This window comes from Amycolatopsis sp. NPDC033938 (assembly GCF_055575975.1).
In genome coordinates, this window is record NZ_JBVIRO010000016.1 from 132,107 (window position 1) to 189,144 (window position 57,038).

A 57,038-nucleotide genomic window follows, 5' to 3' on the forward strand; every position below is an offset into this window, starting at 1 on the left:
CGGTTGCTGTTCACGAATCCAGTGGTCCGTCAGCTGCACCAGAACTGGGCCCACGACGCTCGCGAAGCCGTCGCGGCGCTGCGGATGGCAGCAGCGGCCGATCCGGACGATCCGGAGTGCGCCCAGCTCATCGGTGAACTGTCCTTACAGGACCCCGATTTCCGCACCTGGTGGGCGGAACATCACGTCAACGACGCCGGCTACGGCACCAAGCACTACCGGCACCACCTGGTGGGCGACCTCACCCTGGACTGCGACACCTGGGCGAGTCCCGACGGTTCCGGGCAACGCCTGATGGTCCTGACCGCCGAACCCGGCAGCCCCTCCCATGACGCCCTGCTCATCCTCACCGCGTGGACCAGCCGACGCGGCAGCGCAACCGGAGACGTGCCCGGCTACGTCTCAGGCACATGAGATGGATGGTGACGTGCCTGGTGCTGGTGCTGGCGGGATGCGGCGCGGTCGCCGACGGGAAGACGCGGCTGGAGTCCTTCGCGCGCCTCGACGGCCTGCACGAGAGGTCGGCGGACCTGCGACCCGCGGAACTGGGCACAGCCGAGGCGCAGGCGTTCCGGCGAGCGCTGGAGAGTGCCGAGATCACGAACCTGGCCGAGGTCCGCACGGCTCTGTCGTTCGTTCCGCCGTCCGATCGCCGTGCTTTCGCCTTCGCCGTGCCCGGTTGCGCCGAGAACAGCGCCGAGCTGACCTTGGCGCACGGCGCGCTGACCGTGCGCCTCACCGGCGGTGAGAAGGTCAACTGCGCTCAGGCGAACTATTTCCTCGCTGTCTTTTCCCTCGAACGTGATTCGGTACCGCCGACGCCGAAGTTGTCGACATCGCCGGGCTGAGCCTCACCCGCGCCGAAACCGCGCAGGAACGTGTCGACGATGACGTCGGCGGCGCGCGCGTCGCTCAGGTCGGGGAGTTCCCGTGACGCCAGGTGCAGGAGCTGCCCGAGCACGTGACTCGCCCAGCGGTCCGGCTGGCCGGGCCGGAGCAGTCCGTCTTCGGTGGCCCGCCGGAGAAACCGTTCGACCTCGTCGACCGCCCGCAGCCGCCGCGCCCAGATCTCCGGTTCCGTCCGCATCCTGCTGAGTTCGACGGGCCATTTGCGGTTCACCCCGACGATCCCCTCGACGTACCGGTGCAGCGCGACCGGCACCGGCGCCTCGCGGAGCCGGGCGGCTTCGATCGCCGCCTCGATCGCGTCCAGCCGGGCCTCGTACACCGCCCTCAGCAGTTCGTCCCGTCCGGCGAACCGCCGGTACACGGTGCGCCGGTCCACCCCGGCCTCGGCCGCGATCGCGGCGACGCTGGTCGCGGGGTCGTCGGCGAGCATGCGGGCGCCCGTGGTCAGCACGAGTTCCAGGTTCCGCGCGGCATCGGCTCTCACGGTGTCAACATACCCACACATGTAGCGTTTCGCGTGGGTATCCGCTACAGCGACGAGGCGCCGCCGGAGTGGGTTCAGTTCCCCTCGCGGAGGAACAGCTCCGGACGGCGTGGCGCCCACAGCTCGTTCTCCCCATGGTGCTCCTGCCACCGCGACGGCGGATCGGCGGTCCAGTCGTGTCCGAAGACGGCGTACGGGTGGATCGACTCGGAACAGCTCAGCTCGTAGTGATCCAGGTAGTCCATCAGCGGCGCCCACCACCGCCGGTTCTCGATCACCAGATAAGAGAGCGCCAGGCCCGGCTCGTGGAGCCAGCCGCGCATCATCCGGGCGAGGAACACGTCGGTGATCGGATTCGGCTTGGTCTCGAAAGCGGGGCAGATCAGGTGCCGGGCGACGGCGAAGTGCGCTCCGGGCGGCGGTTCCCGCCGCGCGACGTCCTGCCAGACTCCGGCGAGGACGGGATCGGCGTCCAGTTCCTCCCGCGTCGGCTCGCGCAGGGTCAGCCAGCTCATGAAGGCGCGCAACCGGTCGCTGCCGGCGCAGCGCAGGATGGAGAACGCGTCGGGACGGCGGTGCAGCCAGAACCGGACGGACGACGCGGTGAACTCGCCGTGGGTCTCCCGCGCCAACGCGACGAGTTCGTCGTGGTCAGCCGGGGTGACGCGGGTGATCCGCACGTCCGGGTCGCCGATCGCCGACACGTAGCGGCCGGTGACCCCGCCTCGGCGCCGCAGATGACTGATGGTCCGCATCACCGCCGCGCAGGCCCGCGGCTCCGTCGCGTCGCGCAGCAGCGTGTTCATCACATAATGCCGGATCCGCCGGTGCATCCGCTCGTAGCCGACCGGGTCCCGCCACCGCAGGTGTGCCTCCAGGGCTTCCCGCAGCACGCCGTTGATGTCCAGACCGTGCCCCGGTGACTCGACGTAGGGCCGGGTCCGCAGCCAATCGAACAGTTCCGCGGCGTCACCGCCCGGTACGGCCACCCGCAAGAGGTCTTCGGTGGTGTAGCGGGCGTGCGCGCACACATGCAGTGCCCACCGGTGCCGCGGCGACGGAACGTCGTCGAGCAGGGTCTCCAGCAGGGTGTCGACCACGAACCGCACGGCCTCGCTCCGCGACGGCTGTCCGGTGTGCGACATGCTCCGGCCGACCTCGGCGGCCAAGGACAGCGCGAGCGGGTTGCCCGCCGCGAAATCCACAATGGACCGAACGAAGCCGGCGTCGACGCCGCGAGCCTCGACCAGCGCCGCCGACTCCGCGGCGCCGAGGGCTTCCAGCCGCCGCACCACCATCGCGCCGGACCACGCCGGATCGGTGATCCAGGCGACGCCGGGACCGGTACGGCTCGCCACGACGACGATCGAACCGGCGGGCAGCGCGCGGAGGTAGGTGCCGCGCAGCCAGGGCTCGAGTTCGCCGTGCCGCTCGAACGAGTCGACGAGCACGACCGGGCGGGCGGAGGTCCCCGCGACTCCGTCCGCGAGCCGTTCGAGACGTTCCCGCAGTTGCGCGGTCGTGAGGTCGTGGAGGTGCCACACCGTGCGTCCCGCGGCCGCGGCGTCGTCGGCGTACCGGCGCAGCAGGGTCGACTTGCCGATGCCCGCGTGACCGCGGAGGAAGAGCACCTCGAGACCCTCACGGCGTTCGCGTTCGAGCATGGCCGCGAACACCGCGCGCTCGGCGTCCCGGCCGACGAACCGGGAACCGACGTCGCGGTCCAATGCCGCGCCCGCGGGTTCGCTCGGCGGTTCCACCACCCGGGGACGCGGGGCGGGCACGAACGCGTCGTCGGCGTCGGCGTCGGTGTCCGCCCGCAGGATCTTCTCGTGGATCGCCCGGAGCCGGGAGCCGGGGCTGACCCCCAGTTCCTTGCCGAACAGGTCGTAGACCATCCGGTAGACCTCCAGCGCCTCTGCGCGGCGGCCGCCGCGGTCAAGGGCAAGCAGGTAGATCTCGTACAGCGGCTCCTCCAGCCGGTTCAGCTGGATGAGCAGGGGCACCTCGGCCACCACTTCGGCGTGCTCCCCCAGCTCCAGGCGCAGGCGCAGCAGCTCCTGAGTGGCGATCAGCTTCAGCCGTTCCAGGCGGGAACGTTCCCGCTCCGCCGCCTCGCCCGGTACACCGGCGAGCGCGGTGCCCGTCCACAGGCCGAGCGCCTCCCGCAGCTGCCCGGCCGCGCCCGGCACGTCACCGCTCGCACGCTCCCGCCGTGCCGTCTCCACCAGCCGGGTGAACTCGGCCGCGTCCAGCGTGAACAACGACGAGTCGAGCAGGTACCCACCGGACTGCGAGCGGATCGCCGAACCGAGGCCGTGCGCGGAGAACACCCGGCGGATCCGTGAGATGTAGGTCCGGATGACGGCCTCGCCGGTCGCCGGGGCCCGATCGCCCCACAACCCGTCGACGAGCTCGTCGACCCGGACGAAACTCCCGCCGCGGACGAGCAGCAGCGTCAGTACGGCCTGCTGTTGCGGCGCGCCGAGGTCCAGCTCCGCGTCACCGCAGCTGAGTCCGGGCGGTCCGAGGATGGTGAACCGGCACCGGGGCGACACGGCTTGCTGTTGTCCGATCACGATCGCCCGGCTCCGCATATCGGGAAGGTAGGCCCGCCGGAACGGCCTTCGCGAGCGTCACGTGACGCCGTGCTTGTACGTCAGCCCGCGGTCAGTACAACCAGCGGTGTCCCGCGACCACCTCCTCGGTCGACCGCGCCGCCGCCCACGCGGCGTCGGACTCCCGCACGGCGCGGAAGGCGTCGGCCAGCTCCGCACCGAGGACCGCGGAGATCCGCGCGCCGTCCGCCAGCGCGGCGAGCTGTTCGTCCACTGTGGAGGGAAGGAGGCGGATGCCCGCGGCCGTACGCTCGGCGTCGGTCCACATGCCGGGGTCCTGCTGCACCGGATCCGGCGGGGTCAGGCCGTCCTCGATACCGGCCAGCCCGGCCGCGATGACGACCGCCAGCGCGAGGTAGGGGTTGGCCGAAGCGTCCGACGGTTTGAGCTCGACGTTGGCGTGCCCGGCACCCAGGAATTCCGATCCCGGGACCAGCCGCAGCGCCGCTTCCCGGTTCTCGGCACCCCAGAATCCATAGGCGCCGGACCAGAACCCAGGACGCCGGCGCAGCAGCGACACGACGCTCGGCGCGGTGACGGCGACGACAGCGGGCAGGTCCCGCAGCAACCCGGCCAGGTAGGCGGCCCCGTCCGCGGTGAGGCCGTGCGGTCCGGTGCCGCCCTCGAGCAGGTTCACGCCGTCGCGGCTGACGGAGGTGTGCAGATGCCAGCCGTTGCCGACGGTGCCGGTCTCCACGAGCGGCGAGAAACTCGCCCGCAGACCGTGCGTGCGGGCGGCGGCGTGGATGGTCTGGCGGGCGAGCAGCTGGTGATCGGCCGCCGTGAGCGGGTCCTGGGCCACGATGCTGAGCTCGAACTGTCCTGGCCCGTACTCGCCGTGGAACTGGTGCACCCCCACACCGTTTCGGTCCAGGTCGCGCAGCAGCTGCTCGGCGAACCCGTCGACGGCCAGCGTGCGGACGGGTCCGTACGAGGGACCGTCGTGCACCGGGCGGAACCCATCCGCGTCCGCGGTCGTGAGCTGGAACTCCATCTCGTAGCCCGCGCGCACGGTCAGGCCGGCGCTCGCGGCCCGCTCCACCTGCCGCTCGAGTACCCGTCGCGGGTCATAGGGCCAGGCCGAGCCGTCGGCGGCGACCTGGTGTCCCGGCGCCCAGGCGAATCCGGGCTGGCCGGACAGGCGCACGAGGCGGTCCAGCTCGGGCACGAGCCGGATGTCCCCGGAGGGCGTGGCGAGTCCCTTGTGCCCGAAGGTGATCGCGTCGTGCGAGTCGAAGACGGCGAAGAGCGGCGTGATGCCGATCCCGGTGCGCGCGGCCGACGCCAATCCGCGCACGGGAACGGTGCGCGAACGGGTGATGCCGTTGTTGTCGGCCCAAGCGACGACGACGCCGACGACACCCTGATCCACGAGCTCCGCCACCGTGTCCTGTACGTCCTTGCCCACCCGGTACCCCTCATCCGTCGCGTTTTCCGGTCAGCACACCATTCCTACTGCAGTGGCGCGGACAACCGGTAGACGTCCGATCCACGAATCGCGGTGACGTACACCGGTGACGTCGTCCGACGGTCGCCGCGGCGATCCCCGCGTTCGTAACGTGGTCGGCACAAACCACGGAACGCAAAGGAAAGCCGATGTCTGAAGTCACCTACACCGCTGTCGCCTCCTCCACCGCGGAAGGCCGCAACGGCGGGCACGCGAGGTCCGACGACGGCGCGCTCGACGTCACCCTCGGCGTACCGAAGGCCTTCGGTGGCGCGGGCAACGGCACCAACCCGGAACAGCTGTTCGCCGCGGGCTGGGCGTCCTGCTTCGTCGGCGCGGTGCGCCGGGTCGCCGCCGCGAAGAAGGTCACGCCGACCGACCTCGCCGTCGTCGCGGAGATCACCCTGCACCACGACACGGAGGCCAACGACTTCAAGCTGAGCGCTGCGCTGCACCTCGAAGCCTCCGGCGTCGACCAGGCCACCGCCGACGAGCTGGTCCAGGGCGCGCACCAGTTGTGCCCGTACTCGAAGGCCACGCGCGGCAACATCGAGGTCTCCCTCGACGCCACCGTCGCCTGACCCTGTCCCTCGAGGCCGCCCCGTGCCCCCAGGGGCGGTCTCGAGCCTTTCCTTGAAAGTAGGGTCCCGGGCTCGCACCCGGCTCTTGACTGTCCACAAGGGACACTTTGTGGGACGCAGTGTGCTCGATTTGGGCGACCTGCACGGTTTCGCGAGAGGGCCCCGAGTGTTCTGGCCAAGGTGCGTGAGATGCCTACGGTGGGCGGGTCCGGTAGCGGCCGGCCCAAGTACATGAAGGCCCCCTTCCTTTACCTAGGCGCAGGGAAGGGGGCCATCATGTACTTCGCCGCGAGCCAGGCGTCGGTACAGGTGGTCGTGAGTGGCGATTCGGGTTCTGGCCAAGGATGTTTTAGGTACCTACGGTGGGTGGGTCCGGTGACGGCCGGGCCGTGAAGGACTCCTTGAGGGACCCAGAGTCCCTCAAAGTTCCCCTCACCCGCCCCGGACCACCATCACGAGCCTCAGCAGCACCACCAGTCACAACAGCCGCGCGTGAAGGACCCCTTCCCTCGGCTCAGCCGAGGAAACTCGACCTTCACACCTTCCCCAGTACATGATGGCCCCCTTCCCCGCGCCTAGCGCAAGGAAGGAGGCCATCATGCACCTCACGCCAACAAGGCCACAGGCCACCAGTAGGTACCTAAGAGAAGGTTCGCTCTAACCCGAATCGCCACTCACGACCCCCTCAGAACCGTGCATAGCGACATCAATCGGACACTCAACCACTCGGCGACGTCCCTTGTGGACACTGAAACCCCGTCGGCGCCCACAATCAGGCCCGCCCCACCTCGACTCATCCTTGATCAAGCCCCACCACAGCCAAGAATAGTCGCCTGACCTGCAAGATCTCGAATCTCCGTGAAGGCCTCCTTCCCTACTCTCAAGGTAGGAAAGGAGGCCTTCACGGCACTTCCGGCCGTCTGTCTCCTGGCTCACGTATGTGCCACTAAGTCACAGCAATCGCTACACTGGTGTGACACTTCAGCTTCAAAGGAGCCCTTGAGTGATCACCTACGAGCAGCTCTTCATCGGCGGCGAATGGACCGACCCGAGCAGCACGGAACTGCTGGAAATCCGCTCACCGCACGACCGAACGACACTGGGCCGCGCCGCGCAGGCGCTGCCTGCCGATATCGACCGGGCCGTCGCCGCGGCACGCAAGGCCTTCGACGAGGGGCCCTGGCCGCGCACGTCGCCCGTGGAGCGGATCGCGGTCATCCGCAGACTTCTCAAGCTCCGCGAGGAGCGCGCTGACGAGATCGCGGCGCTCATCTCGGCCGAAAACGGTTCGGCGCTGTGGTTCACCAAGGCGGGCCAGCCCGGTCTCACCCGTCAGGCCAACGCCTATCTGAAGGCGGCGGAAGAATTCGGCTGGGAGGAGACGCTGGAACCGTCCGACCCGGCCGCGCCGTTCCGCTCGGTCGTGCGCCGCGAGGCGATCGGTGTCGTCGCCGCGATCATCCCGTGGAATTCGCCGTTTTCTTCGGCCATGGCGAAGATCCTGCCCGCGCTGCTGGCGGGCAACACGGTCGTCCTCAAGGTCTCGCCGGAGAACACGCTCAGCATGAACCTGCTCGCGCGGCTGCTGGAGGAGACCGGTCTGCCCGAGGGCGTGCTCAGCGTGCTGCCCGCCGACCGCGAGACCAGCGAGTACCTGGTCAAGCACACCGGTGTCGACAAGATCGCGTTCACCGGCTCGACCCGCGCCGGTCGCCGCATCGCGTCGCTCGCGGGTGAGCGGCTCAAGCGGGTCAGCCTGGAACTGGGCGGCAAATCGGCCATGATCATCCTGCCGGACGCCGACCTCGACGCGGCGATCCAAGGTGTCAAATTCGCTTCCCTGCTGAACAACGCCGAATCGTGCATCGCGCAGACCCGCGTTCTCGCCCCGCGCGGCCGTTACGACGAAGTGGTCGCCGGGCTCAAGGAGCTCATCGAGTCCCTGGGCGTGGGAGACCCGGCCGGCGAGAAGACCTTCATCGGCCCGATGGTTCGCCGCGACCAGCAGCAGCGGGTGCTCGACTACATCCGGATCGGCGTCTCCGAAGGCGCCCGGCTCGTCACCGGAGGCCCGGAAGTCCCGGCTGGGCTGGAAAACGGCTTCTACGTCACGCCGACGCTGTTCGCCGACGTGGACAACTCGATGCGCATCGCGCAGGAGGAGATCTTCGGCCCTGTCCTGGTCGTCATCCCCTACGACGACGAGGACGACGCCGTCCGCATCGCCAACGAATCCGAGTACGGCCTGTCCGGCGGCGTGTGGTCGGCCGATCCCTCGCATGCCATGGAGATCGCGCGCCGGGTGCGCACCGGGACCATCACCGTGAACGGCGCCCCCATCGGGTTCGACGGCCCGTTCGGCGGCTTCAAGGCCAGCGGTCTCGGCCGCGAGTACGGCGCGGTCGGGCTCGGCACCTACACCGAATACAAGACCGTCACGCTTCCCGCGACGGCATGACGACGAACACGCCGATCCGGGCTTCCCGTGCGGGAAGCCCGGATCTCGTGACTCAGAAGTGGTCCACGTCGACGATCGCCTGGGTGAACGGCTGCGGCGCCTCCTGTGGCACGTTGTGCCCGATGCCGGTGAACACCCGGTGGGCGTACTTGCCGGTGAACTTGCCCCGGTAGGACATCCCGTCGGCCGCGGCGCCGTCGAAGTCGCTCCCGATCGTGATCGTCGGTACCGCGATGGCGGGCGCGGTCTGGAGCTTCTGCTCGTAGGACTCGTACTGCGGCTCACCCGCCGCCAAGCCCAACCGCCAGCGGTAGTTGTGCACCACGATCGCCACGTGGTCCGGGTTGTCGAACGCCGCCGCGCTGCGGTCGAAGGTGGCGTCGTCGAAGTTCCACGCCGGGGAGGCGTTCTTCCAGATCAGCTTGGCGAAATCGTGGCGGTTCTTCGTGTAGCCGAGAACGCCCCGCTCGGTGGCGAAGTAGTACTGGTACCACCAGCCCTGCTCGGCGGCCGGGGCCAGCGGCTGCTGGTTCGCCACCAGGTTCGTGATGAGGTACCCGCTCACCGCGACCAGCGCCTTGACCCGCTCCGGCCACAGCACGGCGATGGCGGCGGCGGTGCGGGAACCCCAGTCGTAGCCGCCGAAGACCGCCTTGTCGATCTTGAGCGCGTCCAGGAGCGCGATGACGTCGAGCGCGATCGCCGACTGCTGCCCGTTGCGCACGGTCTGCGCCGAGGTGAACCTGGTGCTGCCGTAACCGCGCAGGAACGGCACGATCACCCGGTAGCCCTGCGCGGCCAGCAGCGGCGCGACGTCGACGTAGCTGTAGGGGTCGTAGGGCCAGCCGTGCAGCAGCACCACCGCCTGCCCGGTGGCGGGCCCGGCCTCGAAGTAGCCCATGTCCACCGTTCCGGCGGTGATCTGCTTGACCGGGCCGAGCGAGGTGTTCTTCCCGGAGCCCGCCCGCAGATCCGCCCCGGGCGGAGCCGCCGCGGCCGGTGCCGCGGCTGGTTTCGGTGAGCAGGCGGCCAGCGACGTCGCCGCCACCCCCGCCGCCACCGTCTGCCCGAACAGTCTCCTGCTGATCATCTGAAAAACTCCCCGTTCGAGATGTCTTTTGACGTCGACGACGTTAGGTACCGCGCGCGGGGTTCCGCGCCCGTCGGATGACGCTGCGGGTGTAGGTCACCGAGGCTTTCGGCCGTCAGAACAGCGGCAAGCCGGGCTCCAGGCCCAGCCGCACGCGTCCCGAACCGCCGAAGAACTCCGGCGCCTGGTTGACGTGCTGCAGCGCCACCATCCCGTCGCGGAACAGCCGCTCGAGAGCGTTGCCCCGGTAGAGCGAGGTGGAGCTGCCCAGCCGGTACATCGCGACCAGGGCGTCCCGGCCGACGGCGGCCGCGTGTGCCATCGCCGAATGCAGATCCGCGTGCAGGGCGGGAGTGGCGGGCTCGGCGCGCTCAGCGGTCTCGTCGATCCGCCGGGCCACGTCGAACAGGAAGAGGCGCGCGGCCCGTACCGCGGCCTCGTGGCGCGCCAACGACTCCTGCACGTGGGGCTGCTCGGCGAGCGTCCCGCCGAAGGCCGTCGTCTTGCCGGGCGCGAGCGCGACCAGTTCGTCGATGGCCTGTTCCACCGTGCCCAGCGCGACGGCGGTGCAGCCGGCGAAGACCAGCAGGATCGGGTTACGGCGGTAGGTGGGCCGGTCGAGGCGCAGCGGGGTGTCGATCCTCGCGGTCAATCCGGCCGGGACGAACGCGTCCTCGACCACCACGCCGTGGCTACCGGTCGCGCCCATACCGCTGACCTGCCAGGTGTGCTCGATCTTCAGCTGGTCATGACGGACGTGGAACAGGCGCACGTCCGGTTCGCCCATCTCGGTCGTCGCGGGCTGTTCGCCGTCCATGACGACGCCGAGCGGGACGAACCAGTCGGCCGCCTCGATCCCGCTGACGACGCGCCACCGCCCGGAGAGCCGGTACCCGCCGTCCACCGCGACGGCCTTGCCCGGCTGGCCCGCGTTCGCCAGTACCGGTTCCGGGCCGCCGGTCCAGACCTTCGCCGCGCCCGCCTCACCGAGCATCGCCGCCGTGAAACCGAAATTGGCGTTCCACACGATCCACGCGACCGAGGTGTCGATCCGGCCGAACAGCTCGTAGACGGTCAGCGCGGTGCTGAGCGACACCTCCAGTCCGCCGTACTCGGCAGGGGTGAACAGGCTGAAGGCGCCCGCGTCGCGAAGTTCGGTGATGAGGTGATCCGGCAGGCGGCCGAGCTTGTCGGCTTCGTCCCGCGCGGCTTCGATCGCGCCCCGCAACAGATTCGGCAGGGCGAGTGCCCGGGTGTCCCCGGAAGTGGTGTCGGACATGAGTCCAGGGTGCCGCCGCGGTGTATACGCGCGATCGACGTCGTCGATTCCACGTACAACGATCGTCCACGACGCGGCCATAACTTACCGCGTATGAACAGGAAATCAGCAGCCGTTCTGATCGCCGCCGTCGGCCTGTCACCGGCCTTCCTGCCGAGTACGGCGAACGCCACGCCAGCTGCGACAGCGACGGCGTCTACCACGATGGACAGCTCATCTCCGAAGAGAGCGGTGCCGGTCATGTCCACATCGGACGCAATCTGGGCACCACACCGGTCGTGCTCGAGGTGCTCTACCGGAGCCCTGCCGGTCAGCCGCTCGCCGTGGACGTACCTAACCCCGGCTGTTCGTTCGAGTGAGCCTCGTCTGCGAAACGTCCATGGATCGTCAATTTCCGGCGCTTACGGTCTCGATGTACGACGAAAGGTAAGGGAATGAAGGAAAAACGAAAACACAGAGCCGGACGTCGCCTGACCGGACTCCTGGCGGTGGCCGCGCCCCTCGCCGCGCTGATCCCCCTGGCCGCGAGCGCCTCGGCCCAGCTCGCGCCCGCGCAGGCCACGACTTCGGCCTGCGCGCCGGTGCCGGTCACCGCCCCGCAGGGCGCGAAGATCGAATCCGTGCTGGCCGAACGCCGCGAGGGCGGGGCCCTCTCGTTCCCGGCGACGGAACTCTCGCCGGCGACCGTGCTCACCGGTGTCCCGGCGTACTGCCAGATCACCGTGACCGTCACCCACCCCGGGGCGGGCGACCACGTGAAAATCGGGATCGCCCTTCCGGAGACCGGCTGGACCGGCAGGCTCCAGGGCATCGGCGGCAGCGCCTACGCCGCGGGCAACTTCGGCGCGCCGCTGGTGCAGGCGGTCAAGGACGGCTACACCGGCGTCACGACCGACGCCGGTGTCCTGAGTGGACTCGACACCAGCTGGGCGGTGACCGGTGACGGCAAGGTCGATCAGGCGTTGCTGACCGACTTCGCGTCCCGTTCGGTGCACGAGTCGGCCCTGATCGGCAAGGACGTGGCGCGCGCGCATTACGACCGCGCGGTGTCGTACTCGTACTGGAACGGCTGCTCGACCGGTGGCCGCCAGGGCTACGAGGAAGCACAGGAGCACGCGGGCGACTTCGACGGCATCCTTGCCGACGCGCCCGCGGTGAACTGGACCCGGTTCGCGGTGGCGACTCTGTGGCCGCAGGTCGTGATGAACAACGACCACCACTTCGTCGCCAACTGCGTCCTCGGCGCGTTCCAGAAGGCCGCGATCCAGGCGTGTGACGCACGGGACGGGGTCACGAACGGCATCATCGACTGGCCGGACGAGTGCGGCTACGATCCGCGCTCACTCGTGGGTGCCAAGGTGCTCTGCGACGGCCGGGAGATCACGGTGACCGCCGCGGACGCGGACGTCATGCGCAAGATCTGGAACGGCCCGACCGACGAGCGCGGCGCGAAGCTGTGGGCAGGGCTGCCCAAGGGCGCGGATTACACCTGGCTGGCGGGCACACAGCCCGACGCGAACGGGGACCTGTTCGCTCCCGGTTTCCCGGTGGCCGTGCAGTGGGTGCAGAGCTTCCTGGAGAAGCAGCCGGGTTTCGACACCTCGAAGCTCACCTACGCCCAGTACCGAGACCTGTTCCGCCAGTCGGTGCGGGAGTACGACCGGATCATCGGCACCTCCGATCCGGATCTGTCGGCCTTCCGCCGCGCCGGCGGCAAACTGATCACCGTCGTCGGCACGGCGGACCAGCTGATCCCGCCGGGCGGCACGCTCGCCTACCGCGAGCAGGTCGAACGGCGGATGGGTGGCGCGGCGCGGGTGAACGACTTCTACCGCCTGTTCCTGGCACCCGGCGTACAGCACTGCGGCGGTGGCGCGGGTGCGCAGCCGGTCAAGGCCCTCGGCGCGCTGGTCGACTGGGTCGAGCACGGCAAGGCCCCGGCCACGCTGGCCGCGACCACCCTCGACGGCTCGGCCTCGCGGGACCTGTGCCCGCTACCGCAGAGGTCGCGCTACACCGGCCACGGTGACCCGGCACTGGCGTCGAGCTACCGCTGCACGAGGTTCTGACGTCGCGGGTGGCGATTCGGGCCACTGAAGGGTAAGCCGAAGGTGGCCACCAATGTGGCATTGAGGGACTCGTATTTGTCTACCTACTGGTGTGGAGCCTGTGCGGGTTGCCGACGCGGTCCGGGTGGGGAGGATTCCGGACGTTGAGCGTCCGGAATCTTCCCCGCTCGATCACCGGTCCACCGGTCGTGACCGACCAAGAGGTGAGACCGGGCGACGATGCCCGCGGAACCACCCCCGTCCAAGTCGGGCGTAGGTACCCAAATGCGGGTTCCCCTTGAGGACACTGGGTGTCTCCAAGGCCACATTGGTGGCATGCCCGGCTGCCGATTCGCCGCTCACCCAGGCGCTAGGCCTTCCGGTAAGCGCGGAAGTAGTCCACCACGAATTCCTTCGGCCGCGGGTCGGCCGGGTCGACATCCCCGGTCCAGCCCGCGTTCTCATAGATGCCCAGCAGGAACGCCGACGCATAGGCAGGAGAGGCGTTTATCGTCTTCGTCAGTACGTTGTCGACGTAAAGCTTGAGCTGCGTCGGCGTCCACTCGAGTGCGTAGATGTGCATCTCGCTCGCCAGATCGAAGCCGACGTTGATCGAATGGTTGACTTCCGGGACATTCGGGTCCGACCACTTGTGCAGGCTGTAATTGAAGTTCCGCGGCGTGCGTCCCGGGTGTTCCATGATGTCGATCTCGGCGCGCTGTGACGACGTGTCCTGCTTCCCCACCGTCCAGAACGCGGCATGCAGCCCACTGCGGGCCGACGTCTTCGCGCGGATCTCGAAGTAACCGTACTTCGGCGCGTACTTCCATACGGCAGGGATCGTGTGATCCTGCGGCGTCGTCTTGTGCAGGCCGGTCTTTTGCCCGGTCTGGATGCTGGACACCTTCATCTTGTCGCCGCCCGCGTAATAGGTCGGCTGGTCGTTGTCGATCCGCAGCACGAGCGCGTTGTTCCGGAAGCCGTATCGCGCCCTCGAGCGCCATTCCGGGGTCCGGGATTCGAGGTAGTTCGTGATCCAGAGTCCCGGATCGAGGCTGCCGTTGAACTCGTCGTGCCGATCGAGGATCCAGCCCGGTTTGTTCAGCGGGTTCGGCGGCGCTTCGGCGGCCCCCGCCGACGGGGCCGAGCCGACACCGAAGATCACCGTCGTGACCAAGACCGGCAAGATCGCGGCCATTCTCGTCACTTTTCTTCTGCCTGACCGACTGCTGCTCATCGCTACCCTCTCCTTGGCGTCGCTCTCGGAAACTGTTTGCTCACCGGCCGTGGAGCCGCGAAATCACCATGGATGTCCGTCCACATAGGATTCAAGACGGGTTCGATCCCAAGCGCCGTCCGCGATGACGACGCGGTAGCGCAGCTTCAAGGTGTCACCCTGATCGAGTACGAGCGGATCGAAGAAGGCGAAGGACGGATTGACGGCGGGAAACGGGTTATTGCGCACGAACCAGTGCGTGCTCTTGTTGTCAGGGTGGTCCATGAAGAGCATCGTCGAGGCTCGATCGACCTCGTCGTGGTGGCCGACGTAGGCCAGCCAACGGGCGGGTTTGCCCATGAGCTCCGGGCCTTCGAGCCCGTCGGCCGCGATCACCGCACCGTCGGTGAACGCCCGCGGACCGCGCCAGAACAAACCGGTGTACCCGGCCATTTCCCGCCCGCTGGTCGTGGGGCTGCCGAGAACGAGCGATTCCGGGTGGGTGTTCGTCAGCTCGGTGGCGAACTCGAGCGTCCATGCCTCGTGGCCGACGTCACGCACGACGAGCTCGCGCACCTCGTCCACCCAGTGTTCTCCCGCTTGGGTGTGCCAGGTCAACCGTTCTTCGAAGCCGACACGTTCCGGACCTCGTTCACCGATGACGAAGTCCTCGTGCCGCATCGACCCGACGTTCGGCAAGTCCACGTAGCCCTGGTCTCGAACATAGGTCACGCCGCCCCAGAAGTTCTGCCCTGACACGTCGGTCGCCGTCAGCTGAATACCCTTGTGCCACCGGTGATCGTTCGGCCGGTAAGCCGTGACCACGTCCCCGGCCAGCGTCCGGACGGGGTGCAGGTACGGTTTCGGGCCTTCGAACGGCAGCGTCTCCGGGCGGTAGACGTACTCGAAGAGTTCCACCTCGCCTGCGCTCACCACGAGCGCCTTGTCGTCATGCCGGGTGATCGCGAGATTCAGTGCCACGGCGTGCCAGTTCCTTCCATCGACTTGTAGAACGGGTGATCCGCGGTGATCTCGCCGCTGAAGACCGGCTTCGCGGTGAAGGCCGACGCGTAGAGCGCGGCGACGAACTCCATGGTGTTCCTCGCGTCCGCCGTCCCGACAGGTGGTACGCCGTCACGGTCCAAGGCGTCGTACAGCGCCTCGACCTGGCACGCGTGACCGCTGACCACATCCGAACTATCGTTGTCCCACAGTGAAAGGACGTCCTCACGACCGGCGACCGGATGTATGGACCAGTCCGCGTCGGTGTACCCGTACACGTGCTCCAGCTCGACGGTCGCGTGCTCGTAGTCGAACCGCAGCGCCGACGTTTCCCGAGGTGACACCACGGAATTCACGACCGTCGCCACGGTGCCGCTCGCGAAGGTCACCAACGCCATGGAGACGTCCTCGGTCCGCACGTCGCGCGCCCGCCGGGCGGCCAGTGCGCGGATCTCCTGCCACGGACCGAGGATCGACAGCATCAGGTCGAACTGATGGATGCCGTGGCCCATGGTGGGACCGCCGCCTTCGCTGTCCCAAGTCCCCCGCCACGGCACGGCGAAGTAGGCCTCGTCGCGATACCACAAGGTCGCACAGCCCGCCAGCAACGGTCTGCCGAGCACACCCTCGGCCGTGAGCCGTCGCAGCCGGACCGCCCCTTGCCCGAACCGGTGCTGGAACACGGTCGCGACCTGTCCGGCGGAAACCCGTTCCGCTTCGATGAGTTCGTCCATCTCGGCGAGGGACAAGGTGGGCGGCTTCTCCACGAACACCGTCACGCCCGCGGCGAGGCATTCGAGCGTGATCGGCGTGTGGTGACGCGGCGGAGCGCACAGGTGGACCACGTCCACGGTCTCCCGGTCCAACAGCGCACTGGTACTCGCGTACACGCGCGGGATGCCCCATTCGTCCGCGAACGCGCTCGCCTTGTCCAGGTCGACGTCGACCACGGCGACCACGGCGACCCGGTCTCCCGTGGCGCGCAAGGCCTTCAGGTGGGCGCCCGCGATCGCGCCGGTCCCGACGATCGCGACGCGATGGGTGCGGGTCATCGGGCAGCGTCCACTTCGGACTGGAGTTCCTTGATGAACGCGGTGGCGGTCTGCTCCGGCGTCGCCCGGCCGAAAAGGACGTTCTCGGTGTGCCGCTTGAGGATCGTCTCGATGGTGCTGGCGCCGTTCGGCGTCACCCTCGGCGGATCGCTGACCGGGAGCTTGTCGAGGAATTCGGCCGCGATCTTGTCGGTCTCCTTCAGCCTGTCGTTGATCACCGCGCGCAGCTTCGGGTTGGCGGGCACGCCACGTTCGGTGAGCAGGATCTTGGCGGCTTCTTGGTCGTTGGCGAGGAAGTTCACGAACGCGGCCGCTTCGGCCGGGTGCTTGGAGCGGGCCGATACCGACCAGAACATCGACGGCTTGTAGTACGCAGAAGGCGCTTTCGCCTGCGCCTCTCCCGGTAGCCTGAGCAGCTTGAGCTTCGCTCCACTCGCCGCGGTCAGCGCGGTCAGCTGGGTGTTCCACCACCAGCCGAACGCGGCGGCGTTGGTCGCCGTGGCGGACTGGGGCAAACCGGCGGAGGCCTTCTCGACGGTCACCGGCGGCGGCGGGGCGATCCCGTTCTTGGCGATGTCGAGCAGGTAGGACCAGTAGTCCTGGAGAACCTTCGGCGGGATGACCACCTTGCCCTGAGCGTCGAACACGGACGCCCCGGCCTGACGAGCCCAGATGTTCAGTCCACCGGCGTCGTTGAAGCCGAAGGACTGGATGCCCCACACACTGCCGCCGCCCGCCTTGGACACCTGTTCGCCCGTCTTGCGCAGGTCTTCCCACGACCATTTCGTGTCGTCCGGCACCGCGATGCCGTACTTGGCGAGCAGGTCCGTGTTCACCACGACCGAATAGGCGGAGAGACCGATCGGCAGCGCGTACTGCTTGCCGTCGATGGCGCCGGTGGCCAGCGCCTTGCTGTCGAAGTCCGCGGTGACGAGGTGTTTGCGCGCCTCGTTGAGGTCGAGCAGCGCGCCGCGTTCGGCGTAGGAGGCCAGGTAGAGCTCGTCCATCTGGATGATGTCCGGGGCGTCGTTGGCCGCCACCGTCGTGGCGAGACTGTCCCAATACCCGTTCCACTCCTTGAATTCACCGCGCACGGTGATGTTCGGATGCTGCTTCTGGAACAGCTCGATGACCTGCTGGGTCCGCTTGTGCCGGTCATCCGAGCCCCACCAGGTGAAGCGCAGGGTCACCGGCTCGGCCGACAGGTCCTTGCCCGCGTCGGAATCACTGGAGCAGGCCACCAGCAGGCCGGCTGATAGCGTGAACAGCACGGCCCACACGAGCCGGCGAACCACCTTTTTGGACATGGTGAAGGTTTCCTTTCCGGCTACTTGCCGCCGGTTGTCGCGATTCCCCTGACGAGGTAACGCTGTCCGAACAGGAAGGCCAGGAAGATCGGGACGAGGGAGACCACGTTCATCGCGAACAGTGAGCCCCACGACGTCGAGACGGTCGAGTCGACGAACGTCCGCAACGCGACGGGAACGGTGTACATGTCCGGATCCGTCAGGTAGATCAGCTGGCTGAAGAAGTCGTTCCACGTCCAGATGAACGTGAAGATGGCGGTGGTGGCGAGCGCGGGTTTCATCAGCGGCAGGATGATCCGCACGAAGATCCGGGGATGGCCGCAACCGTCGATGCGCGCGGCCTCGTCCAGCTCTCTCGGCAGACCACGGATGAACTGCACCATCAAGAAGATGAAGAACGCGTCCGTGGCCAGCAACTTCGGCACGATCAACGGAAGGAACGTGTTCACCCAGCCGAGCTGGGAGAACAGGATGTACTGCGGGACGATGATCACGTGGATCGGCAGCATGATCGTGCCGAGCATGATCCCGAACCACCACCGCTTTCCGGCGAAATCCAGCCGCGCGAACGCGTACGCGGCCATGGAGCACGACACGAGATTCCCGATGATGCAGCCGATCACGACGATCGTCGAATTGACCAGGTAGACCGAGAACGGCGCGGACAGGGCCGTCCAGCCCTCGACGTAGTTACCGGTGCGCAACGAGTCGAGCACCAAACCGGGCGAGCGGAAGATCTCGTCGTCCGGTCGCAACGAGCTGACCACCATCCACAGCACCGGATACAGCATCACGACGCCGAGAAGGATCAGGCCGATGTGCTTGGCGGGAGTGGAAAACCGCCGTATCGGTCGCATGAGGTCAGTCGTCATAGAACACCCAGAATCTCGCGGCCCAGAAGTTGATGGCGGTGAACGCCCCGATGATCAAGAGCAGGAACCAGGCCAGCGCGGAGGCGTATCCCATGTCGAACCGGCTGAACCCCTGCTGGTACAGGTAAAGCGTGTAGAACATGGTCGAGTCCGACGGCCCCCCGGTTCCGTTGGAGACCACGAACGCCTGGGTGAACGACTGGAAGGCGTGGATGATCTGCAGCACCAGATTGAAGAAGATGATCGGCGACAGCAGCGGAAGGGTGATGTGCCGGAAACGGGACCACCGGCCCACTCCGTCGATCGCCGCGGCTTCGTAGTACGAGATCGGGATCTGCCGCAACCCGGCGAGGAAGATGATCATCGGCGCGCCGAAGGTCCAGACGTTGAGCACGATGAGCGTCGACAGCGCCGTGTCCGGGTCGGAGATCCAGCCTTTGCCCTGAATGCCGAAGAAGCCGAGCACGCGGTTCAGCAGACCGTCGGCACCGAAGATCTGGGTCCACAGCACGGCGATCGCGACACTCGACCCGAGCAGGGACGGCAGATAGAACGCCGAACGATAGAACGCCAAACCGCGCAGGCCCCGGTCGAGCAGCATGGCCACGCCCAGCGCGAACGCCAGCTGCACCGGTACCGACACCAGCACATAGGTGAAGGTCACGCGCAGGGCGGTGTGCAGCCGCTCGTCGGTGAAGATGCGCGCGAAGTTGTCCAAGCCGATGAACTTCGGCGGCTGGATCAGGTTGTACTTGGTGAAGCCGAGGCCGAGCGAGGCCAGGACCGGGCCTGCCGTGAGGAAGACGAGTCCGGCGCCCCAGGGTGCCAGGAACCAGAACGCCGCCTTGTTGTCACGCTTACGGCCCTTGACGCCGCCTCGCCGTAGTTTGCGGAACTCGTTGAGCGCGGTCATATCACCTGCGCCAGCAGGGGATGCGGCCGGAAGGCTGAGTGGCTGTTCGAACGGACCATGATCACAACTCCGTGAATCAGGCATCTTCGGAAAACGCTTTCCACCCTGACACCCCGGTTTCTCCACGTCAAGTGCCGGTCTGATCGACCAGGGAGCCACCTCGGTTTCCGCGTGCTTTCCCGCCAGTCAGCGGAGTTTGTGCGCTCCAGGGGCGGAGGCCGTCGCATCGTCGCCCTAATGACCTCGTGACTGGACTCTTCCCGGCATGTACGCTGTCGACCGGCTCAAGTGGGAAAACGTATTCACTTCCGCGGCCGATTTCCCCAGGGAGGACTGTCTCGATGATCCGGCAGGACCTTCATGACGGCTGGCGGCTCACGACTTCGCACAAGACCCTCGATGCCGCCGAACCTCCGGACTGGCGATACACGACCACCTTCGCGGCGACGACGTTGAAGCGAAGCGAGCGCGTGGATCTCGTCTTCGACGGCCCGGCCCCCGTCGCCGCCATCGAGCTCAACGGGAAACTAGTCGGCCACGTGGTCAACAAGCGACGCGGCTACCGCTTCGACATCAGGGACCTCCTCGTCCGCGGCGGAAACGACCTCACGGTGTCGCTCCACGCCGGCTCGGATCGAAGACCGGTCTCGCGGACCGCGGGCATCCCGCGGCCGGTCCGGCTGGAACGGTGGCGGCTGGCCAGACTCGGACGGGTTCGCCCGGTCGTGACCGTCTCCGGCGACGGGACCGGTCAGATCGAACTCCACACGGACATCGCCTGGGCGGACGAGCGCCACCGAGATCTGGTACTGCGGATCACCGTGGGCGCCGCGGCGCGCATCGTGGAGGTCCCGGCCGGGGCGAAGACGGTCATCGTGCCGATCGACGTGCCCGACGTCGACCTCTGGTGGCCGGCGGGGCACGGAACGCAGTCCCTGTACGACCTCGCGGTCGAGCTGCGCGCGAAATCGACCGGTGAACGGCTCGACGGCGTCACGAAGCGGATCGGGTTCCACACGATCACCGTGGACACCACGCCCGACGAGATCGGCGCTCCGTTCACCGTGGTCGTGAACGGGAAACCGATCCTCGTCAAGGGCGCCTGCTGGATTCCGGACGACCACGATTCCGCCCGGAACACCAAAGACCATCTGCTCCGCCGAGTGGGCGAGGCCGTCGCCGACGGGGTCAACCTGCTGCGGGTCCGAGGTGGCGGAAACTACGAGTCCGATGACTTCTACGACATCTGTGACGAACGTGGTGTCCTTGTCTGGCAAGACTTCCCGCATCTCTCCGCCACCTGTCCCACCCGGCGCCCGGTCTGCGGGGAACTCGCGGCCGAAACCCGCGAGAACGTCGCCCGCCTGATGCCCCACACCTCACTGGCCATCTGGAACTGCGACCGAGAGAACCTCGGTGACTTCGAGTCCAACCGGTCGCGCGATCGGACCTGGAGATCGGACTACTTCACCGATCTGCTGCCACGGATCGTCGCCGAACTCGACCCGGGCAGGTTTTACCGTCCCGGTGGCTCGCGACGTCCGTGAAGGCTATCGGCTCGCGCCGCGGCCTGATGTCTCTGATGTGGCATTGAGGGACTCGTATTCGTCTACCTACTGGTATGGAGCTTGTGCGGGTTGCCGGTGCGGTCGAGTGGGGAACATTCCGGACGTTGAGTGTCCCGGATCTTCCGTTGACCACATTGGAGACATACCCGGCTCCCGGAGTTGCGGGTGCCGGTCACGACAACTTTGCCTTACCCCCTCACCACTCCACGCAGAAACGTCCATAGCGACATCAATCGAACGTGCAAATCCGCACATCTAGGCGTGCGGCGATTTCCCGGCGGACGGATCGTGGACGTCGAGATGGCCGCACATGCCGAACCGCTGCTCGGCCGGTGGCTCCAGCACCCGGATGTCGGCCTCCGTCAGGTGGCTGACGTCGCCGGCCCGCAACCGTGCCAGTTGTTCTCCCGTTTCGTGCGCGGCGGCCAGCGCGCCGGTTCGCCATCGTCGTTCCCAGTCGGCGAACAATCCGTGTTTCAGCCGCACAGCCGCCTGGTAGAACTCCGTGAGCGCGGTGTGGTCGCCGTCTCCGACCCGCCTGCGCAGTTCGATGAACCCCTCGATCGCCAGATCCCGGCGACGCCGGGCGGCGTCCTCGTCACCGGCGTACGCGTTGTCGCGGCTCGCGAGAGACGCGGCTTCGGCATACGCCTCCGGGTCCGCGAGCGTGCCGGGCGGAAACGTGAACACCGCGTCGCCCGCCTCCGGCAGGCCGCTGTTCTGCATGATGACCACGATCCGCAGACCGCCGTCGTTGACCAGCCGGTGGATGGTGCCCGGCGTGAACCAGGCCACCGCCCCCGGCCGCAGTTCCGTCTCGGCGAATCCCTGCCGGGTCAAGGTCTGCACCCGGCCGCGGCCCTCGATGACGACGTAGCTTTCGGAGCAGGTCAGGTGCACGTGCGGTGAGCCGCCACAAACCCCGTCCGCGGTCGCCCACTCATAGACTCGCAGCCCCGACACGCCGACCGCGCCCGGAAGCGGTGTCACCATGAACGCTCCTCAAGATCGTGCTGTCCCGTACGACCAGCCGTCCTTCGACGGTCACATGGGTGACCGCGTCGATTTCGCCGAGCGCGAGCCGGATCGCCTCGGTTCCGGCGTACGCGAGCGGCAGCGCCACGGTGGTGAGCCTCGGCGTCACGTTGACCGCCAGCCGGATGTCGTCGAAACCGGTCAACGAGACGTCGTGCGGCACCACCACTCCGGCCTCACGCAAGGCACGCAGCGCGCCGACGGCGATCAGGTCGTTGGCCGCGAGGATGGCGTCGGTCCCGGCCAGGCCTTCGGAAGCGAGCTGTCGCGCTGCCTCGAATCCGCCCTCCCTGCTCACTTCACAGTGCACGATCCGCACCGCGGACTCCGCGACACCGCCCATGCGGAGTCCCTCCACGAACCCGGTGGTCCTGGCCGACTGCGCCGCTTGGCGGGCACCCGCGATGATCGCGACCCGCCGGTGCCCCGTCTCGGCCACATGGCGGCCGAGAGCGCGTGCGGCGCCGAGGTTGTCGAATCCGACCGAGTGGAACGGCAGGTCCGTGTCCCCGACGATCACGACGCGTCCGCCGTCGTGTTCGTACGCGCGCAACTCCGTGAGCAGCCTGCCTTCGAGCGCGTCGGCGTTGACCCGGCCCGACGTCAGCACCAAGGCCCGTGGCCGCAGGGAGCGGATCCGGTGGATCGCGTCCAGTTGCCGTTCGGGATCGCCACGGGTCGCCGAAACGGTGACGAACGCGCCGGTGGTGCTGGCTTCTCGCTCCATCGCGGACACCACGACGGCTATCGACGGCGTGGTGAGGTCATCGGCGATGAGCGCGAGTGAGTCACTCATCCGCCGCATCGCCCGTGCGGAAGCGTCGGCCGTGTAGCGCAGCCGCTCGGCCGCGGCGAGGACCCGCTCCCGAAGTTCGGCGGCGACGGTACGAGAGCTGCTGCCCAGCACCCGTGACGCGGTCGCGAGCGAAACCCCGGCCTCGGCCGCCACGTCATGCAACGTCACCGTGCCCCGTGCCGGATGCGGCATCACCACTCCATTTCGAACGTGGAAAGCGGCCGGCCGCGCTACCGTGGAGCCCACTTCCAGAAAACGCATTCCATCACCTGAGGCCGGGATCCACAAGGACCTCGCGGATCGAGCGAAACGAGACGTCACCCCATGACCGAGCAACGCACCGGTTCCTCCCCCACACTGCGGGACGTGGCGATGGCGGCGGGCGTCTCGCCGGCCACGGCGTCGCGCGCGCTCAACGGGAGCACACGCAAGGTCAGCGAGGAGAAGCGGGCTCTCGTCCTGGAAGCGGCCGCGAACCTCGGATATGTGCCGAACCTGTCGGCACAGGCCAACGCCAAGGGATCGACGAACACCGTCGCGCTGATCGTGCACGACATCGACGACCCGTACTTCTCCTCCATCGCCGCGGGCGCGCTCGAAGGCGCCGAGGCCGCGGGACTGATCGTGACCATGGCGGTCACCGGACGCTCGCCGGATCGCGAACTGGAGATCGTCTCGACCCTGCGCGGTCACCGGCCGCACGCCATCGTCCTCGCGGGCAGCCGGATCGGCGCCGCCCAGGACGCGCTGGTGGCCGAACTGCGCGAATACGAGGCCGCGGGCGGACGCGTGGCCGTGGTGAGCCAACCTGGCCTGCCTTACGGAACCGTCGCGATCGACAACCACGCGGGCGCCGCGGAACTGGCCACCGCGCTGGTCTCCCACGGCTACCGCCGGTTCGCCGTGCTGCGCGGGCCGGACGCGCTGCGCACTTCCCGTGACCGCTTCGCGGGTTTCCTCGCGGGCCTCGCCGCAGCGAAGATCGAGGTGGCCGACCGGTTCATCGTCGAAACCGACTTCACCGAAGACGGCGGACACACGGCCGCGACCGGACTTCTCGACCGCGGCCTGGACGACGTCGACCTGATCTTCGCGGCCAACGACGTCATGGCGATCGGTGTCATGCGGGCGTTGCGTGACGCGGACCTTGTCCCCGGACGCGACCTCGCGGTCGCGGGCTTCGACGACATCGGCGCGGCCATCGACGTGGAACCCGCGTTGACCTCGGTCGGCGTCCCCATGCGGGCCATGGGCCGTCGCGCGATCGACCTCGCGCTGAACGGCGAGGACAACAGCGAGATCGTGTGGCTGCCGACGACCGTCGTCCTGCGGGAGAGCACCCCTCGGCGAAGCTGATCCCGCGACCGGCGTCATGGCCGGATCAGCGCGCCGGTGAGCACCGGCACGTAGAACGCGGTGATACCGGCGAGGTTCGGATGGGTGCCGGTGCCGCCGGTTCCGGGGTAGCCGTTGACCTGGCCGTTGAAGGTGTACGCCACCCGCTGGCTGTCGACGCGGGTGTCCAATGTGGTGCCGCCGAAGACGTCCGCGACCGTGATGCCCCACTTCCCGGCGATCCGCAGCGTCACCGCGCGGATCGCGAGCTGCGTGTTCCAGTCACGAGAGCCGAGCTTGTGGACGGCGACGTAGGTGATCCTCGCGGCAGGCCATTTGGCCCGCATGGCTTGGATGGTGGTCTCGAGCGAGCCCGCGTAGGTGGATTTGTCGAAGGTGGCCGGGTCGAAGCCGCTCGCCATCGTGCCGACCTCGAACCGGTCGCCGTGGATGAGTTCGGCGTCGTTCGTGCCACCGTCGAACACGACGTGGTCAGGCGTCCGTGAGGCGGCGGCGCGCACCTGCGTGATGATCTGATTGCCGCTGGGCCCGATCGACGCGCCGTTCACGGCGTACTTGGTCAGCGTCATCTGCTCGCGTTCGGCCACGAGGTTCGCGAAGCCGCGCGGGTAGGTGTGACCCGCGACGATGCTGTCACCGAAGGCGTACATCGTCTTGCCTTTCAAGCGCCCGTTCGCCGCGCCGGCGGGAGCGACGAGGCGGAAGTTGTCGATCGCCTGTACTCCGGTGCCGACGTAGTTGCAGGCGACCAGCTTCGCGAGTCCCTCGCCGTCGATGCTGGCCGTACCGGAGGCCATGACCTTCGTCGCGGTCTCCTTGGTGGAGATCAGGTATTGCACCCGCCGCAGGGTGAAGTCGAGGTGCAGGTCCACCGTGTACCACTTGGAGCGGTCGTAGGTGAGCTTGGTCCAGACCGGATCGAGCGAGTCGGGCGCCGACGACGAGTCGGACGCGGGCCCGGTCAGGCCGTAGCGCAGTTCGGCCGGGGTGCCCGCGAGCGCGAACACGAGATCACCCTGGCTGTCACGCAGTTCCAGCCCCGACCTGTGCCCGCTGCCGGTGACGGCGGTCTTCCAGTCGAAGGTCAGATCGAGGGTGCGCTCGCTCGTGACGGCCGCGGCGAACGTCTTGACGGCGGTGGTGTGATCGCCCATCCCCCTGGTGACGTTCAGGACCCCGCCCGACACCGCGGCTCCGGCGGGGAAGCCGAAATTCACCGGGTTCGTCTGGACGTCGAACGTCTCGTCGATCAGCACGCCCGCCGCGATGTCAGCCTCCGCCGGGGACGCGATCAAGGTGACCGTCGCCGCCGCGACGGCCGCGACGGCACGCAGCCGAGGAATCCGACGGGTCAGCCGTTGTTCGGCACACATAGGGACTTCCGATCTCGGGCCACTGACCTGTCCTAAGTGGACCGTGACGAGGGCGATCGCGAGGTCTGGAAAACGTATTCCAGCATGTCGATGTCCCTGGAGTCAAGAAGGGGCTGGGATCGTGCACAACACCCAGAGTGCCGACCAATCCGCTCTCCGAAGACGTAACTTCGGCCTTTACGGGCGAGAAACGGGGCGATACTGTGAACGTTCACAGCTACCGGACGGCTACCAGCAATGCGCCGCGGCGACGCCTTCGCCGATCCGTGTCGCCGTTTTCCGGCTGGGACAAAGGAGTTCGATGTCGTTCCGTCGCTCGCTGGCACTACTCGCCGGCATCCTCGTCATATTCGGCCTGGTCTCCGTGCCCGCCGCGGCCACCCCGGGAGCCGAAGCGGTCGCCGACGCCGGCCGGGCGGTGGACTTCACCCGGGGCTGGAAGTTCGCGCTGGTCAACACCACGGGCGCGGACGCACCACAGCCGAGCGCGCAGGACCCGTCGTGGCGCGATGTCCGCCTCCCCCACGACTGGAGTATCGGGCTGAACCCGGTGGCGAGCCCGGAAACGACCGCGGGCACGGCGTTCCTGCCCGGCGGGCTCGGCTGGTACCGCAAGGCTTTCCGGCTGCCCCGGGCGATGGCGGGCAAGCAGGTGTCGATCGAGTTCGACGGCGTGTACATGGACTCCGAGGTCTACCTCAACGGCAGGCTGATCGGCACGCACCCCTACGGCTACACGGGTTTCAGCCTCGACCTGACACCGTTCGCGCATACCGACGGCACGGCCGACGTCCTCACGGTCAAGGTGCGCAACCAGGTGCCCAGCAGCAGGTGGTACTCCGGCAGCGGGATCTACCGCACCGTGCGGCTGGTGGTCACCGATCCGGTGCACGTGGCCCGCCACGGCGTCACGGTGACCACGCCCGACCTCGCGAACACGCTCAAGTCGCGCTTCGCGACCGTGCGCGTGGACACGACGGTCGCCGTCGCGCATGGCGATACCCGGCAGGCAGAGGTCGTCTCGACGATCAAGGACGCGAGCGGCCGGATCGCCGGATCGGGATCGACCCGCCTGTCCGTACCCGGCGCGGGTGGCGTCGACATCCGGATCGACGACCCGGAACTGTGGTCGACGGACCGGCCGTATCTGTACACAGTGGACACTCAGCTCCGCGTCAAGGGGAAGGTCGTCGACACGACCAGTACGCCACTGGGCATCCGCTGGTTCACCTTCGACGCGGACGAGGGCTTCTCCCTCAACGGCAAGCCCATGAAACTCCAGGGCGTCAACCTGCACCACGATCTGGGCGCGCTGGGCGCAGCGGTCAACACCGACGCCATCGTCCGCCAGCTCGAGATCATGAAGAGCATGGGGGTCAACGCGGTGCGGACCTCGCACAATCCCCCGGCGCCGGAGCTGATCAAGGCCTGCGCCGAAATGGGCATCCTCATGCAGATCGAGGCCTTCGACTCCTGGCGGACCCCGAAGACGAAGAACGACTACGCCAGGTTCTTCGATGCCCACAGCACCGCCGACGTCCAGGAGATGGTGCACGCGGCGAAGAACTCCCCCGCCGTCGTCATGTGGTCGATCGGCAACGAGATCCCCGATTCCGCCACCGCGGCCGGCGTGCCCATCGCCCGGCGGCTGATCGAGGACGTCCGGGCCGTCGACAAGACGCGCCCCGTGGTGATGGGCTCTGACCGGTACCGCACGGTCCCGGCCCCGGGGTCACCCCAAGACCAGATCCTCCACCTGCTCGACGGCATGGGGCTCAACTACAACACGGCCGCGTCCGTCGACGCGTTGCACGCGAGGTACCCCACCAAATTCTTCTTCGAGAGCGAATCGTCGTCGTCCACTTCGACCCGCGGGGTGTACCAGGATCCCGAACAGCTCAACACCGGCGAGAACCACACCCCCGGCAAACGCGGGACTTCCTCCTACGACAACAACCTCGAGTCGTGGACCTACAGCGGTGAATACGGCCTGAAGAAGGACCGCGACCGCCGGTATTTCGCCGGGCAGTTCCTCTGGACGGGGATCGACTATCTCGGCGAGCCGACCCCGTACTGGGACGACTTCCCGGTGAAGGCGTCGTTCTTCGGCGCTGTCGACACGGCCGGGTTCGCCAAGGATTTCTACCATCTCTTCCGCAGCCAGTGGACGACCGAGCCGATGGTCCATCTGCTGCCGATGAACTGGACCGATCACCGGCCGGGAGACAAGGTCTCCGTATGGGCGTACAGCAACGCCGAGTCCGTCGAGCTGTTCCTCGACGGCAAGTCGCTGGGCACCCGGTCCTTCGACACGAAGACGACCACTTCCGGCACCCGGTATCTGGAGACGACCGAGGCCACCGGTGACGACAAGACGGTCACCACCGGCGCCTATCCCGGCAGCTACACCAGCCCGAACGGCAGCGCGGGAAAGCTGCACCTGACGTGGACCGTGCCGTTCTCGCCTGGGCGGCTGGTCGCGGTCGCGAAGCGGGGCGGTACCGAAGTCGCGAGGGACGAGGTGTCCACCGCGGGCGCTCCGCGCGCCATCCGGCTGACCCCGGACCGGACAGTACTCGGTTCCGGCAGGTCGTTGTCCTTCATCACCGCGGATGTCGTCGACGAGCACGGCGTGGTGGTTCCGCAGGCGGACAACCTGATCTCGTTCGACGTCCACGGTGGCGAGCTGGCGGGCCTGGACAACGGGCAGGAGGAAAGCGCCGAGAACTACCGGGCGTCCTCCCGGAGCGCGTTCAACGGCAAGGCACTCGCCATCGTCGCACCGGGGCGATCCGCGGGCCCGGTCGTGGTCACGGCGCGCTCGCCGGGCCTCCGTACCGGAGTGACCACCCTGCTCTCCGCCGGCGGAGGCGAGTCCTTCCCAGGCGCGTACGGGCCACCGGTTCCGCCCAGGGGCGTCCCGGCGGCGGACGCGAGCTACTCCGGGGCGGCGGACACGCTTCCGTCCGCGATGCTCGACAAGAACACCACCAGCGGCGGCTGGTCGAACTACTACGCGAAGAAGGCGACGGCCCTGCTGCCCGCCGTGAGCCGCGCGCACGCGCACGAGTGGGTATCGATATCAGGGCTCTCGGGGTCTGTCGGCACTGTCCAGGCCTATTTCACGACCGACGCCGCACGCGCTCTACCCGCCACGATCGACGTGTCCTACTGGGACGGACGCCGCTTCGTACCGGCGCGCGGCACCCGTATCGAGTGGGCGGACGGCTCGAACCGGCCGACCCGGATCAGCTTCGAGCCCGTCCGGACAGACCGCATCAAGCTCGACCTGACCAGCCGGGCACCCGGCACCTCGGCAGGCTTCCTTCAGATCGCCGAACTCACCGCCGGCCCTTGACCGTGGTCTTCGGGTGAGCGTGTGTTCCCTACCTTGAGCGTCAATGCCAGGACCTTAGGGCTGGTGGGGCGGTCCGTTCGAGTGGGGAAGATTCCGGCCGTTGAGCGTCCGGAATCTTCCCCACTCGGCCGCCGGTCCACCGGTCGTGATCGGGCACGAGTCGTGGGCGGGTTTCCTTGGCGACCAGGATGCCCAGCATCGAGATGATCGCGGCGATGACGACGTAGCCGATGACCGGCGTCGCGGTGCCGTAGTTCTTGAGCAGGGCCACGGCGATGATCGGTGCCAGGGAACCGGCCACGATCGAGGTGACCTGGTAGCGGACGCCGATGTCGAATTGTTCGGCGAAGAACGCCGCTTGCGGCCCGTAATAGCGGTGTCTCCGTCAGCGCCGACGCGGACGGCGAAGCGCGTGGCCACTGCGCCGAGGCAGCCGCACCCCGTCGTAGAAATACGAACCGACGATTCCGACGGCGCTGACGGTGAAGAGGGCCACTATGCCGAAGCCGACCGGGAGGTAGGACAGACTCGACTCCGGTGGTGCGCTGCCGCGGCGAGGCTCGTCCGATCCCATGAGCTGCACGGCGATCAGCACCGTCGCGACCAGTGTCACGAGGCCGACCAGCAGCAACAGCAAACGTGTGATCCTGGTGTGCTGGGCGCTGTAGACCCGTATGTCGAATTCGGTTTCGCAGGCACCGCACCGCACAGGGGCGGTCTTCACTCCCTTGGCAGGCCGTGGCACCGGGATCGGATGCAGCGAGTAGGTCAGGATGCTCAGTGACCCTTCCCGCCGCCAGTTGTGGTTGTGCTGGAGATGCACCCGTGGATATCCGCCAACCCGCATCACGCCTCCACGGCACGTCGTCGTCCAGGGCAGGCCAAGCCTAACGACCAGGATCCGGCACACGCCTGTGATGCTCGCGAATGCACTCAGCGCTCCCCGAACGCTTCCGTTGAGGGGGTAAGGCAAAAGCGGCGGGAACAGGGCCGGAGTCGCTGGTCCGTGAAGGCCTCCTTCCCTACCTTGAGAGTAGGGAAGGAGGCCTTCACGGACTTTCCTGACTTGAGGCTGCGGGTGAAGGGGCGGCTGGTCGTGAGTGGCGATTCGGGTTCTATGGGATAGGGCAAAGGTGGCGTGTTCGGCGGGGTGGTGGCCGGGGTGACGTGGCACCGATCTCGCGTGCCTGAAGCCGGAACACCCGAGTGTTGGATCCAGGCACGCGAGTTACGACTCAGCGCCGCCCGCCCACGATCACGAAACGGTTGACTTACCCCTCAAGAGCAGGGGTGTTCTTGTCGAAATAGCCTGCCGGTTGAACTCACCCGTCCCGGGTATCCACCGGGCGTTGCGCATTCGATTCGCACCGTCGGGGTATCCGTGCGCTGTCACCCCACAACAGGAGGACGAAGTGAGCGAAGTCAGCCGAATCGTCGACGTACCGCCGGACGCCGTTTTCACCGTGCTCGCCGACGGCTGGCTTTACGCGAGCTGGGTCGTCGGCAGTTCCCATATCCGTGACGTCGACGAGGGCTGGCCCGCCGTCGGTTCCCGGATCCACCACAGCGTCGGACCATGGCCCTTCCACATCCAGGACGTCACGGTCGTGAAGGCGGTCGAGCCCGGCGTTTCCCTGTCTCTGGAGGCGAGGGGCTGGCCGCTCGGCGCGGCGGCGGTCGAGGTCACGCTCCTCCCCCACGGCGAGGGCAAGACCGAGATCAGGATGAAGGAAAGCGTCGTGCGCGGTCCCGGCAAGGTGCTGCCGGAGGCGGTTCAGGCGCTGGTCGCCAAGCCGCGCAACACCGAAGCTCTCGCCCGTCTGGCTGATCTGGCGACCGGGAAGTACGCGAACCGCAAGGGCGCTCAGCGGTAGACCATCCGGTTCGCGGCGCCGATCGCCGCCGCGTAGCCCTCGCCGAGCAGGCCCGCCCTGGTCAGCGCGGCGCGGGCCGCGTTGGCGCCGGGGCCGCCGTGGACCGCGCCCCCCGGATGCGCCGACGAGCCCGCGAGGAACAAGCGGTCGACCGGGGTGTCCGCGCGGCCGAGGCCGGGGACCGGCCGGAAGAACAACTGCTGGTGGATGGCCGTGGTCCCGCCGCTGATCGCGCCCCCGACCAGCCCGGGGTCGTGCGCGGCCAGTTCGAGCGGGCCCTGCACGTACCGGCCCTGGATCAGGTCGAGGAATCCCGGTGCCCTGGCCTCGACCGTCTTTTCGATCCGCGCGACCTGCCGGTCCAGTTCTTCCCGGTTCTCCATCAGCCCGCGGGGAACATGGGTGTACGCCCACGCCGCCTCGGTACCCGGCGGCGATCGGAGCGGGTCGCTCGTCGTCATCTGCCCGAACAGCAGGAACGGATTCCGCGGACTCCGGCCGCGGACCAGGTCGCCGCCGAACGCCGACAAGCCGTCCAAATCCGCGCCGAGGTGGATCGTGCCCGCCCCGCGAGCGCCTTCCGCCGTCCACGGAACGGGACCGGACAGCGCCCAATCCACCTTCACCGTGGCACTGTCCCATTGGAACCGGCCGAGATCGTCGAGCAGCCGCGAGGGCAGCCATTCCGGCGCGACCATGTCGCCGTACAACGTCGGCGCCGGAACGTCCGCGAGTACCGCCTTGCGCGCCCGGACCGGGTTGCCGTCGCCGTCTCGCACGCCCATCGCCCGTCCACCCGCGACCAGCACTTCCGTTGCCGGGCAACCACATCGGATCTCACCGCCGCGCGCGGAAAGCCGTCGCACCAGTGCCGCGATCAGCTCACCCGCTCCGCCGACCGGCACGGGGAAGCCGACGTCCTGCCCGATCATCGCGAGCAGCCAGCCGAAGACGGCGCTGCCCGCGTTGTCCACGGAGATATCGCTGTGCGCGGCGTTGCCGGCCAGCAGCAACCGGGCGCCCTCGCCGTCGAAATGCTCTTCTCCCAACCGGCGGGCGGGCAGGGTGAGCATCCGCGCCAGCCGCAGCGCGTCGGCGACACCGGTCCGCCGCAGCAGCCGCACGGCGGGGCGCACGGGCGGGAACGGCGTGAACAACGCGTTCAGCAGCGGTTCGCGAAGGTCCTGCCACTGCGCGAACAAGCTCCGCCAGGCGGCACCGTCACCCGGCGCGAACTCGTCGGCCGACGCCGCCGTCCGCTCGATGTCGCGGGAGAGCACCGCGCACCGGTCGTCGGGCAGTACGTGCGCGAGTACCTCGGGAGCATGCCGCCAGCTCAACCCGTGCTCTTCGAGCCGCAGTCCCCGCATCACCGGCGACACCGCGGTGAGCGGGAAGAACGCACTGCAGAGGTCGTTGCGGAACCCGGGCGCGGTGACTTCGTCGGTCCGTACCGCGCCGCCCGGCTTCTCCGCCTGCTCCAGCACCAGTACCGACCAGCCGGCGTCGGCCAGGAGGTTCGCCGCGACCAGGCCGTTGTGGCCGGCGCCGATGACGACCGCGTCGAAGACTTCCGTGCTCATCCGAGCCTCCCGATCGTCAGGATTGTGATTGGTGGCTGGGCCTGCCACGGGCGAGCGAGCGGAGCCTGGTCACCAAACCGTGCCCACGCGGCGGAGCGAGCGGGGCACTCGCGGCACCTTCACCCGACCGGAGTCCGGCGACCAGTTCCCCGATCACACTGGCGGCGTCGTACCGGGGTGTCCAGCCCAACGCGGTCTCGGCGAGGGTGGTGTCCACGAGCGGCGCGCCGTCGGCGAGATCCAGCCAACCGGGGTGCAGCGGCAAGGCGCCCGTCCGCCAGGCGGCATGCGCGGCCACCCGGACGAGTGATCGTGGCGCCGGGACCCGGATCCCGCCGAGCAGACCGGCCAGCGCGTCGGCGTCGAGCACACCCGGGGCGGCGAGATTCACCGCTCCGGTGAAGCGTCGCTCGAGCACCAGGCGGATCGCTTCGGCGACGTCGTCGCTGTGCACCGCCTGCGCCCGCAGATCCGCCCAGAGCGGAAGCGGCAGCCATCGGCGGCCCACGACACCGACGGGGACGGCCGGGCCCAGCAGCCAGCGCTCGAACTCCCCCGCCGCTCGTCGCTGCAGGATCGCGCACGGCCGCAACCTGGCCACCCCGATCTCCGGATGGGTCGCCTCGAACCGGTCGAGCAAGGCCTCCAGTCCGGCTTTGCCCCGGCTATAGGCGCTTGTCGGGATGCCCTCGCGCGGCCAATCCTCGGTGACCTTCTTCCAGCGCGGCGCTCGCCCGTAGGCGGCGACGGACGACAGGACGACCAGCTGCGGTACCCCCGCCGCGGCGACCGCGGCGAGCACGTTCCGGGTCCCGTGGTCGTTGGTCCGCCACATCGGCGGGTCCCCGCGCTCCGGTGAGATCGCCCAGGCGAGATGGACGACCGCGTCGGCGCCCTCCACCAGGTCGGTCAGCTTCGCGCGGCCGACGTCGTCCCCGAGGTCCATAGCCGACCAGGCCGCCGCGCGATACGGCGCCGCCGTGGTGTCGGGCAGCCTCCTGGCCACGCCGATCAGCTCGTCGTCGCCGGGTTCGAGGGCGTGGAGCAGCGCCGTTCCGACATTTCCGGTCGCCCCGGTGATCACGATCCGCACAGTCTGCGCTTACCCGGGCCCGTGATCGCGGAAACGTGTGCGAACCCTCTCTTAGGTACCTGGCTCTATTGAGGCTGAGGCGACATGGCGTGATCGGCTCACAGTCCGTGAAGGCCTCCTTCCCTACCTTCAGGGTCAATGTCAGGAACTTAAGACCGGTCGCGTGTCGGACATGTGCGCCCAGGTCGGGTAGCCCGGCTCCAGTACGTACCGTCCGTTCGGGCAGTGACTGTTCGCCGACGAAGGTCGATGGTGTCGATGGTCCGTGAAGGCCTCCTTGGCGAGCACTGATTTGTTGACTTACTGGTGGAGGTCTCGCACCCGTACCGGCGACCTGAGTGAGGTGCCCTTGATCAGCCTCCGAACCGGTGGCGATCCCCGCTGTCTATGAAGGATTTGGGACACTCAACGTCCCAAATCCTTCACAGACACGCTCGACCGCCCGCCGAATCACTGCTCATCTGCTGGTCAGACGTAGGTACACAAGACCACGCCTCCTTGAGGGACCCAGAGTCCCTCAAGGAGGCCTTCACGGACTTGATAAAACGGGCAAAGGGTAATCAATCGGACGAATCACCCCTCGGTTAATCCTTTATGGACAGTTGGAGAGCCTCAGGAACCGTCGCTTAAGTTCCTGGCATTGACCTTCAAGGTAGTGAAGGAGGCCTTCACGGACACCGCAGGGCGTAGCGCCGCTCGGCGTAGGCGAGGTCGTCCCGCCAGAGCCGGGCGGACGCGCGGCGCATGAGTGGCCGCAGTGCCGGTGCGATCCGGGCGGCCTTGGCGAAACCGGGCCGGTCGGAGGTGGCTATCGTCGCCTCGATCACGGCGGTGCGCGGTCGCCCGTCGGGGCCGTTCCCGAGCGGGGTGGCATGGGTTTCGACCACACTGCCCGTGCCTTCGCCGTCGACGATGGTCATCAGTACCGTGCGGGGCTCGGGGCAGGTGAACTCGGCGATCACCGGCACCCCCAGTTTCCCGGCGAGCCGGAAGGTCACTTCGACGACGAATTTGTCGTCGGCGTCGGTCACGTCGTTCCCTTGTGGCGCCGACAGAACCCGCAGCCGCGTGAACGAGTACGGGTGGAACCAGGCGCCGTGCCAGGGATCGAGCCGGTTGGCGACGACGTCCGCGGGTTCGCACGTCCCGGTCAGCGTCGCGACCGCGTCGATGGTGACCTCACCTCGCGGGCGGACCGGCACGATCGGCCGCTCCGTGGGGTTTTCGCCACCGAAGCGGTCGAGGCGCACCCAGGCGAGCACTCCGTCGTCGTAGGACGGCAACCGCGACCAGCCCGGCCGCCCCGGACCGATCCGCAGCCCGTGCCACCGGCAGACCAACTCTCCACAATGGACACGAGCCTGCTCGAGCGGGGCACCGAGATGCGGGCAGGCACCGGGTCCGATGACCAGCTCACCGTCCTGGCCACGCCAGGCCACCAGCTCGCGGCCACCGACGCGCAGCCCCAGCGGCCGATCCTCGCGGATCTCACGGCAGGCCGCGACGACGAACCAATTGCCGGCCGGACGGGCGTCGGCGCGTTTGACCGCGGCGTCGATGAGCGCGGGGCCGCATTCTCGGTAGGTCGGTTCCTGCCGGGCCCAAGCCGGTTCACGGAACAGCTGGACCGGCCACTTCGACGGCCACCGTTCGACCACCTGCCGCCTGAGATCCACCGGAAGCCCTCTCTGCCGCGCGTCGTCTCCCTGCCATCCTCAGGCACTTGAAGCGATCCCGCAACGGTTCAGGCCTTGAAGTGAGCGGCGGCGGCATCCAGCGCGGTGGTCAGGTCGTTGACCCAGGGTGCGCCACGGACGTCAAGCCCTTCCCAGCCGGGACCGGCGACGACGACCTCGGTTTCCTGCCGCTGCAAACGCTCGCACAGCAGGACGTCGACAGTGGCGGCGGACATCGACCACAGCACCACCAGCACCGGATCCAGTTTGGACGCCAGGCCCGCCATGGTCTCCGCGGGTACCAGCTGACCGAGGTAGAGAGCGGGAATACCGATCTCCAGCAGCGACGCGCGGAGCGCTTCGACCGGCAGGCCGTGCCGCTCGTCCGGGCAACAGGCGATGAGCACTCCACGTTCGGTGGGCACGGTGGCGAAGCGGGCGACATAGCGTTGCAGCGCCAGGGAAACCTCGGTGGTGAGCGCCCATTCCGACTCGAAGCACACGTCACCCCCGGCCCAGCGGCGCCCGAGGCGGCGCAGGATCGGCAGCAACACGTCGGTCCACGTCGCCGCCGCGCCGATCGAGCCGAGGGTCTCGTCCAGCAACGCCGCGATGGAGGCGAACTCGAGGTCTTCCGCGGCCTGCTCCAGTTCGCCGACCAGCCTGTCGACCGGCACGTCGGGGACCGTGACGTCGGCACCGGAGAAGGCCGCCGCGGCCGCCTCGCGGGCAGGAATCCCCCGGTCGATCAGCCGTTGCATATGTTGCAGTTTGCGGACGTCCGCGTCCGAGTACCGGCGATGACGCCCCTCGCCCCGCAAGGTGGGGCCGACACCGTAACGCGCGGCCCAGGTCCTGAGCGTGACCGGCGAGACGCCCAGCACCTCGGCGACCTTGCCAGGAGTCCACGAACCTCCGGCACGGCCGCTCATCTCGTCGACGTCCATCCATTCCGCGTTCCGGTGCGAGTGCCCGCTCGCACGAATATCAACTGCGGGCAGCTTACGAGGTCACCGGACGCGGACAGGCGCATACCGTCTTCCGGAACGAACGAACGCCCGGCGGCGGCTGGGCGTGACCGGGGAGATCCCGGCCGACGCCGGCCGCCGCCGGGCGTCGGGAGCCCGGCGCGAGGGGCACCGGGCTCCCGAGGGTGGCGGGGGCCGGACCACCCTCGTTCGCATGGCGGTTTTCTTCGATCCGCGAGCGATCCAGGTTTGAGCCGAGAAGCCCCAGGAAACCCCGGAACTTCCTTGTCTGCAGGCGATACCGCCCGAGTTGCGGGGGTGTCGCCGGATCTAGTAGACAAGGTTACCTCAGTAGTGAAACGGTTGCGAAACGAATCACCGGATCGGCGGAGGGAAGTCGGATGGCGTCGACCATGGCGGCGGAAGCGGCGCCGTCGAAGGAGTCGCCTGCCGCGTGGCTGGACGTCCTGGGCGCGCGCTGTCTCGCCGAGGCACACGGTTTCGTCGAAGCACGGGTCGCCGAGCACTTCTCCGGCCGCACCGAGGGCGGACTCGCGGAAACCGTCCTCCCCCAGTTCCTCGCCGGAGGGAAATTCCTCCGGCCGATGTTCGCCTACGTGGGCTGGCGATGCGGAGGCCCGGAATCCGACGCCGCCTTAAGGGCCGCGTCGAGCTTGGAACTGCTCCACTGTTTCGCGCTGGCGCAGGACGACGTCATGGACGGCTCGGCGCTGCGGCGAGGCCGTCCCGCGTTGCACCTGCGATTCGCGCGGTGGCATGCCGAACAGGGGTGGAGCGGCTCGGCCGATCGGTTCGGCGAATCCGCGGCGACCCTCGCCGGCGATCTTTTCCTGGTCTGGTCGGAGCAGCTGCTCCGGGAATCCGGTCTGGACGCGGAAGCGCTGTCGCGCGGTTGGCCGAGGTACGACGAGATGCGCGCGGAGCTGGCGGTCGGCCAGCTGGCCGATCTGGTGAACGACGCCCGGACGCTACCCGGCTGGGACGCGGTGCTCGACGTGCTGCGCCGGAAGTCCGGCAACTACACCGTCCGCAGGCCGCTGGAGTTCGGCGCGGCGCTGGCCGGCTGCGGTCCGGACGTCCTCGCCGCTCTCGCCGAGTACGGCGGCCTGGTCGGGGAGGCGTTCCAGTTCAAGGACGACCTGCTCGGTGTCTTCGGCGATCCCGCGGTCACCGGTAAACCCGCCGGTCAGGATCTCCGTGACCGCAAGGCCTCCAGTGTCGTGGTGCTCGCCGCCGAAATGGCCGACCGGTCGCAGCGCGACGAACTCGGCGCACTGCTGAACCTGACCACGGTGGACGACGACGCCGTCTCCCGCTGGCGCGGGCTGATCACGGCGACCGGGGCACGCGAGCGCCTCGGCGAACTCATCCGGGAACGCGCAGACAAGGCGCTGGCGGTGATCGACCCGGCCGTCGTCCCACGACCGGCCGCGGACGCGCTGGCCGTCCTCGCCACCCGCTGCACGGAGCGCGACCAGTGAAGACGGTGCCCGGACGGACGGACCGGATCGTCGTGGTGGGAGCGGGGTTGTCGGGTCTGTCGGCGGCGCTGCACCTGGCGGGCCGCGGCCGCGACGTCACCGTCGTCGAACGCGACCCCGGCCCTGGCGGCCACGCGGGGCGGGTCGAACGCAAGGGCTATCTGCTCGACACCGGCCCGACGGTGCTGACCATGCCGTCGATTCTGCGAGACACCTTCGGCGCCGTGGGCGCCGAACTGGACGAGGAACTACCGCTCACCCGGCTCGATCCGGCCTATCTGGCACAGTTCGCCGACGGCAGCACCCTGCCCGTGCACACCGACACCGCGGCGATGACGGACGCGGTACGCGAGTTCGCCGGCCCTGCCGAAGCGGCGGGATATCTTCGGCTGCGCGAGTGGCTGACCCGGCTCTACCGCACCGAATTCGGCCGGTTCATCGACTCGAACATCGACTCACCCCTTGGCATGCTCAACCCGGATCTGGGCCGGCTGGTGGCACTCGGCGGATTCCGTCGGCTGGACTCCAAGATCGGGTCTTTCCTGTCCGATGAGCGACTGAAGCGGGTGTTCACCTTCCAAGCGCTCTACGCGGGCGAGTCCCCGATGCGGGCGCTGGCGCTGTACGCGGTCATTTCCTATATGGACACCGTCGGCGGCGTGTTCTTCCCGCCCGGCGGAGTCGCGGCACTGCCCCAGGCACTCGCCCGGGTCGCCGCCGAGAACGGCGTCACCTTCCACTACGGCGATCCCGTGCACACGCTCGAACGCGAAGGCGCCCGGATCCACGCGGTCCGCACAGCCACCGGTGAACGCCATCCGTGCGACGCCGTCGTCCTGACCACCGAGCTGCCCGAGAGCTACCGGCTGCTCGGCCGGACCCCGAAACGACCCGTTCCGCTGCGGCCCGCGCCGTCGGCGCTGATCCTGCACGCCGGTGGTGTCGATACCCGGCCCACCGTCGGGCACCACACCATCTCCTTCGGGCAGGGATGGCGCTCGACCTTCGATGAACTCATCTCCACCGGGCGCCGCATGACCGATCCTTCCCTGCTGATCACCCGGCCGACCGCGACCGATCCGGGCCTCGCACCGCTGGCCCGTCAGCTCTACTCGATCCTCGCCCCGGTACCGAATCTCGACCGAGGCCCCGCGGATTGGGCCACCGACGCCGAACCGTACGCGGAGGAGATCCTCGCCATCGCCCGGCAGCGAGCACTGCCGGACTTCGAACCCGAGTTCACCGAGGTGATCAGCCCCGCCGACTGGGCCGACCGCGGGCTCGTGGCCGGGACCCCGTTCAGCTACGCCCACTCGTTCGTCCAAACCGGACCGTTCCGCCCTCGGAACCTCCCGCGTGGCACCGAAAACGTCGTCCTCGCCGGTGGTGCGACGGTGCCGGGCGTGGGGGTGCCGACCGTGCTGATCTCGGGCAGGCTCGCCGCCGACCGGATCACCGGCGTGCCCGGACGCCGCTCCCGTGTCCTCGACCTGGCCGCGGAGGCGAACCGATGACCCGACGCGAACTCGACGCCGCCGCGATCCACGACCCCGGTCTGCGAGCCGCCTACAGCTGGTGCCGCGACGTCAACGCCCGGCACGGCCGGACATACTTCCTGGCGACACGCATGCTTTCTCCCGCGCAGCGGCCCGCCGTCCACGCGCTCTACGGTTTCGCGCGGTGGCTGGACGACATCGTCGACGAGCCCGGCCCGGACGCCACCCCGGAGTCACTGGCCGCACGACTGTCCGAAGTGGAGGACCGTTTCCTCGCCGACCTGACCGCGGGTACGAGTGACGATCCCCTGCTGACGGCGGTGATCGACACGGCAACCCGGTACGAGCTGGAAGAGCGGCTCTTTCGCGCCTTCTTCGCCTCGATGCGGATGGATCTGAGCGTCACCGACTACGCCACCAGAGACGATCTCGACGCTTACATGCACGGCTCGGCGGAAGTGATCGGCCTGCAGGTGCTCCCGGTCCTCGGCGCGGTGGCCGCCCGCGAAGAGGCCGCACCGCGCGCCGCCGCGCTCGGGAAGGCCTTCCAGCTGACCAACTTCCTCCGCGACGTCGCCGAGGACTTCGCGCGCGGACGGGTCTACCTGCCCGCCGACGAACTCAAGGAACACGACGTCGACCGCGAACGGCTTTCGTGGTGCGCGGACCACGGCCGATCCGACGTCCGGGTGCGGGCCGCGATCAAGGAACAGATCGCGGTGACCCGGCGCGTCTACGCCGAAGCGCGGCCGGGGATCGCGATGCTGCATCCGGTCTCGCGACCTTGCGTGGCCACCGCCGCGACCCTTTACGGGGAGATCCTCGACCGGATCGAGGACGCGGATCACGACGTCTTCGCCTGCCGCGCGACGGTCTCCCGGCGCCGTCGGCTCGGGGTCGCCTGCGGTGCGCTCGCTCGTGCGCAGTGGGCCCGCACGCGACATTCCGCTCCCGCTCCCCCATCGGCGGTGGCCTGAGTGGGCAAGGCCGAGTACCTGATCGTGCTGGCGGCGTGCGTGCTGGTGACGCTGCCGCTGGAAATCGCGGGCGCCCGCGTCTACCGGCAGCCGAAACGACTCGCCCGCGCGCTGCTCCCGGTGGCCGTGCTCTTCCTCTTCTGGGACGCGCTGGCGATCGCGGGCGAGGTCTGGAGTTACGCGCCGGAATTCGTCACCGGCGTCCGCGCGCCGTTTTCCCTTCCACTGGAAGAGATCTTGTTCTTCGTCGTGATCCCGATCTGCGGGGTGCTGACCTACGAAGCCGTGCAGCTCACCCTCACCGCGGTCCGGCGGCGCGAAAAACCGGCGGTCCGGCGATGATTCCTTGGGGCTACACCGTTCCAGCCGTCGCCGCGGTGATCGTGGTCGTCCTCGTCGAGCTGGGTGTGCTGAAGACCGGACTGTTCCGGAAACCCGCCTACTGGCTCACGATGGCGATCGTCACCGGTTTCCAGATCCCCGTCGACGGCTGGCTGACGAAGCTGTCCGCTCCGATCGTCCGCTACGCGCCCGAACACATCACCGGCCTGCGGTTTCCCTGGGACATCCCGATCGAAGACTTCCTCTTCGGCTTCGCGATGGTGACCGCCGTACTGCTGCTGTGGGAACGCGCCCGAGCCCGGGAGGAAACGCGATGAACGCCATGGCGCGAGACGGTTTGCCGCGCGAAACCGTGCCATCGGCCTTCGACACCGAAGCCCGGTTCTACGACCGCCTCGTCGGCGCGAATCCCGGTTACCACGAGCATTTACGCCTGTCCGCCCGGCGGCTCGCCCTCCCGGCCAAGGCACCCGGCCTGCGCGTGCTGGACGCCGGCTGCGGAACCGGCGCGTCCACGGCGGCTCTCCTGTCCGTGGTGCCGGACGCCCGGATCACCGCCTTCGACGCGTCCGGCGAAATGCTGGAACGCGCCCGGAGCAAGGCCTGGCCCGACAGCGTCGAGTTCGTGCACACGCCGGTCGAGGAGCTGGCCGGGATCCACGGCCCGTTCGACGGGATACTGGCGGCGTACCTGCTGCGCAACCTCACCGACCCGGCCACTCAGCTGCGCCGGCTCAGCGAGCTGCTCCGACCGGGTGGCCGGATCGCCGTGCACGAGTACTCCGTCCGCGATTCCCGGCGCGCCCGCCTGGTCTGGAACGCCGTCTGCGCGGGCGTGATCATCCCGCTCGGGAAGTTCACCACCGGTGACGCCACGCTCTACCGTCATCTTCGCCGCAGCGTCCTCGAATTCGACGGCGTCACCGCACTCACCCGGCGCCTCACCGGCGCCGGTTTCACCGACGTCCACGCCGCGACCGTCGGTGGCTGGCAGCGGGACATCGTGCACACCTTCGTCGGCACCGCTCCCTTGGAAACACCGTGAGCCGCCCCCGGGACCGCCGCCGCGTCACCCGGCAGGCCCCGGCGGGCCTCGCCGACGCCGGCCTGCTCGGGCGGCGGCCCACCGCCGCGATCGTGGGCGGCGGCATCGCCGGGCTCACCGCGGCGACCGGACTGGCCGAACGCGGCGTCAGCGTCACCGTCTTCGAACGCGAAGACCATCTCGGCGGACGAGTCGGCGGCTGGCGGGAACGGCTCCCGGACGGTACCGCGGTGACCATGAGCCGGGGTTTCCACGCGTTCTTCCGCCAGTACTACAACCTGCGCGCCCTGCTCGCGCGCACCGACCCGCGGCTGGACCGGCTCACCCCGCTGACCGACTACCCGCTGCTGGACGCGCACGGCCGCATCGACACCTTCGCGGGACTTCCGCGCACCCCGCCGTGGAACGCGGTGGCGTTCGCCTGGCGCAGCCCGACCTTCACCCGCAAGGACCTGCTGCACCTCAGCGGCCGCGAAGCCCTGCCACTGGCGACGGTCAGCGTGCCGGAGATCTATCACCGGCTCGACCGCACCGACGCCTCGGCCTTCCTCGAAGCGATCAACTTCCCGCCCGCCGCCAAGCACCTCGCCTTCGAGGTCTTCTCCCGCAGCTTCTTCGCCGACCCGCACGAGCTCTCGGCCGCGGAGCTGGCGACCATGTTCCACCTGTATTTCCTGGGCTCCAGCGAAGGTCTCGTCTTCGACGTACCGACCGAGCCGTTCCCCCAAGCGCTCTGGGACCCGCTCGCGAGCTACCTCACCGGCCGCCGCGCCGACATCCGCACCGGCACGGCCGTGACCGGTCTCGGCCGGACCCCGGAAGGTTTCGCGCTCGAATCAGGCGGCCGGACGGAGACCTTCGACGGCGTGGTCCTCGCCTGCGATGTCGCCGGGCTGCGCGAAATCGTGGCCGCTTCACCGGATGTCGGCACCGAAGCCTGGCGAGCCGACGTCGGCGGTTTGCGTACCGCCCCGCCCTTCCTGGTGCGGCGGCTGTGGCTCGATCGCCCGGTCGAACCACACCGGTCGCCGTTCCTCGGCACCGGCAGCATCCCGCCGCTGGACAACATCAGCCTGCTCGACCGGTACGAGGGAGAAGCCCGGCGCTGGGCGTCCCGCACCGGCGGATCGGTCGTCGAACTGCACGCCTACGCGGCCACCACCGACGACTCGAGCGGCTTGGAGAAGGCGCTGGAAAGCCGCCTCCACGAGATCTACCCGGAGACCCGGGACGCCCGCGTCGTCGGCGACCTCACGTTGTGGCGCGAAGACTGCCCGCTGTTCGGAGTCGGCGACTTCGCCCGGCGGCCCAAGGTGGAAACACCCGACCCGGCACTGACGCTCGCGGGCGACGGCATCCGGATCGACCTCCCGGTCGCCCTCATGGAACGCGCCGCCGCCACCGGCTGGACCGCGGCGAACTCGCTTCTCGGGCACTGGGGCCTCGCCGGGCACCCGATCCGCTCGGTCCCCAACCACGGACGGATCCGCCTGCTGAACCGGCTGGCCGCCTCGATGCCCGGTTGAGCCCGGCTGGTCGCGATGAGCCATCCGTGCGGGTGGGTAAAAAAGAGCAAGTCCCTCAAGGAGGTCCATGACTGTCCACAAGGGTCACTTTCGGTGACTCAGTGTCCGATTGATGCCTGCGAGCGCGGTTTCCGTGTGGGGTCGTGAGTGATAAAGAGCGTTCCATTTGAGAGGTAACTCAAATGTGGCGTGTCCTGAAGGACCCCTTTGGGACGTTGAAGGTCTCAAAGGGGAACCCGCATTTGTGTACCTACGCCTGACCTGGACGAGGGTGGTTCGGCGAGCATCGTCGCCCGGCTCGCCCCTTGATCAAGCTCGTGTCCGATTACGACCGGTGGACCGGCGACCGAGCGGGGAAGATTCCGGACGCTCAACGTCCGAAATCTTCCCCACCCGGACCGCGTCGGCAACCCGCACAAGCTCCACACCAGTAGGTAGACAAATACGAGTTCCCCAAGGGGTCCTTCAGGACATCACGCTTCGACGCTGGGGCAGCGGGCGCCAACCGCGCCATATTTGCCTTGCCCCTCAAAGAACGCTCTTTATCACTCACGACCCCCTTGAGGATCGTCATGCGACGCGCCCTGCCTCACCGGGGCACCTTGCCGCTAAGGGGACCTTCACGGCACCGAGCCGATCACGCCACGTTGACTCACCTCACGCCAAAGCCGGCCCCCTCCGCCGGGCAGGCGGGATCCGGACCGGCCAGTTCCCGCGCGACGGCCTTCACGTTCTCCGCCACGATGGTCGGGAGGTCGGCCACCGGCGGCCTCCCGGGGAAGGCGCGTTCCAGTTCGGCGGTGATCGACTTCTCCTCCTCGGCCACCAGCGTCGAACCGCCGTCGGATTCCGCGCTGACGGCCGGCCGGACGAAGGCACGGAACCGCCGGAGATAGTCGCGCTGCTCGTCGATCAGCGCGGTGGCCTGACCAGGGGCACCGTGCCCGGGATACATCGTCCTGGCGCCGGGGAATCGCCCGGTCAGCCGGTCGAGATTCCCGAGCCAGCCGCAGGTGTTGCCCTCGATCAGCGCGGGGGTGACCCCGCCGGTCGCGAGGTCGCCGGAATAGAGATCGCCGGTATCGGTGCGGTAGTAGACGGTCGCGGTGTCGGACTCGCCGTCGGCGAACGTCGCGGTCTCGAAGCCGATCCCGCCCGCCTGTACCGGAGAGCTGTCTTCGAAGGTCCGGTCGGCGTAGGTGAGCGTGGCGGGGAAGTTCGGGTTCGCCGACCGGGCCAGCGGGTAGAAACCGCGCTTGTCCTCGCGCATGGCCCGGTCGGTGGACCGGGACGCGAAGATCGGCGCCTGCGGGAACGCCTCGTGGAAGGCGCTCGCGCCACCGACGTGGTCGGGATGGGAATGGGTGAGCAGGATGGCGGCGACCGGTTTCCCCGTCTTCCGGATTTCGGCGACCGCCCGCCGGGCGTCGTCCGGGGTGCGCAAGGTGTCGACGACGACCAGGCCGTCCGGCGCCGGGATCCAGTAGGTATTGACCGAACCGGGGTCCGGCGAGGCGAACCGTTCCGGCCGCGCCTCCGGCGTGGCGGGCGTGTCGTCTGGTGAGCAGCCTGCCACGCATACGGCGGCGAGGCCCGCGGCGAAGAAACGCCGCAGTCGGTGATTCATCGGGAGCCTTCGGAATCGGGAACGCGAGTTCAGCGGAAGTCGTCGGCGTGGGCCTGGGCCCACTGCGCGAAGGTTCGGGGCGGATTCCCGGTCACTTTCTCCACGGTGTCGTAGATACGGGACTCGTCCAAGGTCCCGTCGCCGTAGAAGCTGAAGAAGGCCTGGATGTACTCCTCCGGCACCTGCCCGGTCATGTCGGCACGGGCCTCCTCGTCGGTGAGCGCCTGGAAGCGCAGGTCGCGCTGGAGTACCTCGGCCAGGACGGCCAGCCGCTCGGCAGGCCGGAGCCGTTCCGGGCCGCTCAGTTCATGGACGCGCTCCTCATGGCCGGGGTCGAGCAAGGCCCGGACGGCGACGGCGGCGATGTCATACGGGTCCACGGAAGCGATGGGCACGTCACCGAAGGCGTCCCGGACGACGTCGCCCGCGCGAAGCTGCGGCGACCAGCGCAACGCGTTGGACATGAAGGCGTTGGGACGCAAGAACGTCCACGCCAGTCCGGACTCGCGGACCGCCGTCTCGGAGCGGATCATGAACTCGGAGATGGCGTTGCGCGTGTCGGTGGCGACGGTGGCCAGGCTGGACAGCAACACCACCCGCTCCACCCCAGCCCGCCGCATCCGCGCGAGCAAGCCGGGCATGTCGCGGTAACCAGGCAACAGGAACACCGCGCGGACGCCGTCGAGGGCGGGGCCGAGTGTGTCCGGTTCGTTGAGATCACCGAGCACCTGCTCGACCGGCAGGTCGGCGGCAGCGGTCCGCACCAGGGCGCGGACCGGCCGCCCGGTGCCTGCCAGTGCCCGGACGACCTCCCCGCCGACGTTCCCGGTGGCTCCCGTGACGAGGATCAACGGAGGGTCCTTCCGAAGTGCGCGGCCGCGGTGTCCGCCGCGAGGGTGACCTGTGGTTCCTGGTCGTAGAAGTCGAACTGGGTGCCCTGGGACCACAGGATGTCCTTCGGTCCGGCGAGCCCGGCGTGGAACCGGCGGGCACCGTCGGGGATGGCGGCGTCCTCGCTGTGCACGAGCACGGTGGGCCGGGTGATCCGCGGGGCCAGGGAGATGGAGTCGTAGGTGAGCCAGTCGCTCCACGCCATGACCGCGAACCGGTTGGGCCAAGCGGGAATCCCGCCGCGGGCCGGGTTGAGGTAGAAGTCGATGTCGTACGGCATGGCCGCCCGCGGGTCGGTGGCGCTGACCACCGGGACGTACTCGATCTCGCCGGTCTCCTCGAACCGGGCGCGGGCCTTCCCTGCGACCGCGATCTTCTCGGCGACCGCCTCCGCTCCACCGTAAGCGGCCTCGCAGATGGCGGCGTCGTGCAGCCATGGCGCGACGAGGGCAAGAGAACCGATCCGGGGGTCTTCGGCGGCGTTCGCGGCCATGTACATCGCGGCGGCGCAGATCCCCAGCGCGCCGAGGCGGTCGCCGTCGACCGACGGGTGTCCCGCGAGGAACGTCACCGCGTGGTGGATGTCCGCCACCTTGGCCGCCGGGTTCTCCACGTCGCGCGGTTCGCCGCCGGACTCGCCGAAACCGGTGAAGTCGAACGACAGCGCGGCGTATCCGCGCTCGGCGAGCTGCTCGGCGTACCGGTCGGCCATCAGCTCCTTGACACTGGTCCAGGTGCCGGCCACCACGATTCCCGGCGCCGGGGTCCCGGTACCCGGCAGGAACAGGGTGCCGGTGAGGGTGGCCCCTCCGCTGGGGAAGGTGATCTTCTGCCGGGTCGTGGTCACGAACGGTCCTTTCGGGGTGCCGAGGCCGCTTCAGCCGCCTTCGCCATCAGGTCTTTGTTGCCGTCGGCCCATTTGGCCGTCATGACGAGGCCGCGGATCTTCCAGCTGTCACCGGCGCGGACCAGGTCGAACCGGTAGCTGCCGCCGAGTGTCCACAGTGGTCCGCCGAACGGGTCGGCCAACCGGTGGGTGGCCTGAAAGGACGCGGTGCAGACGGCGGTGTCGCCGTCGAGGGTCACCAGGTGGCCGGTGATCAGATGCTGGGTGGCCTCGAATCCGCCGAGCAACCCCGACCAGGCGTCCACGATCTGCTCCGGCGTCAGGACGGCCGGTTCGCCGCCGTTGAGGCTCGTGTAGTCGAGCCGCACCTCGTCGGCGAAAACGGTCTTGAGCGCTTCCCATTCGCGCTGATCGGTGTGCCATCCCAGCCGGGTGCACACCTCGACCACCGCGAGGCGGTCGACGAGGTCGGTCGTGCTCACTGGATCTCCTGTCCTGTCTCGGTTCCGGACCTGACGGCCCGGGTCGGCAAAAGTCTGGACGCCACACCGCTTGTCGCGGAAACGACGATCTGTTGTGTCCGCCACAGCGCATCGTTGTGGCGGCATTCGTCTTTCTCCGGGGGTCGGCGAATCGGTGCCGTGGCTAGGGTGTCCGTCGTGAGCGACATCGATCTCCGGCACCTGAACTCGTTCCTGGCGGTGGCTCGGGAGCGGTCCATCACCGCCGCGGGGGCGGGGCTTCACCTGACCCAGCAGGCGGTGTCGACACACATTCGGCGACTGGAACGCGCGCTGGGTGTGGTGCTGCTGGTGCGCACTTCGCGCGGCGTCCTGCTCACGGCCGCGGGAGAGGAGCTGGCCGTCGGTGGTGCCGCGGTGATCGACGACGTCGAGCGGCTCGCCGGGCGGGTGCGCGCCGCCGCACGGGCCGGGTCAGGCACCCTCCGCCTGGCCTGCTGCCCGACCGCGACTTCCCTGTTCGCCGTCGATGTCGCGGAAATCCTGGAAAAGGCGGTCGAGGGCGTGCGAGTGACGCTGACCGGCGCGCGCCATCCCCGACACGAACTCGAACTGCTCACCGGCGGACAGGCGGACGCCGCGTTCATGTGGCTGCCGCTCGGCGACGTCGGGCTGAACCACGCGGTCGTCCGCACCGATCCCCCGGCGGTGGCCCTGTCCGCCACCCACCCGCTGGCCGGCCGCTCCGCGCTGACGCTGGCCGAAATCGCCGGTGAACCGGTAGTGCGCCCGGACGTGCTGGTGTCCGAGGAAGCGGAACGGTTCTGGCTGGCCGACCCCCGGCCGGACGGCACCCGGGCCCCTCGCGGTCCGCTGGTTCCCCTGGTGGAGGACTGCTTGCTGGAGGTCGGCCGCGGCCGCGGCGTCTGGTTGGCGCCGCGGCCGCTCGCCGCGTTCATGCCGTCGGCGAACGTGCGCTGGGTCCCGCTGACCGACGCGGAAAGCTTCGACCTCGCGGTCGTGTGGGCCGACCACGCGCCGCCGCCGTTGCTCACGCGCCTGATCGCGGAGGTGCGGGCGATCACGGGCTACGAGGCTTGAATTCGCCCGGCACGGGATCCTGATCACCTGGCCGGGCAGCGCCGCGACGAGGATTACGCGCGCAGACTGAAACGGCGGGCGACTTCCCGCACCGTCCGCCGATGAAACCGGTCCTGCCGCGGGCTGCGGCAGGACCGGTCCGGTGCGTCTGATCAGCTCACTTGACCGGACGCGGGGTGAGGTTCACCTCCACCGTGTTGCCTGGGCCGGAAGCGATCCCGGACACGAGATCGTTCAGGAACCCGCAGCCCTGCAGCGGCGGCAGGGTGTAGGTCCCGGTGAGCTTGCCGCCGGCCAACGGATCGAACCCGGCCTTCGACTGCAGCGGGATCTGCGCCGGGGTCGCGGTCTGGCAGGTCTGGCTCGCCGAGACCGGGATCCCGAAGACGCTGATCCGCGGCAGCTTGACCGTCACCGCCGAGGTCGACTTGAGCACCCCGCCCGCCAGGGTGCCCTTGGTCTTGCCCACCGGCGAGAACTCGACCTTCGCGTTGACCGGGACGAAGCCCCAGAGCGTGAAGTTCGCGCTCGACGGGTTCAGCGTGAGATCGGCGTCGAAGGCCCCGTTCGCCAGGGTGATCGCCGCGTTGATCCCGCCACGGAGATCGATCGGGCCGGTCAGCTTCCTCAGCTGGGACTTGCCGACCAGGTCGTAGCTGTACTGCGCGCCAGGCGTGGTCTTCGGCTTGGTCCTCGCCGTCACCGGCGCGCTGGGAACCGACTTGTTGCCCGCTGCGTCCTTCGCGACCACCGTGAACGAGTACTCCGTGTCCGCGGCGAGGCCGTCCACGGTCACAGCGGTGCCGGTGACCGACTTGACCAGCGAAGCACCCTGGTAGACGTCGTACCCGGTGACGCCGACGTTGTCGGTCGCGGCGTCCCAGGCCAGTGCGACGGTGGATTCGGTCGAGCCGGTGGACCGAGGATTGCCCGGTGCCCCCGGGGCCACCGTGTCGGGCGCGGCCTGCGTCCGCACGGTCACCGCGGCGCTCGACGCCGACAGGTTGCCCGCCGCGTCCTTCGCGACCACCGTGAACGAGTACTCCGTACCCGGCGCGAGACCGTCGATCGTCGCAGTGGTGCCGGAGACCGACTTCGCCAGGTTCGCACCGTTGTACACGTCGTACCCGGTGACGCCCACGTTGTCCGTCGAGGCGTTCCATTCGAGGGCCACGCTGGTTTGCGTGGTTCCGGTGGAGCGCGGGTTGCCCGGCACCGCGGGAGCCTGCGTGTCCGGCGCGGCCTGCGTCCGGACGGTCACCGCGGCACTGGCGGCCGACGCGTTGCCCGCCGCGTCCTTCGCGACCACCGTGAACGAGTACTCCGTGTCCGGCGTGAGGCCATCGACCGTCGCGGAGGTCTCCGTGACCGTCTTCACCAGGGTGGCGCCGTTGTAGACGTCGTAGCCGACCACACCCACGTTGTCACTGGACGCCGTCCACGACAGTTTGACGCTGGACTGGCTGACATCCGCCGCGGCGAGGCCTGCCGGAGCACTCGGCGCTTCGGTATCCGGGACGGTGGCCGTCCGGACGGTCACCGGCGCGCTGGGCTGGGACTTGTTCCCGGCCGCGTCCTTGGCGACGACCGTGAAGGTGTAGTCGGTGTCGGCGGTCAGGCCGTCGACGGTGGCACCGGTTTCGGTCACCGACTTCACCAAGGCCGTGCCGTTGTAGACGTCGTAGCCGACCACACCCACGTTGTCGGTCGAGGCGTCCCAGGCCAGTCCGACGCTGGTCGCCGCCGTCCCGGTCGAGTGGAGATTGCCCGGCACCGCAGGAGCCTGCGTGTCCGGTGCGGCCTGAGTGCGAGCGGTCACCGCGGAACTCGCGGGTGACTTGTTCCCCGCGGCGTCCTTCGCCACCACCGTGAACGAGTACTCGGTATCGGCGCTCAGCCCCTCGATCGTGGCGCTCGTGTCCGTGACCGTCTTGACCACTTCGCCACCCCGGAGCACGTCGTAACCGGTGACACCGACGTTGTCACTCGAGGCATCCCACGCCAGCGTCACGCTGGTCTGCGTGGTTCCGGTCGAACGGGGGTTCGCGGGCGCCGTCGGTGCCTGCGTGTCCGGGGCCTTCGCGGTGTGCGCGGTCACCGGCGCGGTGGCCGGGGAGACATTGCCCGCCGCGTCCCTGGCCTTGACCGTGAAGCTGTAGTCCTTGTCCGGCGCCAGGCCGTCGATCGTGGCGGAGGTGCCGGTGACGGCCTTGACGAGGTTGGCGCCCTCGTAAACGTCGTATCCGGTGACTGCGACGTTGTCGGTGGCGGCGCCCCAGGACAACCCGACGCTGTTCTGCGTGACTTCACCGACCGTGACCGCACCCGGAGCCGAAGGCGCGGTGGTATCGGGCGCGGCCGTGACGGTGAAGGTGTGCAGGACGTTGGCCTGCCCGTTCGCGGGCGTGCAGTCCGCGACGAACGTACCGAGGCCGGTCTCCGCGCCGGTCGCCGTCAGCGGGGTCATGGTCAGCACCAGATCGTGTACCGACAAGGTCGCCGTTCCCGGCTGGTCGAACCGCAACGACGGGGCGGCCCCGCTCGCGTTGATGACCAGATCGTTGCCCTTGGCCGGAATCGGCTGAAGCGGGACGGCGGTCGGCACTCCGACGGCCAGGTGGCCTTGCGGGCTGGAAACCAGCGATGTGGCCAGCGCCGATCCCTTGATGCTTTCGGCGCCGACGAGCCGGAGCCCCTCGGTCGCCGTCTTGCCCGCGTTGGACACCGCCGTGATGTCTATCTTCGGGGTGAACTGGCCCGCCGGGATCGTGTCGGGCAGCGTGGCGTTGATGTCGACCGACACGTCCTGGTTGCCGATCAGCGGGAACGGACAGCTGTAGACCTGGTGCAGCGGCGGATGATTGCCCGTGCCCACAACGGCTTCCGGGGTGACCGGCGAGCCGGTCACCGTATAGGTCTGAAGAACGGTCGCGGCCCCTTCCGACAGGACGCAGTCCGAAGTGAAAGTGCCGAGACCGGTCAAGGTGCCGTCGGCCTTGAGCGGGGTCATCACCAGCTGGAGACCGTTCACCGCCAAGGTCGCGGTTCCCGGCTGATCGAATCTCAACGCGGGCGCGCTGCCCTTGGCGTTGACGACGAGGTCGTTGCCCGCCGCCGGAAGGGGCTGATTCGGCACGTCCGCGTCGACCTTCACCGTCAACGCGCCCTGCGTGCCGGGCATCGTCACGGTCGAGGTCGCCTTCGCGGTGCCCTGGATGGTTTCCGCGCCGACGAGGCGAAGGCCATCAGTCGCGGTCTTGCCCGCATTGGACACGGCCGCGATCTCGATCGCGGGCGTCAGCTTTCCCGCCTCGATCGTGGAAGGCTGGGTGGTCTTGATCGTCACCGAAACGTTCTGATTGCCGATCAACGGGAACGGGCACGAATAGGTCTGCGTGAGCTCACCGGGTGCCGCGACACTGGCACCCGAACCAGCCACGAGACCCAACGCCACCAGAGCCGTCGTGGTCGCCACGGCCACCACTCCGGTCAGTCTTCGATTACGTCTTCTGTGCTTCACAGATCACTCTCCCACTGCTCACTCAAAGCCCACGGAAACAGCGACACGAAAATGCCTTTTGCCGCCCGCCCCCCAACGAATTCAGACGCGCTACCGGCATGCCACACGGAATTAACACACCCGAAGCACAGGGCAGGCAAGAGAAAAGCCAAGACCCGCGTGACGATTCGAAACACTTGTCACGGGCGGGCGCTTCACCGGCTGAGAATCTGTCAACCGCGGGATACACCGGAACCGGCTACAACGCGATCACTGACGGGTTCTGACCAACAGCGGACGGAATGTCGAGATTGTCCAACGGGCACTTTCGCAGCCGCGGCGAGCCGGTGCTCATCGACGTGCCCGGCGGGACGACCGGTGCTCGCGCCGGCTCTTCCGAGGCGACTCCCGGGATTTGCGGATCACCTTCACCGAACCCCACCAGGCGAACCCGGTGACCCGCAGAACCGGTGTGCCCACCGCCGATCGCTGTCCCGTCGGCCTCCGGCCGCCACCGAACCCGCCCATGAGCCCGACACCGCGGACATCGACGTCAACGTCCTCGGGCACCACGATCTTGATGCCACCCATGACCGCCCTGGCCTTGATCACGCAGAGGCCGTCGAGGAATTCCGCCTGGCGCAGGTCGAGGCGGACACTCCCCCAGAACGCGCGGCTGACGTGCTCGGCGGGCAACACCCCGTCGAACCGCCGCGTGACACCGGACATGACCGCGACCGACCCCCGCGGCCCCACGACGCCGCCATCCGGGCGCACCGGGCGAGCGGGGGACGCGGCCGGGAGATCCGCGATGATGGGCTCGAAATCGGCGAAAGTCTTGGCCGCGTAGACGAGATCCAGCCTGCTTTCCACTTCGGCGGTGGTGAGCCGCCCCGCCCCCATGGCCTCGTAAAGCAGCTGCGCCATCCGCTCACGGTCGGAATCGGCCACCCGCATCGCCGATCGCTCCAGGTTAGACATGACAGCGACTATAGGGCGCGCAATGGGGCATTCTTCATCGGCGCGCCAGCCTCGAAATTCCACCGAGCCGCGCGCTATAACGACCGTGCGCATGAATAGCACCCAGAGGCTCACGCAGCGCACAAGAAATGAGTGATCGGATACCCGCGAGGAAACGCGAGTTCGTCGCACCCCTCAGTCGGACGCGAGGATTTCGGCCAACCGAAGGGTGTCTTCGAGGTAGCGCTCGTACGGGAAGCCCGCCGCGACGAGCGCCGCGCGGAACTCGTCGTAGAGAGGCTTTCCGGCGGCATGGAAGGCCTTCTTGCCGAGATCGGTGAGGCGGACCAGCCGTCGCCGCGCGTGCTCGGGGTCGACGGTGATCCGCACCAGGCCGTCCGCTTCGAGTGGTCGCAGCGTCCGGCTGATCGCCGGATCGGACACCGACAGCGCCTGCGCGAGCCGATGCTGCGTCGTCGGCTCGATGTCCTCCAGCGTCCCCAGCAGCCGTATCTGGCTATAGGTCAAACCGCCGAGGTCATCGGTGCGCCGCCGGGTCGCCTCACCCATGAGCATGACCACGCGGTGCAGCAAGTCTGCGAGTCCGTCGTCCACAGCCACATCGTACCAGAGTGTTGACGAGTTAATATTAACTAGGTAAGACTGAGGTCATGGACAACCTCTCTTACGCCGCCCAATCCGCCTTCCCGCTGGTCTGGGTCGTGGTACCCGCCGTCGGCGCCTTCCTCCGCGCCCGCCACGTCACGTCACCTCGAGAACGGCTCGAGATCTGGCAACGCTGGTGGGCCATCGGCGCCTTCGGCTGCGGCAGCCTGTGGATGACGATCGCCTTCCTCGCCTTCCCGGACGTCATGGCCACGGCGATCGGCTTCGACCGGACCCCCTTCATGTTCGAAATCGCCTTCGCCAACCTCGGACTGGCCGTCTTGGGCTTCCGGGCCGCGTCGGCATCCGCGCGCGAACGCCTCACCATCGGCATCGGCGGCGGAATGTTCCTCTGGGGTGCCGTGATCGGCCACGTCTACCAGTGGTTCGCGGGCGGTGACCACGCTCCCGGCAACACCGGCGGAGTGCTCGTCACCGACGTCCTGATCCCGGCGGTCATGATCATCCTCGCCCTGCGATCCCGGCACCTCGCGAACACCCCGCGGCCGGCGACGGAAATCGCCGCGTGACCCCGATGACGACATCTACCGGCCGGAAACCCGACGAGTCGATCGGCAAGGCGCGAGCGGCCGCCGCCGAACGGCTCACCATGTTCGTCGACGCGGTGATCGCCATAGCGCTCACCCTGCTGGCCCTGGACCTTCCCATCCCCCAAGGCGACACCACGGGCGCCATGCTGAGCTCGGTGTCGGCCCACGGCAAGGAGTACATCGCCTTCGCGCTCAGCTTCGTGGTGATCGCCGCGCACTGGCGCGCTCACCACGAGATCTTCCCCTATGTCCGCTCGCTGAGCGGTCGCCTGATCAGCCTCACCCTTGCATGGCTGTTCATGCAGGTCCTGATGCCGTTCGCGACGCGCGTGATCACCGCCGAGGGCGCCTTTCCACCTCGGTTCAGCCTGTACGCGATGGTGCAGGTTCTGGCGTCCGCGTCGTTCGCGCTGATCATCCGGGAAATCCGGCGCGAACACCTGTACCGAACCGACGACCCGCCCCGCGTGTTCGCCCAGAGCCTGACGCGCAGCGTCTGCCTGGCAGCGGTGTTCGGGCTGTCGATCCCGGTCTCGTTCCTGACCGGCGACACCAGTGCGTACCTGTGCTGGCTCGCCGCGCCGATCACACTCGCCATCGCCCGCCGCGTCGCGGCGCGGCGATAGACCCAGCTGGGCAGCGCGAGAATCACGATGTGGCCTCGCCCGGTAACGGAAGATCAGGTTCGGGGGACATACCGGCGTCGACCATCGTCATAATGGAGGAATTCGTGACCATCCGTCGCATCGTGGCCGTCGCTTCCGTCACGCTGGGCGCGGACGCGGTGGAGCGCGGCGGTTCGGTGGAGGTGTTCGCGGACGGGACGGGCGCGAGGGCTCGGATGGAGTTCATTCAGTCGGTGGCGAAGAACCTGCCCATGGCAGGCGAGTACGACTACGTCAAGGACGCGGTGCTGGTGCGGCTATCGCGGTTCCTGACTCCGGACCAGGCGAAGGAGTATGAGGCCGCGCTGAACGGCTGACGAAGCAAGGAAAGCACTCCAGGAACTTCACCGCCAAGGCGCCACCTATCGCCTCGGGCCCCGTCGCGGCGGTCGAGGAAAAGATCCGTGACGCGGGGTTCGCGAACCCAGGTTCGAACCGCGAGGCGCGGCGGAGGTTCTGACAAGAAGCACCCACCCTCGCGTTTCCATCTCCTTGCCGTTGATCTTCAAGGGTGAATACGACGCCGCATGACTGAATTCGTTGTGCTGGATGACTTCAGTGAAGAACCACTCGGATCCGATGATGGCCAGGATCGCAGGGCTCTCGGCGAGCGCCACCTTGAGCGATGACGCGTCAAGGAGCCTGAACGCGTGGATGATCGAGTACCCGGTCACACCGTATTCATCATAATTGACCTCTCCCGCATGCAGGACAAGCCGAAGGCGCATCTGCTCTTCATACGGATGAGTCGAATTGTGTCTGGACAACTCCAAAGCGAGAGTATAGGGCAGGCATTCGACGAACAGGCCCTTTGGCGTCTCAGCGCGAGAGAGGATCAAGATGCCGTCGCCACGGTCTTCGCGGTGACACGAAAGCCACGGAATTCCGGCACCTTCGAAGGCCGCCCGCATCACCTGGTAGAGACCGCGGCGTATGCGCACTCGATTCGCGTCGCTGCGGTGATGTTGCCCGAACCCCTCGATGTCGACCGCGACGATGGTGCAATGGGCCGCGGCCTGGCCGACCACCTCCAGACTCAACGCGTGACTCACGTCGAAACTCAGCGTCGTCGGCGAACGCGGGGAATCGCTTGCCATGACGGCTTCAGGATCGGGAGGCGATCCCGTCGACGGTGGGCGGCGGTCGGCGATGGACGATTCAGAATGGGCGTCGAACCCGTACCGGCCAGGAGTTGACATCTGGTTCCTCCCCGTTGGCGCGCAGCATCGATGTGGCGGCACACCGCCAGAAAGCCAGGCGCGGGGGTCCCGGTCTTGGAGCGTCGGTCTGGACTCTCGATGGGCCCTTGCAACCACGACATGCAGCTTGACTGGACGGTCAGCTTGCCAGGTCGCCTCTAACGTTAAATGGGGGTTACACTCCCGGGCTACAGTGCCCGGTCTATCGTGTGGTTACCGTAACCATGCACGTGAACCAGCTCATGCATGTCGACCAGCAGGGAGGGAAAGTGGCAAAACCGACATCTCCCGTGGTCGCGGCATGGGAGCTCGCGCTTCGGCTCCGCGAACGCCGCGACCAACTGAACATCGACGTCAAGACCATCACCGCCACGCTGGGCTTTTCGCGCAACTACTGGTCCGCCGTGGAAAACGAGCGCAAAATTCTGTCCCAGGAGAGCCTGGAAAGACTTCTGACGCTTCTCGAGTTCGACGACGGCGAGCGGCAGGAGCTACTTGACCTACGGAACCTGGCCAAAGGGCGAGGCTGGTGGACCAAGTACTCCAGCTTCCTCAGCAACGAGATTCAACGCATGTTCGGCCTTGAATTGGGTGCCCAAGGTGTCCGCGACTACGAAAGTCTGATCATTCCCGGACTGTTGCAGACCGCGGACTATGCGAGGGCGATCATGACACCGGCTGTCGTTGTTCGCCAGGTAGAGGTCGATCAGCGCGTCGACGTCCGCCTGCACAGGCAGCAGCGGCTCGCAGGCGATGACCCGCTTCACATCACGGCCATCATCAGCGAAGCCGCACTGCGACAGCAGATCGGCGGCCCGGCCACCCTGCGCGATCAGCTTGACTACCTCGCGGACATGATCGAAGAACATCCCGAAAGGGTAAAGGTCCGCATCATCCCCTTCACCACGAAGGCGTGCGGACTCTTCGGCGCATCCACGGTACACCTGATTGATTTCGAAAACCCGAGATTACCCACCGTCGCATGGCAAGAGACGGTGACAAAATACGATATCATCGATAATCCAATGCAAATCCGCGATATAACACTGACCTACAGCGATGCGTTCGGCCAGGCCATGAATGAACAGCAATCACTGGAAGTCATTCGCCAATACGCCAGGGAATTAGATTGAATGACACCGAACTTCCGTCGACCACGAGGATCCGAGGAGACTGGTTCAAGAGCAGCTATTCAAACGCGACAGCCAGCTGCGTGGAAGTAAAATTCTCGAGCGATTTCATCTTGCTGCGTGACAGCAAAGACCGCACCGAAAACCAGCCGACCATCAAGGTGGGCCTTGAAAGCTGGAGCTCCTTCTTGGAGTCGCTTGAAGTACCTTCGTAGCAAAGGCGGGCGAGGTCGGCACCCTGACCGCAGCAAGCCGGCTCTCGCTGGGAGAGGACCGCGGCGGCGTCAAAGCCGCTCCAGAGCAGGACGGTTCATTGAGCCTTTTCCTCCTGGTTCGCGGTGCAGACAGTCGCAAGTGGTCGACTACCTGCGAGGTCCGGCCTGGTACCTACGCGTGGCCTGCGGCCTGGCTCGCCGTCATGTACTGGTGAAGCGCGTGAAGGCCCCCTTCCCTCGGCTCAACCGAGGGAAGGGGGCCTTCACGCGCAGCCGGTGTGACAGGTGAGGCCGCTGAGGCTCCCGATGGCCTTCCGGTCTCACCCCTTGATCAACGGAAGATCCGGGACACTCAACGTCCCCGATCTTCCGTTGATCAAGC

Annotated in this window: 50 protein-coding genes (1 of these 50 cut by a window edge); 22 read left to right on the forward strand and 28 right to left on the reverse strand. The window is 68.1% G+C overall.

The genetic code is table 11. The features are described 5' to 3' along the window. Both ACZ5ZX_RS31850 and ACZ5ZX_RS31855 read left to right on the forward strand, forming a co-directional pair. Window positions 1–414, forward strand: partial view of a helix-turn-helix domain-containing protein gene (locus ACZ5ZX_RS31850; protein ID WP_465505679.1) — the final stretch only. 474 nt of this gene lie to the left of the window's left edge; only the last 414 of its 888 coding nucleotides appear in the window; its start codon lies beyond the left edge, outside the window; its stop codon occupies window positions 412–414. Window positions 415–419: 5 nt separating this feature from the next. Then, window positions 420–848: a hypothetical protein gene (locus ACZ5ZX_RS31855; RefSeq protein WP_465505680.1), complete on the forward strand. Its 429-nt coding sequence runs from the start codon at window positions 420–422 to the stop codon at window positions 846–848. Here ACZ5ZX_RS31855 and ACZ5ZX_RS31860 read toward each other — a convergent pair. The 3 genes from ACZ5ZX_RS31860 to ACZ5ZX_RS31870 all read right to left on the reverse strand — a co-directional run bounded on the left by ACZ5ZX_RS31860 (window position 773) and on the right by ACZ5ZX_RS31870 (window position 5,419). Then, window positions 773–1,393 (reverse strand): TetR/AcrR family transcriptional regulator, encoded by a 621-nt coding sequence (locus ACZ5ZX_RS31860; protein WP_465505681.1) that lies wholly within the window; start codon window positions 1,391–1,393, stop codon window positions 773–775. The two genes, ACZ5ZX_RS31855 and ACZ5ZX_RS31860, sit on opposite strands and share 76 nt — an antisense overlap. A gap of 74 nt (window positions 1,394–1,467) precedes the next feature. Continuing rightward, window positions 1,468–3,990, reverse strand: coding sequence for a BTAD domain-containing putative transcriptional regulator (locus ACZ5ZX_RS31865; RefSeq protein ID WP_465505682.1), 2,523 nt, complete (start codon window positions 3,988–3,990; stop codon window positions 1,468–1,470). 73 nt (window positions 3,991–4,063) lie between these two features. Continuing rightward, entirely contained in the window at window positions 4,064–5,419 is a 1,356-nt protein-coding gene (locus tag ACZ5ZX_RS31870) for a type I glutamate--ammonia ligase (protein ID WP_465505683.1), read from the reverse strand. A gap of 188 nt (window positions 5,420–5,607) precedes the next feature. On the opposite strand from ACZ5ZX_RS31870, the gene ACZ5ZX_RS31875 reads away from it, so the two are divergent. Continuing rightward, window positions 5,608–6,039 carry an organic hydroperoxide resistance protein gene (locus ACZ5ZX_RS31875; RefSeq protein ID WP_465505684.1) on the forward strand — a complete coding sequence of 144 codons (432 nt, stop codon included), beginning with the start codon at window positions 5,608–5,610 and terminating at the stop codon, window positions 6,037–6,039. A gap of 1,003 nt (window positions 6,040–7,042) precedes the next feature. Further along, window positions 7,043–8,497 (forward strand): aldehyde dehydrogenase, encoded by a 1,455-nt coding sequence (locus ACZ5ZX_RS31880; protein ID WP_465505685.1) that lies wholly within the window; start codon window positions 7,043–7,045, stop codon window positions 8,495–8,497. A 52-nt stretch (window positions 8,498–8,549) separates the two neighbouring features. Here the strand turns inward: ACZ5ZX_RS31880 and ACZ5ZX_RS31885 are convergent, their stop codons facing one another. After that, window positions 8,550–9,587, reverse strand: coding sequence for an alpha/beta hydrolase (locus ACZ5ZX_RS31885; RefSeq protein ID WP_465505686.1), 1,038 nt, complete (start codon window positions 9,585–9,587; stop codon window positions 8,550–8,552). A 115-nt stretch (window positions 9,588–9,702) separates the two neighbouring features. Continuing rightward, window positions 9,703–10,866 (reverse strand): acyl-CoA dehydrogenase family protein, encoded by a 1,164-nt coding sequence (locus ACZ5ZX_RS31890; protein ID WP_465505687.1) that lies wholly within the window; start codon window positions 10,864–10,866, stop codon window positions 9,703–9,705. 434 nt (window positions 10,867–11,300) lie between these two features. Here ACZ5ZX_RS31890 and ACZ5ZX_RS31895 point away from each other — a divergent pair, with 434 nt between their 5' ends. Then, the gene (locus ACZ5ZX_RS31895; RefSeq protein ID WP_465505688.1) at window positions 11,301–12,935 is read left to right on the forward strand and encodes a tannase/feruloyl esterase family alpha/beta hydrolase; all 1,635 of its coding nucleotides are present in this window, start codon (window positions 11,301–11,303) and stop codon (window positions 12,933–12,935) included. A 349-nt stretch (window positions 12,936–13,284) separates the two neighbouring features. On the opposite strand, the gene ACZ5ZX_RS31900 is transcribed toward ACZ5ZX_RS31895, so the two are convergent. From ACZ5ZX_RS31900 to ACZ5ZX_RS31925, 6 genes are all read right to left on the reverse strand, one after another. After that, the gene (locus tag ACZ5ZX_RS31900) at window positions 13,285–14,112 is read right to left on the reverse strand and encodes a glycoside hydrolase family 16 protein (protein ID WP_465505689.1); all 828 of its coding nucleotides are present in this window, start codon (window positions 14,110–14,112) and stop codon (window positions 13,285–13,287) included. A gap of 102 nt (window positions 14,113–14,214) precedes the next feature. Further along, complete coding sequence (locus ACZ5ZX_RS31905; protein ID WP_465505690.1) at window positions 14,215–15,111, reverse strand: DUF6807 domain-containing protein; 897 nt, start codon at window positions 15,109–15,111, stop codon at window positions 14,215–14,217. Then, the gene (locus ACZ5ZX_RS31910) at window positions 15,102–16,184 is read right to left on the reverse strand and encodes a Gfo/Idh/MocA family protein (RefSeq protein WP_465505691.1); all 1,083 of its coding nucleotides are present in this window, start codon (window positions 16,182–16,184) and stop codon (window positions 15,102–15,104) included. Before ACZ5ZX_RS31910 ends, ACZ5ZX_RS31905 begins: the two co-directional genes overlap by 10 nt. Then, window positions 16,181–17,491, reverse strand: coding sequence for an ABC transporter substrate-binding protein (locus ACZ5ZX_RS31915; protein WP_465505692.1), 1,311 nt, complete (start codon window positions 17,489–17,491; stop codon window positions 16,181–16,183). Before ACZ5ZX_RS31915 ends, ACZ5ZX_RS31910 begins: the two co-directional genes overlap by 4 nt. 20 nt (window positions 17,492–17,511) lie before the next feature. Beyond that, window positions 17,512–18,363, reverse strand: a complete 852-nt coding sequence (locus ACZ5ZX_RS31920) for a carbohydrate ABC transporter permease (protein WP_465505693.1) — start codon at window positions 18,361–18,363, stop codon at window positions 17,512–17,514. Next, window positions 18,353–19,276, reverse strand: a complete 924-nt coding sequence (locus ACZ5ZX_RS31925) for a carbohydrate ABC transporter permease (RefSeq protein ID WP_465505694.1) — start codon at window positions 19,274–19,276, stop codon at window positions 18,353–18,355. The genes ACZ5ZX_RS31920 and ACZ5ZX_RS31925 overlap by 11 nt, the downstream gene beginning before the upstream one ends. Before the next feature lie 341 nt (window positions 19,277–19,617). Here ACZ5ZX_RS31925 and ACZ5ZX_RS31930 point away from each other — a divergent pair, with 341 nt between their 5' ends. Then, entirely contained in the window at window positions 19,618–20,823 is a 1,206-nt protein-coding gene (locus ACZ5ZX_RS31930) for a glycoside hydrolase family 2 protein (RefSeq protein ID WP_465505695.1), read from the forward strand. Window positions 20,824–21,099: 276 nt separating this feature from the next. Here the strand turns inward: ACZ5ZX_RS31930 and ACZ5ZX_RS31935 are convergent, their stop codons facing one another. Then, complete coding sequence (locus ACZ5ZX_RS31935) at window positions 21,100–21,837, reverse strand: cupin domain-containing protein (protein WP_465505696.1); 738 nt, start codon at window positions 21,835–21,837, stop codon at window positions 21,100–21,102. Continuing rightward, the gene (locus ACZ5ZX_RS31940; protein WP_465505697.1) at window positions 21,785–22,867 is read right to left on the reverse strand and encodes a LacI family DNA-binding transcriptional regulator; all 1,083 of its coding nucleotides are present in this window, start codon (window positions 22,865–22,867) and stop codon (window positions 21,785–21,787) included. The genes ACZ5ZX_RS31935 and ACZ5ZX_RS31940 overlap by 53 nt, the downstream gene beginning before the upstream one ends. Before the next feature lie 132 nt (window positions 22,868–22,999). On the opposite strand from ACZ5ZX_RS31940, the gene ACZ5ZX_RS31945 reads away from it, so the two are divergent. Then, window positions 23,000–24,031, forward strand: a complete 1,032-nt coding sequence (locus ACZ5ZX_RS31945) for a LacI family DNA-binding transcriptional regulator (RefSeq protein ID WP_465505698.1) — start codon at window positions 23,000–23,002, stop codon at window positions 24,029–24,031. 14 nt (window positions 24,032–24,045) lie between these two features. On the opposite strand, the gene ACZ5ZX_RS31950 is transcribed toward ACZ5ZX_RS31945, so the two are convergent. Beyond that, a complete protein-coding gene (locus ACZ5ZX_RS31950) occupies window positions 24,046–25,404 on the reverse strand; it encodes an SGNH/GDSL hydrolase family protein (protein WP_465505699.1) in 1,359 nt (452 codons plus the stop codon). Window positions 25,405–25,705: 301 nt separating this feature from the next. On the opposite strand from ACZ5ZX_RS31950, the gene ACZ5ZX_RS31955 reads away from it, so the two are divergent. Beyond that, window positions 25,706–28,762, forward strand: a complete 3,057-nt coding sequence (locus tag ACZ5ZX_RS31955; protein WP_465505700.1) for a glycoside hydrolase family 2 TIM barrel-domain containing protein — start codon at window positions 25,706–25,708, stop codon at window positions 28,760–28,762. 40 nt (window positions 28,763–28,802) lie between these two features. Here ACZ5ZX_RS31955 and ACZ5ZX_RS31960 read toward each other — a convergent pair whose 3' ends face one another. Continuing rightward, window positions 28,803–29,063, reverse strand: coding sequence for a hypothetical protein (locus ACZ5ZX_RS31960; RefSeq protein WP_465505701.1), 261 nt, complete (start codon window positions 29,061–29,063; stop codon window positions 28,803–28,805). Between the two features lie 84 nt (window positions 29,064–29,147). Continuing rightward, complete coding sequence (locus tag ACZ5ZX_RS31965; protein ID WP_465505702.1) at window positions 29,148–29,609, reverse strand: hypothetical protein; 462 nt, start codon at window positions 29,607–29,609, stop codon at window positions 29,148–29,150. Window positions 29,610–30,174: 565 nt separating this feature from the next. Between ACZ5ZX_RS31965 and ACZ5ZX_RS31970 the strand changes: the two genes are divergently transcribed. Continuing rightward, entirely contained in the window at window positions 30,175–30,636 is a 462-nt protein-coding gene (locus ACZ5ZX_RS31970; protein ID WP_465505703.1) for an SRPBCC family protein, read from the forward strand. Here the strand turns inward: ACZ5ZX_RS31970 and ACZ5ZX_RS31975 are convergent. The 4 genes from ACZ5ZX_RS31975 to ACZ5ZX_RS31990 all read right to left on the reverse strand — a co-directional run bounded on the left by ACZ5ZX_RS31975 (window position 30,627) and on the right by ACZ5ZX_RS31990 (window position 35,935). Next, window positions 30,627–32,219: a phytoene desaturase family protein gene (locus tag ACZ5ZX_RS31975; protein WP_465505704.1), complete on the reverse strand. Its 1,593-nt coding sequence runs from the start codon at window positions 32,217–32,219 to the stop codon at window positions 30,627–30,629. The two genes, ACZ5ZX_RS31970 and ACZ5ZX_RS31975, sit on opposite strands and share 10 nt — an antisense overlap. A gap of 16 nt (window positions 32,220–32,235) precedes the next feature. Beyond that, window positions 32,236–33,312 carry an NAD-dependent epimerase/dehydratase family protein gene (locus ACZ5ZX_RS31980; RefSeq protein ID WP_465505705.1) on the reverse strand — a complete coding sequence of 359 codons (1,077 nt, stop codon included), beginning with the start codon at window positions 33,310–33,312 and terminating at the stop codon, window positions 32,236–32,238. A 668-nt stretch (window positions 33,313–33,980) separates the two neighbouring features. Beyond that, window positions 33,981–34,988, reverse strand: a complete 1,008-nt coding sequence (locus tag ACZ5ZX_RS31985) for a DUF5914 domain-containing protein (RefSeq protein ID WP_465505706.1) — start codon at window positions 34,986–34,988, stop codon at window positions 33,981–33,983. 68 nt (window positions 34,989–35,056) lie between these two features. Beyond that, window positions 35,057–35,935 (reverse strand): MerR family transcriptional regulator, encoded by an 879-nt coding sequence (locus ACZ5ZX_RS31990; protein ID WP_465505707.1) that lies wholly within the window; start codon window positions 35,933–35,935, stop codon window positions 35,057–35,059. Window positions 35,936–36,357: 422 nt separating this feature from the next. Here ACZ5ZX_RS31990 and ACZ5ZX_RS31995 point away from each other — a divergent pair, with 422 nt between their 5' ends. The 7 genes from ACZ5ZX_RS31995 to ACZ5ZX_RS32025 are packed head-to-tail and all read left to right on the forward strand — an operon-like array spanning window position 36,358 to window position 42,844. Further along, a complete protein-coding gene (locus ACZ5ZX_RS31995; RefSeq protein WP_465505708.1) occupies window positions 36,358–37,458 on the forward strand; it encodes a polyprenyl synthetase family protein in 1,101 nt (366 codons plus the stop codon). Beyond that, window positions 37,455–38,972, forward strand: coding sequence for a phytoene desaturase family protein (crtI, locus tag ACZ5ZX_RS32000; protein ID WP_465505709.1), 1,518 nt, complete (start codon window positions 37,455–37,457; stop codon window positions 38,970–38,972). The genes ACZ5ZX_RS31995 and crtI overlap by 4 nt, the downstream gene beginning before the upstream one ends. Continuing rightward, on the forward strand, window positions 38,969–39,931 hold the full coding sequence (locus tag ACZ5ZX_RS32005) for a phytoene/squalene synthase family protein (RefSeq protein WP_465505710.1): 963 nt from the start codon (window positions 38,969–38,971) through the stop codon (window positions 39,929–39,931). The genes crtI and ACZ5ZX_RS32005 overlap by 4 nt, the downstream gene beginning before the upstream one ends. Beyond that, entirely contained in the window at window positions 39,932–40,273 is a 342-nt protein-coding gene (locus tag ACZ5ZX_RS32010) for a lycopene cyclase domain-containing protein (protein WP_465505711.1), read from the forward strand. Further along, complete coding sequence (locus tag ACZ5ZX_RS32015) at window positions 40,270–40,590, forward strand: lycopene cyclase domain-containing protein (RefSeq protein WP_465505712.1); 321 nt, start codon at window positions 40,270–40,272, stop codon at window positions 40,588–40,590. The genes ACZ5ZX_RS32010 and ACZ5ZX_RS32015 overlap by 4 nt, the downstream gene beginning before the upstream one ends. Further along, window positions 40,587–41,318, forward strand: coding sequence for a class I SAM-dependent methyltransferase (locus tag ACZ5ZX_RS32020; protein ID WP_465505713.1), 732 nt, complete (start codon window positions 40,587–40,589; stop codon window positions 41,316–41,318). The genes ACZ5ZX_RS32015 and ACZ5ZX_RS32020 overlap by 4 nt, the downstream gene beginning before the upstream one ends. Then, complete coding sequence (locus tag ACZ5ZX_RS32025) at window positions 41,315–42,844, forward strand: FAD-dependent oxidoreductase (RefSeq protein WP_465505714.1); 1,530 nt, start codon at window positions 41,315–41,317, stop codon at window positions 42,842–42,844. Before ACZ5ZX_RS32020 ends, ACZ5ZX_RS32025 begins: the two co-directional genes overlap by 4 nt. A 652-nt stretch (window positions 42,845–43,496) precedes the next feature. On the opposite strand, the gene ACZ5ZX_RS32030 is transcribed toward ACZ5ZX_RS32025, so the two are convergent. From ACZ5ZX_RS32030 to ACZ5ZX_RS32045, 4 genes are read right to left on the reverse strand one after another with little or no spacing between them, the layout of a single operon-like run. Next, a complete protein-coding gene (locus ACZ5ZX_RS32030) occupies window positions 43,497–44,471 on the reverse strand; it encodes an MBL fold metallo-hydrolase (protein WP_465505715.1) in 975 nt (324 codons plus the stop codon). 29 nt (window positions 44,472–44,500) lie between these two features. Then, the gene (locus tag ACZ5ZX_RS32035; protein WP_465505716.1) at window positions 44,501–45,322 is read right to left on the reverse strand and encodes an NAD(P)H-binding protein; all 822 of its coding nucleotides are present in this window, start codon (window positions 45,320–45,322) and stop codon (window positions 44,501–44,503) included. Beyond that, window positions 45,319–46,209, reverse strand: coding sequence for an alpha/beta hydrolase (locus tag ACZ5ZX_RS32040; protein ID WP_465505717.1), 891 nt, complete (start codon window positions 46,207–46,209; stop codon window positions 45,319–45,321). The genes ACZ5ZX_RS32035 and ACZ5ZX_RS32040 overlap by 4 nt, the downstream gene beginning before the upstream one ends. After that, window positions 46,206–46,691, reverse strand: a complete 486-nt coding sequence (locus ACZ5ZX_RS32045; protein WP_465505718.1) for a nuclear transport factor 2 family protein — start codon at window positions 46,689–46,691, stop codon at window positions 46,206–46,208. The genes ACZ5ZX_RS32040 and ACZ5ZX_RS32045 overlap by 4 nt, the downstream gene beginning before the upstream one ends. A gap of 177 nt (window positions 46,692–46,868) precedes the next feature. On the opposite strand from ACZ5ZX_RS32045, the gene ACZ5ZX_RS32050 reads away from it, so the two are divergent. Beyond that, window positions 46,869–47,771, forward strand: a complete 903-nt coding sequence (locus tag ACZ5ZX_RS32050) for a LysR family transcriptional regulator (protein ID WP_465505719.1) — start codon at window positions 46,869–46,871, stop codon at window positions 47,769–47,771. A 157-nt stretch (window positions 47,772–47,928) separates the two neighbouring features. On the opposite strand, the gene ACZ5ZX_RS32055 is transcribed toward ACZ5ZX_RS32050, so the two are convergent. The 3 genes from ACZ5ZX_RS32055 to ACZ5ZX_RS32065 form a co-directional block, all read right to left on the reverse strand. Further along, a complete protein-coding gene (locus tag ACZ5ZX_RS32055; protein ID WP_465505720.1) occupies window positions 47,929–51,246 on the reverse strand; it encodes a fibronectin type III domain-containing protein in 3,318 nt (1,105 codons plus the stop codon). Between the two features lie 375 nt (window positions 51,247–51,621). Continuing rightward, window positions 51,622–52,251 carry a DUF1707 SHOCT-like domain-containing protein gene (locus ACZ5ZX_RS32060; RefSeq protein ID WP_465505721.1) on the reverse strand — a complete coding sequence of 210 codons (630 nt, stop codon included), beginning with the start codon at window positions 52,249–52,251 and terminating at the stop codon, window positions 51,622–51,624. Window positions 52,252–52,425: 174 nt separating this feature from the next. Next, entirely contained in the window at window positions 52,426–52,845 is a 420-nt protein-coding gene (locus tag ACZ5ZX_RS32065) for a MarR family winged helix-turn-helix transcriptional regulator (RefSeq protein WP_465505722.1), read from the reverse strand. 56 nt (window positions 52,846–52,901) lie between these two features. Between ACZ5ZX_RS32065 and ACZ5ZX_RS32070 the strand changes: the two genes are divergently transcribed. The 3 genes from ACZ5ZX_RS32070 (at window position 52,902) to ACZ5ZX_RS32080 (ending at window position 54,429) form a co-directional block, all read left to right on the forward strand. Beyond that, window positions 52,902–53,426, forward strand: a complete 525-nt coding sequence (locus tag ACZ5ZX_RS32070) for a DUF6790 family protein (protein ID WP_465505723.1) — start codon at window positions 52,902–52,904, stop codon at window positions 53,424–53,426. A 5-nt stretch (window positions 53,427–53,431) separates the two neighbouring features. Next, window positions 53,432–54,073 carry a TMEM175 family protein gene (locus tag ACZ5ZX_RS32075; protein ID WP_465505724.1) on the forward strand — a complete coding sequence of 214 codons (642 nt, stop codon included), beginning with the start codon at window positions 53,432–53,434 and terminating at the stop codon, window positions 54,071–54,073. A 104-nt stretch (window positions 54,074–54,177) separates the two neighbouring features. Then, the gene (locus ACZ5ZX_RS32080; RefSeq protein ID WP_465505725.1) at window positions 54,178–54,429 is read left to right on the forward strand and encodes a hypothetical protein; all 252 of its coding nucleotides are present in this window, start codon (window positions 54,178–54,180) and stop codon (window positions 54,427–54,429) included. Window positions 54,430–54,474: 45 nt separating this feature from the next. On the opposite strand, the gene ACZ5ZX_RS32085 is transcribed toward ACZ5ZX_RS32080, so the two are convergent. Beyond that, on the reverse strand, window positions 54,475–55,311 hold the full coding sequence (locus tag ACZ5ZX_RS32085; RefSeq protein WP_465505726.1) for a hypothetical protein: 837 nt from the start codon (window positions 55,309–55,311) through the stop codon (window positions 54,475–54,477). 230 nt (window positions 55,312–55,541) lie between these two features. Here ACZ5ZX_RS32085 and ACZ5ZX_RS32090 point away from each other — a divergent pair, with 230 nt between their 5' ends. Together ACZ5ZX_RS32090 and ACZ5ZX_RS32095 are read left to right on the forward strand one after the other, a co-directional pair. Next, window positions 55,542–56,444: a Scr1 family TA system antitoxin-like transcriptional regulator gene (locus tag ACZ5ZX_RS32090; protein WP_465505727.1), complete on the forward strand. Its 903-nt coding sequence runs from the start codon at window positions 55,542–55,544 to the stop codon at window positions 56,442–56,444. Then, on the forward strand, window positions 56,441–56,656 hold the full coding sequence (locus ACZ5ZX_RS32095; RefSeq protein ID WP_465505728.1) for a DUF397 domain-containing protein: 216 nt from the start codon (window positions 56,441–56,443) through the stop codon (window positions 56,654–56,656). The genes ACZ5ZX_RS32090 and ACZ5ZX_RS32095 overlap by 4 nt, the downstream gene beginning before the upstream one ends. Window positions 56,657–57,038: the final 382 nt, after the last annotated feature.

Bases quoted from the DNA above. Each gene is read 5' to 3' on its own strand.
- ACZ5ZX_RS31885 (WP_465505686.1), bottom strand. From the start codon at position 9,587: ATGATCAGCAGGAGACTGTTCGGGCAGACGGTGGCGGCGGGGGTGGCG.
- ACZ5ZX_RS32070 (WP_465505723.1), top strand. From the start codon at position 52,902: ATGGACAACCTCTCTTACGCCGCCCAATCCGCCTTCCCGCTGGTCTGG.
- ACZ5ZX_RS32085 (WP_465505726.1), bottom strand. From the start codon at position 55,311: ATGTCAACTCCTGGCCGGTACGGGTTCGACGCCCATTCTGAATCGTCC.
- ACZ5ZX_RS31935 (WP_465505696.1), bottom strand. From the start codon at position 21,837: ATGGTGACACCGCTTCCGGGCGCGGTCGGCGTGTCGGGGCTGCGAGTC.
- ACZ5ZX_RS31945 (WP_465505698.1), top strand. From the start codon at position 23,000: ATGACCGAGCAACGCACCGGTTCCTCCCCCACACTGCGGGACGTGGCG.
- ACZ5ZX_RS32020 (WP_465505713.1), top strand. From the start codon at position 40,587: ATGAACGCCATGGCGCGAGACGGTTTGCCGCGCGAAACCGTGCCATCG.
- ACZ5ZX_RS31865 (WP_465505682.1), bottom strand. From the start codon at position 3,990: ATGCGGAGCCGGGCGATCGTGATCGGACAACAGCAAGCCGTGTCGCCC.
- ACZ5ZX_RS32005 (WP_465505710.1), top strand. From the start codon at position 38,969: ATGACCCGACGCGAACTCGACGCCGCCGCGATCCACGACCCCGGTCTG.
- ACZ5ZX_RS31990 (WP_465505707.1), bottom strand. From the start codon at position 35,935: ATGGACGTCGACGAGATGAGCGGCCGTGCCGGAGGTTCGTGGACTCCT.
- ACZ5ZX_RS32060 (WP_465505721.1), bottom strand. From the start codon at position 52,251: ATGTCTAACCTGGAGCGATCGGCGATGCGGGTGGCCGATTCCGACCGT.
- ACZ5ZX_RS31950 (WP_465505699.1), bottom strand. From the start codon at position 25,404: ATGTGTGCCGAACAACGGCTGACCCGTCGGATTCCTCGGCTGCGTGCC.
- ACZ5ZX_RS31910 (WP_465505691.1), bottom strand. From the start codon at position 16,184: ATGACCCGCACCCATCGCGTCGCGATCGTCGGGACCGGCGCGATCGCG.
- ACZ5ZX_RS31975 (WP_465505704.1), bottom strand. From the start codon at position 32,219: ATGAGCACGGAAGTCTTCGACGCGGTCGTCATCGGCGCCGGCCACAAC.
- ACZ5ZX_RS31995 (WP_465505708.1), top strand. From the start codon at position 36,358: ATGGCGTCGACCATGGCGGCGGAAGCGGCGCCGTCGAAGGAGTCGCCT.
- ACZ5ZX_RS32015 (WP_465505712.1), top strand. From the start codon at position 40,270: ATGATTCCTTGGGGCTACACCGTTCCAGCCGTCGCCGCGGTGATCGTG.
- ACZ5ZX_RS31965 (WP_465505702.1), bottom strand. From the start codon at position 29,609: ATGCGGGTTGGCGGATATCCACGGGTGCATCTCCAGCACAACCACAAC.
- ACZ5ZX_RS31925 (WP_465505694.1), bottom strand. From the start codon at position 19,276: ATGACCGCGCTCAACGAGTTCCGCAAACTACGGCGAGGCGGCGTCAAG.
- ACZ5ZX_RS31900 (WP_465505689.1), bottom strand. From the start codon at position 14,112: ATGGCCGCGATCTTGCCGGTCTTGGTCACGACGGTGATCTTCGGTGTC.
- ACZ5ZX_RS31940 (WP_465505697.1), bottom strand. From the start codon at position 22,867: ATGCCGCATCCGGCACGGGGCACGGTGACGTTGCATGACGTGGCGGCC.
- ACZ5ZX_RS31855 (WP_465505680.1), top strand. From the start codon at position 420: ATGGTGACGTGCCTGGTGCTGGTGCTGGCGGGATGCGGCGCGGTCGCC.
- ACZ5ZX_RS31930 (WP_465505695.1), top strand. From the start codon at position 19,618: ATGATCCGGCAGGACCTTCATGACGGCTGGCGGCTCACGACTTCGCAC.
- ACZ5ZX_RS31915 (WP_465505692.1), bottom strand. From the start codon at position 17,491: ATGTCCAAAAAGGTGGTTCGCCGGCTCGTGTGGGCCGTGCTGTTCACG.
- ACZ5ZX_RS31895 (WP_465505688.1), top strand. From the start codon at position 11,301: ATGAAGGAAAAACGAAAACACAGAGCCGGACGTCGCCTGACCGGACTC.
- ACZ5ZX_RS31955 (WP_465505700.1), top strand. From the start codon at position 25,706: ATGTCGTTCCGTCGCTCGCTGGCACTACTCGCCGGCATCCTCGTCATA.
- ACZ5ZX_RS31920 (WP_465505693.1), bottom strand. From the start codon at position 18,363: ATGACGACTGACCTCATGCGACCGATACGGCGGTTTTCCACTCCCGCC.
- ACZ5ZX_RS32030 (WP_465505715.1), bottom strand. From the start codon at position 44,471: ATGAATCACCGACTGCGGCGTTTCTTCGCCGCGGGCCTCGCCGCCGTA.
- ACZ5ZX_RS32075 (WP_465505724.1), top strand. From the start codon at position 53,432: ATGACGACATCTACCGGCCGGAAACCCGACGAGTCGATCGGCAAGGCG.
- ACZ5ZX_RS31875 (WP_465505684.1), top strand. From the start codon at position 5,608: ATGTCTGAAGTCACCTACACCGCTGTCGCCTCCTCCACCGCGGAAGGC.
- ACZ5ZX_RS31890 (WP_465505687.1), bottom strand. From the start codon at position 10,866: ATGTCCGACACCACTTCCGGGGACACCCGGGCACTCGCCCTGCCGAAT.